The 57030-nt window shown below is 71.5% G+C and carries 49 protein-coding genes and 1 pseudogene; 16 read left to right on the top strand and 34 right to left on the bottom strand.

All coding sequences use genetic code 11. The annotated features are described in order from the left end of the window. The first annotated feature begins 63 nt into the window (after nt 1-63). Complete coding sequence (locus tag ACIA5C_RS14355; protein ID WP_396054469.1) at nt 64-969, top strand: glycoside hydrolase family 75 protein; 906 nt, start codon at nt 64-66, stop codon at nt 967-969. A gap of 30 nt (nt 970-999) precedes the next feature. Here the strand turns inward: ACIA5C_RS14355 and ACIA5C_RS14350 are convergent, their stop codons facing one another. The 12 genes from ACIA5C_RS14350 to ACIA5C_RS14295 all read right to left on the bottom strand — a co-directional run bounded on the left by ACIA5C_RS14350 (nt 1000) and on the right by ACIA5C_RS14295 (nt 14503). Further along, complete coding sequence (locus tag ACIA5C_RS14350) at nt 1000-1269, bottom strand: hypothetical protein (RefSeq protein WP_396054467.1); 270 nt, start codon at nt 1267-1269, stop codon at nt 1000-1002. Nucleotides 1270-1454: 185 nt separating this feature from the next. Further along, nucleotides 1455-1841, bottom strand: a complete 387-nt coding sequence (locus ACIA5C_RS14345) for an AAA family ATPase (protein ID WP_396054465.1) — start codon at nt 1839-1841, stop codon at nt 1455-1457. Nucleotides 1842-2011: 170 nt separating this feature from the next. Beyond that, nucleotides 2012-2299: an AAA family ATPase gene (locus ACIA5C_RS14340; protein WP_396054463.1), complete on the bottom strand. Its 288-nt coding sequence runs from the start codon at nt 2297-2299 to the stop codon at nt 2012-2014. A 26-nt stretch (nt 2300-2325) separates the two neighbouring features. After that, nucleotides 2326-3789, bottom strand: a complete 1464-nt coding sequence (gene gatA / locus ACIA5C_RS14335) for an Asp-tRNA(Asn)/Glu-tRNA(Gln) amidotransferase subunit GatA (RefSeq protein WP_396054461.1) — start codon at nt 3787-3789, stop codon at nt 2326-2328. A gap of 6 nt (nt 3790-3795) precedes the next feature. Continuing rightward, the gene (gatC, locus tag ACIA5C_RS14330; RefSeq protein WP_364107660.1) at nt 3796-4095 is read right to left on the bottom strand and encodes an Asp-tRNA(Asn)/Glu-tRNA(Gln) amidotransferase subunit GatC; all 300 of its coding nucleotides are present in this window, start codon (nt 4093-4095) and stop codon (nt 3796-3798) included. Between the two features lie 41 nt (nt 4096-4136). Continuing rightward, nucleotides 4137-6194, bottom strand: coding sequence for a putative bifunctional diguanylate cyclase/phosphodiesterase (locus ACIA5C_RS14325; protein WP_396054459.1), 2058 nt, complete (start codon nt 6192-6194; stop codon nt 4137-4139). 582 nt (nt 6195-6776) lie between these two features. Beyond that, nucleotides 6777-9230: an NAD-dependent DNA ligase LigA gene (ligA, locus tag ACIA5C_RS14320; protein ID WP_396054457.1), complete on the bottom strand. Its 2454-nt coding sequence runs from the start codon at nt 9228-9230 to the stop codon at nt 6777-6779. A gap of 63 nt (nt 9231-9293) precedes the next feature. Next, the gene (locus ACIA5C_RS14315; protein WP_396054455.1) at nt 9294-10298 is read right to left on the bottom strand and encodes a methionine synthase; all 1005 of its coding nucleotides are present in this window, start codon (nt 10296-10298) and stop codon (nt 9294-9296) included. Further along, nucleotides 10295-11482, bottom strand: a complete 1188-nt coding sequence (gene mnmA / locus ACIA5C_RS14310) for a tRNA 2-thiouridine(34) synthase MnmA (RefSeq protein ID WP_396054453.1) — start codon at nt 11480-11482, stop codon at nt 10295-10297. The genes ACIA5C_RS14315 and mnmA overlap by 4 nt, the downstream gene beginning before the upstream one ends. Before the next feature lie 48 nt (nt 11483-11530). After that, nucleotides 11531-12706, bottom strand: coding sequence for a cysteine desulfurase family protein (locus tag ACIA5C_RS14305; protein WP_396054451.1), 1176 nt, complete (start codon nt 12704-12706; stop codon nt 11531-11533). Nucleotides 12707-12777: 71 nt separating this feature from the next. Beyond that, entirely contained in the window at nt 12778-13710 is a 933-nt protein-coding gene (locus ACIA5C_RS14300; protein WP_396054449.1) for an electron transfer flavoprotein subunit alpha/FixB family protein, read from the bottom strand. Between the two features lie 13 nt (nt 13711-13723). Then, the gene (locus ACIA5C_RS14295; protein ID WP_396054447.1) at nt 13724-14503 is read right to left on the bottom strand and encodes an electron transfer flavoprotein subunit beta/FixA family protein; all 780 of its coding nucleotides are present in this window, start codon (nt 14501-14503) and stop codon (nt 13724-13726) included. A gap of 324 nt (nt 14504-14827) precedes the next feature. Here ACIA5C_RS14295 and ACIA5C_RS14290 point away from each other — a divergent pair, with 324 nt between their 5' ends. From ACIA5C_RS14290 to ACIA5C_RS14280, 3 genes are read left to right on the top strand one after another with little or no spacing between them, the layout of a single operon-like run. Further along, nucleotides 14828-15214: a YidH family protein gene (locus tag ACIA5C_RS14290; protein WP_396054445.1), complete on the top strand. Its 387-nt coding sequence runs from the start codon at nt 14828-14830 to the stop codon at nt 15212-15214. Next, a complete protein-coding gene (locus ACIA5C_RS14285; protein WP_396054443.1) occupies nt 15211-15516 on the top strand; it encodes a DUF202 domain-containing protein in 306 nt (101 codons plus the stop codon). The genes ACIA5C_RS14290 and ACIA5C_RS14285 overlap by 4 nt, the downstream gene beginning before the upstream one ends. A 38-nt stretch (nt 15517-15554) precedes the next feature. Beyond that, nucleotides 15555-15896: a PLD nuclease N-terminal domain-containing protein gene (locus ACIA5C_RS14280; RefSeq protein ID WP_396054441.1), complete on the top strand. Its 342-nt coding sequence runs from the start codon at nt 15555-15557 to the stop codon at nt 15894-15896. On the opposite strand, the gene ACIA5C_RS14275 is transcribed toward ACIA5C_RS14280, so the two are convergent. The 4 genes from ACIA5C_RS14275 to ACIA5C_RS14260 are packed head-to-tail and all read right to left on the bottom strand — an operon-like array spanning nt 15893 to nt 20660. Then, nucleotides 15893-17497 (bottom strand): acetolactate synthase, encoded by a 1605-nt coding sequence (locus ACIA5C_RS14275; RefSeq protein ID WP_396054439.1) that lies wholly within the window; start codon nt 17495-17497, stop codon nt 15893-15895. The two genes, ACIA5C_RS14280 and ACIA5C_RS14275, sit on opposite strands and share 4 nt — an antisense overlap. A 15-nt stretch (nt 17498-17512) precedes the next feature. Continuing rightward, nucleotides 17513-19165, bottom strand: a complete 1653-nt coding sequence (locus ACIA5C_RS14270; protein WP_396054437.1) for an Hsp70 family protein — start codon at nt 19163-19165, stop codon at nt 17513-17515. A 27-nt stretch (nt 19166-19192) separates the two neighbouring features. Next, complete coding sequence (locus ACIA5C_RS14265; RefSeq protein WP_396054435.1) at nt 19193-19846, bottom strand: hypothetical protein; 654 nt, start codon at nt 19844-19846, stop codon at nt 19193-19195. 40 nt (nt 19847-19886) lie between these two features. After that, on the bottom strand, nt 19887-20660 hold the full coding sequence (locus ACIA5C_RS14260; protein ID WP_396055585.1) for an enoyl-CoA hydratase/isomerase family protein: 774 nt from the start codon (nt 20658-20660) through the stop codon (nt 19887-19889). A gap of 71 nt (nt 20661-20731) precedes the next feature. On the opposite strand from ACIA5C_RS14260, the gene ACIA5C_RS14255 reads away from it, so the two are divergent. Continuing rightward, entirely contained in the window at nt 20732-21211 is a 480-nt protein-coding gene (locus ACIA5C_RS14255) for a DUF6232 family protein (protein ID WP_396054433.1), read from the top strand. Further along, nucleotides 21208-21585, top strand: a complete 378-nt coding sequence (locus ACIA5C_RS14250) for a MauE/DoxX family redox-associated membrane protein (RefSeq protein WP_396054431.1) — start codon at nt 21208-21210, stop codon at nt 21583-21585. The genes ACIA5C_RS14255 and ACIA5C_RS14250 overlap by 4 nt, the downstream gene beginning before the upstream one ends. Here ACIA5C_RS14250 and ACIA5C_RS14245 read toward each other — a convergent pair. From ACIA5C_RS14245 to ACIA5C_RS14235, 3 genes are read right to left on the bottom strand one after another with little or no spacing between them, the layout of a single operon-like run. Then, nucleotides 21561-22463, bottom strand: a complete 903-nt coding sequence (locus ACIA5C_RS14245; RefSeq protein ID WP_396054429.1) for a ribokinase — start codon at nt 22461-22463, stop codon at nt 21561-21563. The genes ACIA5C_RS14250 and ACIA5C_RS14245 overlap by 25 nt on opposite strands. A 4-nt stretch (nt 22464-22467) precedes the next feature. Continuing rightward, a complete protein-coding gene (locus tag ACIA5C_RS14240) occupies nt 22468-23286 on the bottom strand; it encodes an ABC transporter ATP-binding protein (protein WP_396054427.1) in 819 nt (272 codons plus the stop codon). Between the two features lie 34 nt (nt 23287-23320). After that, nucleotides 23321-24511 carry an ROK family protein gene (locus tag ACIA5C_RS14235; protein WP_396054425.1) on the bottom strand — a complete coding sequence of 397 codons (1191 nt, stop codon included), beginning with the start codon at nt 24509-24511 and terminating at the stop codon, nt 23321-23323. A 144-nt stretch (nt 24512-24655) separates the two neighbouring features. Here ACIA5C_RS14235 and ACIA5C_RS14230 point away from each other — a divergent pair, with 144 nt between their 5' ends. Both ACIA5C_RS14230 and ACIA5C_RS14225 read left to right on the top strand, forming a co-directional pair. Next, nucleotides 24656-26107 carry a glycoside hydrolase family 3 protein gene (locus tag ACIA5C_RS14230; RefSeq protein WP_396054423.1) on the top strand — a complete coding sequence of 484 codons (1452 nt, stop codon included), beginning with the start codon at nt 24656-24658 and terminating at the stop codon, nt 26105-26107. Nucleotides 26108-26229: 122 nt separating this feature from the next. Next, nucleotides 26230-26943, top strand: a complete 714-nt coding sequence (locus ACIA5C_RS14225; protein ID WP_396054421.1) for a TetR/AcrR family transcriptional regulator — start codon at nt 26230-26232, stop codon at nt 26941-26943. A 466-nt stretch (nt 26944-27409) separates the two neighbouring features. On the opposite strand, the gene ACIA5C_RS14220 is transcribed toward ACIA5C_RS14225, so the two are convergent. Together ACIA5C_RS14220 and ACIA5C_RS14215 are read right to left on the bottom strand one after the other, a co-directional pair. Beyond that, the gene (locus ACIA5C_RS14220) at nt 27410-29533 is read right to left on the bottom strand and encodes a heavy metal translocating P-type ATPase (protein ID WP_396054419.1); all 2124 of its coding nucleotides are present in this window, start codon (nt 29531-29533) and stop codon (nt 27410-27412) included. A 4-nt stretch (nt 29534-29537) separates the two neighbouring features. Continuing rightward, entirely contained in the window at nt 29538-30155 is a 618-nt protein-coding gene (locus ACIA5C_RS14215) for a TetR/AcrR family transcriptional regulator C-terminal domain-containing protein (protein WP_396054417.1), read from the bottom strand. Nucleotides 30156-30207: 52 nt separating this feature from the next. Between ACIA5C_RS14215 and ACIA5C_RS14210 the strand changes: the two genes are divergently transcribed. Next, nucleotides 30208-31266, top strand: a complete 1059-nt coding sequence (locus tag ACIA5C_RS14210) for an alpha/beta fold hydrolase (RefSeq protein WP_396054415.1) — start codon at nt 30208-30210, stop codon at nt 31264-31266. A 110-nt stretch (nt 31267-31376) separates the two neighbouring features. Here the strand turns inward: ACIA5C_RS14210 and ACIA5C_RS14205 are convergent, their stop codons facing one another. After that, the gene (locus ACIA5C_RS14205) at nt 31377-36314 is read right to left on the bottom strand and encodes an NAD-glutamate dehydrogenase (protein WP_396054413.1); all 4938 of its coding nucleotides are present in this window, start codon (nt 36312-36314) and stop codon (nt 31377-31379) included. 193 nt (nt 36315-36507) lie between these two features. Here ACIA5C_RS14205 and ACIA5C_RS14200 point away from each other — a divergent pair, with 193 nt between their 5' ends. Further along, the gene (locus ACIA5C_RS14200; protein WP_396054411.1) at nt 36508-38418 is read left to right on the top strand and encodes a penicillin-binding transpeptidase domain-containing protein; all 1911 of its coding nucleotides are present in this window, start codon (nt 36508-36510) and stop codon (nt 38416-38418) included. 145 nt (nt 38419-38563) lie between these two features. Here the strand turns inward: ACIA5C_RS14200 and ACIA5C_RS14195 are convergent, their stop codons facing one another. Next, entirely contained in the window at nt 38564-38752 is a 189-nt protein-coding gene (locus ACIA5C_RS14195) for a hypothetical protein (protein ID WP_396054409.1), read from the bottom strand. A 506-nt stretch (nt 38753-39258) separates the two neighbouring features. Here ACIA5C_RS14195 and ACIA5C_RS14190 point away from each other — a divergent pair. Then, the gene (locus tag ACIA5C_RS14190) at nt 39259-39471 is read left to right on the top strand and encodes a hypothetical protein (RefSeq protein WP_396054407.1); all 213 of its coding nucleotides are present in this window, start codon (nt 39259-39261) and stop codon (nt 39469-39471) included. Nucleotides 39472-40486: 1015 nt separating this feature from the next. Here the strand turns inward: ACIA5C_RS14190 and ACIA5C_RS14185 are convergent. The 6 genes and pseudogenes from ACIA5C_RS14185 to ACIA5C_RS14160 all read right to left on the bottom strand — a co-directional run. After that, a pseudogene (locus tag ACIA5C_RS14185) lies at nt 40487-41387 on the bottom strand (arginase family protein); the annotation flags it as partial. 10 nt (nt 41388-41397) lie between these two features. Next, entirely contained in the window at nt 41398-42378 is a 981-nt protein-coding gene (locus tag ACIA5C_RS14180) for a tetratricopeptide repeat protein (protein WP_396054405.1), read from the bottom strand. A gap of 72 nt (nt 42379-42450) precedes the next feature. Beyond that, nucleotides 42451-44124 carry a methylmalonyl-CoA mutase gene (locus ACIA5C_RS14175; protein WP_396054403.1) on the bottom strand — a complete coding sequence of 558 codons (1674 nt, stop codon included), beginning with the start codon at nt 44122-44124 and terminating at the stop codon, nt 42451-42453. A 41-nt stretch (nt 44125-44165) separates the two neighbouring features. Next, the gene (locus ACIA5C_RS14170) at nt 44166-44738 is read right to left on the bottom strand and encodes a GNAT family N-acetyltransferase (protein WP_396054401.1); all 573 of its coding nucleotides are present in this window, start codon (nt 44736-44738) and stop codon (nt 44166-44168) included. Nucleotides 44739-44756: 18 nt separating this feature from the next. After that, nucleotides 44757-46238: a diguanylate cyclase domain-containing protein gene (locus ACIA5C_RS14165; RefSeq protein ID WP_396054399.1), complete on the bottom strand. Its 1482-nt coding sequence runs from the start codon at nt 46236-46238 to the stop codon at nt 44757-44759. 85 nt (nt 46239-46323) lie between these two features. Beyond that, nucleotides 46324-47538 carry an FAD-dependent oxidoreductase gene (locus ACIA5C_RS14160; RefSeq protein ID WP_396054397.1) on the bottom strand — a complete coding sequence of 405 codons (1215 nt, stop codon included), beginning with the start codon at nt 47536-47538 and terminating at the stop codon, nt 46324-46326. A 53-nt stretch (nt 47539-47591) separates the two neighbouring features. Here ACIA5C_RS14160 and ACIA5C_RS14155 point away from each other — a divergent pair, with 53 nt between their 5' ends. Next, nucleotides 47592-48194, top strand: coding sequence for a PadR family transcriptional regulator (locus tag ACIA5C_RS14155; RefSeq protein WP_396054395.1), 603 nt, complete (start codon nt 47592-47594; stop codon nt 48192-48194). 133 nt (nt 48195-48327) lie between these two features. On the opposite strand, the gene ACIA5C_RS14150 is transcribed toward ACIA5C_RS14155, so the two are convergent. The 4 genes from ACIA5C_RS14150 to ACIA5C_RS14135 form a co-directional block, all read right to left on the bottom strand. Next, the gene (locus tag ACIA5C_RS14150; protein WP_396054393.1) at nt 48328-48933 is read right to left on the bottom strand and encodes a TetR/AcrR family transcriptional regulator; all 606 of its coding nucleotides are present in this window, start codon (nt 48931-48933) and stop codon (nt 48328-48330) included. 4 nt (nt 48934-48937) lie between these two features. Beyond that, nucleotides 48938-49396: a nuclear transport factor 2 family protein gene (locus tag ACIA5C_RS14145; protein WP_396054391.1), complete on the bottom strand. Its 459-nt coding sequence runs from the start codon at nt 49394-49396 to the stop codon at nt 48938-48940. Nucleotides 49397-49458: 62 nt separating this feature from the next. Continuing rightward, nucleotides 49459-50412, bottom strand: a complete 954-nt coding sequence (meaB, locus tag ACIA5C_RS14140; RefSeq protein ID WP_396054389.1) for a methylmalonyl Co-A mutase-associated GTPase MeaB — start codon at nt 50410-50412, stop codon at nt 49459-49461. Next, a complete protein-coding gene (locus ACIA5C_RS14135) occupies nt 50409-51587 on the bottom strand; it encodes an acetyl-CoA C-acetyltransferase (RefSeq protein ID WP_396054386.1) in 1179 nt (392 codons plus the stop codon). The genes meaB and ACIA5C_RS14135 overlap by 4 nt, the downstream gene beginning before the upstream one ends. A 44-nt stretch (nt 51588-51631) precedes the next feature. Between ACIA5C_RS14135 and mce the strand changes: the two genes are divergently transcribed. The 3 genes from mce (at nt 51632) to ACIA5C_RS14120 (ending at nt 55580) form a co-directional block, all read left to right on the top strand. Continuing rightward, complete coding sequence (gene mce / locus ACIA5C_RS14130; RefSeq protein WP_396054384.1) at nt 51632-52078, top strand: methylmalonyl-CoA epimerase; 447 nt, start codon at nt 51632-51634, stop codon at nt 52076-52078. A 280-nt stretch (nt 52079-52358) separates the two neighbouring features. Continuing rightward, entirely contained in the window at nt 52359-53669 is a 1311-nt protein-coding gene (locus tag ACIA5C_RS14125) for a DivIVA domain-containing protein (RefSeq protein ID WP_396054382.1), read from the top strand. 282 nt (nt 53670-53951) lie between these two features. Then, nucleotides 53952-55580 (top strand): Laminin subunit beta-1, encoded by a 1629-nt coding sequence (locus ACIA5C_RS14120; RefSeq protein ID WP_396054380.1) that lies wholly within the window; start codon nt 53952-53954, stop codon nt 55578-55580. Nucleotides 55581-55694: 114 nt separating this feature from the next. Here ACIA5C_RS14120 and ACIA5C_RS14115 read toward each other — a convergent pair whose 3' ends face one another. Beyond that, the gene (locus ACIA5C_RS14115) at nt 55695-55940 is read right to left on the bottom strand and encodes a pentapeptide repeat-containing protein (protein WP_396054378.1); all 246 of its coding nucleotides are present in this window, start codon (nt 55938-55940) and stop codon (nt 55695-55697) included. Here ACIA5C_RS14115 and ACIA5C_RS14110 point away from each other — a divergent pair. Next, nucleotides 55846-56940: an AI-2E family transporter gene (locus tag ACIA5C_RS14110; RefSeq protein ID WP_396054376.1), complete on the top strand. Its 1095-nt coding sequence runs from the start codon at nt 55846-55848 to the stop codon at nt 56938-56940. The two genes, ACIA5C_RS14115 and ACIA5C_RS14110, sit on opposite strands and share 95 nt — an antisense overlap. Nucleotides 56941-57030 lie beyond the last annotated feature (90 nt).

Below are 57030 nucleotides of genomic sequence, written 5' to 3'. Positions count from 1 at the left end.
CCCCGGCATGTGTCGATATACGTCGATGCACGCCGGGTCCTCTTTCCCCCGAGGAGTACCGCTGTGAAACTCCGATCCCCCTTCACCCTGATCGCCGCGGTGGCGCTGCCCCTCGTCGCGACCGCCGCGATCGCCGCCACCTCCGGGCCCGCCTCCGCGGCGACCGGCCCGACCGCGGCCCAGCTGCTGGCCAAGACGGCGTCCTGCACCGTCGCCTCCAACGGCAAATACGCGACCGACGACGGCGGAGCCTCCACCGTCAACATCTGCAAGAACGGCAACGTCTACCACTGGACCGCCGACCTCGACGTCGACTGCGACGGCATCGGCACCACGAACTGCAACGGCTCGACCGACCCGTGGTACCAGGCGCAGACGTCGTTCGAGACGTCAAAGGGCCAGTACTTCACGGCCGACACCACGCACTACTTCGTGATCCCGCTGCCCAGCTCGCGCTTCAACTACCAGGGCGCCGGCATCAAACCGGGCAACGTGGGCGCGGTCATCTACAACAACAAGATCGTGTACGCGGTCTTCGCCGACGAAGGCCCCGACAACATCATCGGCGAGGCGTCCTACGCCACCGCCCGCGACCTCGGCATCAACCCCAACCCGGAGAACGGCGGCACCGACGGCCCGGTCACCTTCATCGTGTTCACCGGCACCGTCCCCAACCCGGTCGAGAACAACACCACAATCGACTCGGTCGGCGCGGCCGCGGCAAGCGCCTTCGTCGGCAACGGCGGCGGCACCACGACCACCCCGCCGACCACGGGCCCGACCACCAGGCCGCCGACCACCAGCCCGACCACGCCGCCGGCGGGCGCAACAACCTGGGCCGCCGGGCACGCCTACAAGGCGGGCGACGTGGTGACCTACAACGGCGTGCAGTACCGCTGCCTGCAATCCCACACGTCGATCACGTCGTGGGAGCCGCCGAACACACCGGCCCTCTGGCAGCGCCTCTAGCAGAAACGGGCGGCCGACGGCCGCCCGTCTCTACCGTCGGCAGCCGAGTGCCGCGAGCGAGTCGCCGATGCAGCTTCGGACGTCGGCGAACGACGGAACCTCCAGGAGGCGGTCGAGGGAGATCGACTCAGCCAGTTCCTCGTAGAAGTCCTCGATCGGGCGGTTGAGCCGGCTCACGAGTTTGCGGATCGGCACCTTCGGATCGGGTACGCGTTCGACCTCCGCCGGGCGAGTGGGAACACCAAGCCGGGCGTCGGGCCAATTGATGCCCAGAACCTCGGTCTTTCGTACGGGAACCACGGGGATCAGACGCTCGGTCCGCCCGTTGGCTCCAGGCCGTCACCAGCGGATCGATCCACTGGCGACGGATGCGGTCGGTATTGCCGTCCTGATCGCGATGCACGAAGACCAGATGGAACGTGTTCTCATGCCGGCGAACGAGATCAAGGATGTCCGGTCGTTCGGGCCGAGGCTGTCTTGTTCGGCTAGCGGCGGCCGGTCGCCGGTCGCAACGAACCTGGGCCGATGAGGTGGCTTCGCGACCGGCCCGGCCCGGCCCGAGAGACGGCAGCGAGGAAGACCACATCCCGGTAGACGCCGTCCGCCCCGGACGAATCGAGCGCCCGCAGCATTGCCGGCGAATGGCTGCTGAGAAGCAACTGGACGACCGGCGCCGAGGGCTCGACCGCTCGCCTGGCGAGCGCACGCTCAACAATCGCCCGCCGCCGCCGGACCAGCGTGATCAGGCGCTCGGGATAAATGCCGTTCTCCGGCTCCTCGAAACACAACAGGCCGGAGTTGGCCGGGTCGTATGCAGCGGTCAGGAGCGCGGCGGCCCGGAGCGTTCCATCGGAAGCAACTCGGGCCGACACGGCACCGGAGTCGCCCCGGGCCCGAAACTCGACCTCGCGGCGGCGTCACTTCTCATCATCGTCTATGCGGATGCCGCTGACGTCGGCGATCACGCTGGCGAGATCCGCGGAGATGTCGCCGAGCACACCATTCGGCCGATCTTCACTAGCGGTAGTTCGCGCGATCCGGTTCAGCGTGTCGGGTAGATGGGCCCCGCCCGAGCCAAGCGTGTCGGGCTCTTCGAAGCCGCCGGCGACAGGGCACGAACTCTCTCATAGGCCACGAACGGCCTCAACCCGCGCACGTTCTGAGCGGCTTGCAGGACCGATTCGTCGGCCAGGCCCGAGAGGAAGTCAAGTGCATCGGACAGGTTCGACTTCCCCGCGCCGTTCGGCCCGAGAAGGACCAGAAACGGCGGCAGGTCAAGTGCGAAGTCGCGGAACGTCTTGAACCCGTCGATCTCGATTCGAGTGAGCACTCGCTTCCTCTCCGCCTGGAAAGCCCCTACAGCGCGGGCGGCGTCAGCGAGCCGACCGCCGACTCGAGGGCCGCGGCCACCCGGTACATGCGGTCGTCGGCCATCGTCGGCGCCATCACCTGGAAGCCGACCGGGAGGCCCTCGGACAGGCCGCACGGTACGGAGATCGCCGGGCCGCCGTACAGGTTGGTCGGGATCGTGAAGAGGTCGGCCAGGTACATCTGGTAGGGGTCGGAGGTGCGCGACCCGAACGGGAACGCGACGAACGGCGTGGTCGGCGAGACCAGCACGTCGACGTTCTCGAAGGCGGACTGGAAGTCACGCGTGATCAGGGTGCGGACCTTCTGCGCCTGGCCGTAGTAGGCGTCGTAGTAGCCGCTGGACAACGCGTAGGCGCCCAGGATGATGCGCCGCTTGACCTCGGGGCCGAAGCCGGCGTCGCGGGTCAGCGACATGACCTCCTCGAGCGACCGGTTGCCGTCGTCGCCGACCCGCAGGCCGTAGCGGACGCCGTCGAAGCGGGCCAGGTTGGAGGAGGCCTCGCTCGGGGCGATCAGGTAGTAGGCCGGTAGCGCGTAGACGAAGTGGGGGCAGGACACCTCGACGACCTCGGCGCCCAGCTTGACCAGCGCCTCCAGGCCCTCCTTGAAGGCGGCCAGCACACCCGGTTCGGAACCGTCGCCGGCGAACTCCTTGACCAGGCCCAGCTTGACGCCGGTCAGGTCGCCGGAGGCGCCGAGGCGGGCGGCGCCGACCACATCGGGCACCGGCGACGGGATCGACGTCGAGTCGCACTCGTCGTAGCCGGCGATCACCGAGTGGAGCAGGGCCGCGTCCTCGACTGTGCGGGCGCAGGGGCCCGGGGTGTCGAGCGAGGACGAGAAGGCGATGAGGCCGTAGCGCGAGGTACCGCCGTACGTCGGCTTGGCCCCGACCGTGCCGGTGACCGCGCCCGGCTGACGGATCGAGCCACCGGTGTCGGTGCCGATCGCGAGCGGCGCCTCGTAGGCGGCGATCGAGGCCGCGCTGCCGCCGCCCGAGCCGCCCGGGATACGACCGAGGTCCCACGGGTTGTGGGTCGGGCCGTACGCCGAGTATTCGGTCGACGAGCCCATCGCGAACTCGTCCATGTTGGTCTTGCCGAGCATGACCGTGCCGGCGGCGCGGAGCCGCCGCACGATCGTCGCGTCGTACGGCGGCTTCCAGCCCTCGAGAATCTTGGAGGCGGCGGTGGTCGGCACGCCCTTGGTGGCGAGCACGTCCTTGACCGCGACCGGCACCCCGGCCAGCGGCCCGGTCACCTCGCCGCGGTCCACGGCGGCCGCGGCGGCCAGAGCGCCCTCGCGATCGACGTGCAGGAAAGCGTGGACGCGGTCGTCGACAGCGGAGATGCGGTCCAGGTGAGCCTGGGCGACCTCAACCGCCGAGACCTCCTTCGACGCGATGGAAGCAGCCAACGAGGCCGCCGAGAGACGAGTCAGATCGGTCATAGCGGCTCAGGCCTCCTCGTCCAGGATCCGCGGCACCCGGAACCGGCCCTCGTAGGCGTCGGGCGCCCCGGAGAGCGCCTCCTCCTGAGTGAGGCACGGGCGCGGCACGTCGTCGCGGTAAACGTTGGTCAGCGGAACGGAGTGCGAAGTCGGCGGGATGTCGTCCGCGGCCACCTCGCCGACCCGGGCCACCGACTGCAGGATCACGTCGAGCTGCCCCGCGAACTGGTCCAGTTCCTGATCGGTCACGGCGAGCCGCGACAGGTGCGCGAGATGCGCGACCTCTTCGCGGGAGATGGCGGCCATCATGCCCCTACTTTCCCTAATCCGGTGCTGACTGGGCGAGTCTATTTGACGGGCGTCAGGCCGGGCCGCAGCGGGCGGTAGCGGACGAGCCAGTCGGCCAGGTCGGCGGCCGGCATCGGCCGGGCGTGGAACCAGCCCTGCGCGGCGTGACACCCGGCCGCGGCCAGCAGGCGCCAGGTGCGCTCGTCCTCGACGCCCTCGGCGACCGCCCGCAGACCCAGCGCCTCGGCCAGGTCGATCACCGAGCGGACGATGGCGGCGTCACCCCGATCGGTGGCCATGCCGAGCACGAACGACCGGTCGATCTTCACCTCGGCGAGGGGCAGGCGGCGCAGATGCTGCAACGACGAGAACCCGGTGCCGAAGTCGTCGAGCGAGATCGCGATGCCCATCCGGTCCAGCTTGGTGATCGTGCTGAGCACCTGGTGCGGGTCGGCCATCAGGGCGCTCTCGGTGATCTCCAACTGGAGCAGGTCGGGCTTCACCGCGTACGCCGAAAGCAGTTCGCCGACCCGGTCGGCGATGTCCGGAGAATGCAGATCCCGGGCGCTGACGTTGACCGAGGCCCGCAAGGGCCGTCCGGCCGCGTCCCACACCGCCAGCTGAGCGATGACGTCGTGCAGCACCCGCTCGGTCAGCAGCCGCATGACCGGCGTCGGCTCGGCCACCCGGATCAGCTCCTCCGGGCCGACCATGCCGCGATCGGGGTGCCGCCAGCGCAGCAGCGCCTCCACACCGACCACCTCGCCGGTCGCGATCGCGATCTGCGGCTGGTAGAAGAGCATGATCCCGTCGTCGGGCGCGTCCTCCCGCAGCACCCGCCGCAGGTCGGCCAGCAGCGCCAGCCGGTCCGGCGAATGGTGCGCGGCCTCCGGACCGTAGATCGCCACCTGGTCACCGCGCTGCTTGGCGTCGTACATGGCGGCCTCGGCGGCCCGCAGCAACTCGGCGCCGTCCCCGCCCCGCTCGGTCTGCAGAGCGATCCCGATCGACGCACTGACGTCGACGGGCAGACCGTCGAGCGCGAACGGCCGGTTCAACGCCTCGGCGAGATGCCGGGCGATCCGGCGGGCACCCGGCGCACCGTCGACCCGGGTCGCCAGCACGGCGAATTCGTCACCCCCCAGACGTACGACCAGGTCGTGCGCCGGAACCACGCCGGACAGACGACGCGCGACCTCGACCAGCAGGCGGTCGCCGACGCTGTGGCCGAGCGCCTCGTTGACGTTGCGGAACCGGTCCAGGTCGAGCAGCAGCAGGGCCACCGGCCGGCGTTCTCCGACACTCGCCTGGAGCGCCCGCCGGTTGGGCAGGCCGGTGAGGGCGTCGACGCGGGAGGCCCGCTCGCACTCGCCGGCCGACCGCACCATGCGGTGCACGGCGTGCAGGGCCAGCAACACCAGGGGCACGAACGGCAGTCCGACCTGGGCGGTGGCCAGCACGACCGGGCCGAGCAGCAGCAGGGCCGAGGTCGCAAGGAGCTCGACGCCGCGCTTCCGGGGACGCTTGTTGGCGGTGGCCAGCGAGGTCAGCGCGGCGAGGCCGTAGCGGGCCAGGATCCAGGCGGTCGCGGCGGCCACGGTGAGGACGGCGTCGTCCCAGTGCGGTTGCGGTCCGACCTTCAGGCCGGCCAGAGCGGCCACGGCCGAAGCTGCGCCGAGGGCGACAGCATGCTGCAACGCGAGGTGGAAGGTACGGCGTACGCGCTGACGCATCCGCCATCCGGCGACGGTGACGGCCACCAGCTGAACGGCCATGGCCGGTACGAATCCCCAGGCCAACGTGATGGCGAAGGTGAAGCAGATGGACGGCAGGACGACCGCGCTGGTCCGGCGGTCGGCCACCACGTAGGGCCGGGAGTCGACGAGGACCGCGAGGGCGGCCATCACCCAGTACGCGCTGGGCAGCCCGCTGAAGTGCCCCCGCCCGGTGGCCCAGAGCGTGGCGTCGGCGACCAGCGTCAGGAGGCCACTGATGAGGACGGCCCGCCGTCGGGCGGTGTTCTCGACGTTCGCCGTGGAGCTGCGCGGGCGTGCGGCATCCAATGCGACCTCCACCGTGGCAACGATCAGCTGATCGCTCTCACGATAGATCCACATGTCCTTTTCACCACGAAACGGCCTCAGCGTTATCAAATCGGCATAAGCCTCCAAACGCTCATCGGCCAAAATTTCCCCCGCCCGTGTGATCGGTTTCCTGCTCCTTCGAGGGCTGTGGACAACGACCGCGAAATGTCAGAGGCGGCTGGTTTACCCCACTCGCCCAGGAGCCAGCCCGTGGAAGCCCGCAAAACGGCCGAGATCGGCAACCGGGGTAACGCCGCGGCGGCCAAGCACCGCGCGCGGAACGCCGTAGACGGCCAACGTGAGCAACCGGTAACGCCGCAGTCGCCAATACGGCCCGCAGAACGCCGTAAGCGGCCAACGTGAGCAACCGGTGACGCCGCAGCCGCCAAATACGGCCCGCAGAACGCTTCAAACCGGGGGCCAAGCTATGCGGCAACCCCACGGCAAATAGGCACGGCCGGGTGAAGACCGGAGCGGCGCAAAGGCGGAGCACAAAGACTCCGCGAATTGGCCAGTTAGCCCCGAGAAGCGGAGCAGACCGCGACTCGGGCGGCCGCGACCGTAGCTCCCGACCGCGGCTCATTCGGCAGCGCGGCCGGGACACTCGGTCAGGCGTTATCGGCCGGGCTGTTCTTCGGGCTGTTCTTCGGGCTTTTCCTCGGGCGGGGCGGCGGTTTCGGCTACGGCTCGGGCGGCGTCGGGGCCGTCGGAAAGCAGGACGCCGAAACCCTCCTCGTCGAGCACCGGCACCTTCAAGGACAGCGCCTTGTCGTATTTGCTGCCCGGGTTGTCGCCGACGACCACGAAGGACGTCTTCTTCGAGACCGAGCCGCTCACCTTGCCGCCCCGGTCGGTCACCGCGGCGGTCGCCTGGTCGCGCGAATAGGTCGCGAGCGTGCCGGTCACGACCACGCTCAAGCCTTCGAGCGGACGCGGGCCGGTGTCGACGCGCTGATCGGCCATGCGCACGCCGGCCTCGCGCCACTTGCGGACGATCTCGCGGTGCCAGTCGACGGTGAACCATTCGCGCAGGCTCTCGGCGATGATCGGGCCGACGCCCTCGACCTGGGACAACGCGTCCGGCTCGGTCTTGACCTTCTTCGGCTTGGCCTCGACCGCCTCGCCGCCCTCCTCCGGTGCCGCCCCCGTCGCCTCAACGCCGACATCGGACTCGGCCACCGCCACATCACCGCCACCATCCGACGCCTCACCGCCGGCATCCGAGACAGCCACCGCCGGGTCACCGCCGGCCTCCGGCGCGGCCACCGCCACATCACCGCCGGCCTCCGGCGCGGCCGCCTCGGCCGCGGCCGCCGCTGCCTCGGCCAGTTCCCTGCTGGTCTGGGCGACGATCGCCTCGATCGCCTCCATCGAGCCGAACTCGCGGGCCAGCGCCTGCGCCGCCGTCGGCCCGACGTGCCGGATCGACAGGGCGACCAGCACCCGCCACAGCGGGCGGTCCTTGGTGAGCTGCAGGTTTTCGAGCAGCTTGGTCGCGTTGGTGCCCAGGCTGCCGTCCTGGTTGACGAAGAACGGGGACTGCGCCAGCTGGTCGGCGGTCAGCGCGAACAGGTCGCCCTCGTCCGAGATGACGCCGGAGTCGAGCAGGGCCTGGGCCGCCTTGTAGCCCAGCACCTCGATGTCGAAGGCGCCCCGCCCGGCCAGGTGGAACACGCGCTCGCGCAGCTGGGCCGGGCACGAGCGGGTGTTGGGGCAGCGGATGTCGATGTCGCTCTCCTTGGCCGGCGCCAGCTTGGTGCCGCAGGAGGGACAGTGGGTCGGCATCACGAACGGGTGGGCGTCGTCGGGCCGCAGGTCGATGACCGGGCCGAGGATCTCGGGGATGACGTCACCGGCCTTGCGCAGCACGACGGTGTCGCCGATCCACACGCCCTTGCGTTCGACCTCGCGCGCGTTGTGCAGCGTGGCCTGGGCGACCGTCGACCCGGCCACTTTGACCGGCTCGAGCAGCGCGAACGGTGTGACCCGGCCGGTGCGCCCGACGTTGACCGCGATGTCGAGGAGCTTGGTGTTGACCTCTTCGGGCGGGTATTTGTAAGCGATTGCCCAGCGCGGGGCCCGGCTGGTCGAGCCGAGCCGGCCCTGGATCGACACCGAGTCGACCTTGACGACCACGCCGTCGATCTCGTGCTCGACGTCGTGCCGGTGCTCGCCGTAGTAGGCGATGAACTCGCGCACCCCGGCCATGTCGTCGACCAGCTTCCACCGGCTGCTGGTCGGCAGGCCCCACGCCTGCAGCGCTTCGTAGGCGTGCGATTGCGAGGACGGCGTGAAGCCCTTGCGGGCGCCGATGCCGTGCACGACCATGCGCAGCCCGCGCGAGGCGGTGACCCGCGGGTCTTTCTGGCGCAGGCTGCCGGCGGCCGCGTTGCGCGGGTTGGCGAACGGCGCCTTGCCCTGCTCGACCAGCGACGCGTTGAGGTCGGCGAACGCGGACACCGGGAAGTAGATCTCGCCGCGCACCTCGAGCAGCTCGGGCGGGTTGTCGCCGGCCAGCCGCTCGGGGATCTCGCGGATCGTGCGCACGTTGGACGTGACGTCCTCACCGGTGCGCCCGTCGCCGCGGGTCGCGCCGCGGATCAGGCGGCCGTTCTCATAGGTCAGGTTGATCGCCAGGCCGTCGACCTTGAGCTCGCAGATGAACTCGACCGGCCCGCCCGCGTCGCGCACGGTGCGCTCGGCCCACGCGGCCAGCTCGTCGTCGTCGAAGACGTTGTCGAGCGAGAGCATGCGCTCGGCGTGCTCGACCGGCGTGAACAGCGTGGAGAACGAGCCGCCGACGTTTTGCGTCGGGGAGTCGGGCGTGCGCAGCGCCGGGAACTCTTCTTCCAGCGCCTCGAGCTCGCGCAGCAGCCTGTCGAAGTCGGCGTCGGTGACGGTCGGCGAGTCGAGCACGTAATAGCGGTATTGATGACCGCGGACCTCGTCGGCCAGCTCGGCGTGCCGGGATGCGGCCTCGGGCGTCGGATCTTTGCCCGCGGCGACCACCTGGTCGGGGGTCGGCCCGCCGAGCTCGATCTCCTCGGCAGGCGAACTCTTCTTAGGCACCGGGACCTCCGTCGTCACTCGCTTACGAGAAGACGGTAGCGGGGACCCCTGACATTTTCCGGCTCAGGCTTCCGCCTCGGCCAGTCGCCGTCCGGCCTCGCGGCACGCGGTCAGCGCGGCCCGGGCATATGCCGGACTTGCCCCGGCCAGCCCGCACGCCGGTGTCACCACGACCTGCGCCCCGAGCTGGGCGATCGGGAAGCCGAGCCGCTGCCACACCTTCCGCACCCGCTCGGCCGCGGTCTTGCCGTCCGGCGGCGGGGAACCCGCAGCGGGCAGCGTCGGCACGGCCCCGGCGAAGAGGCCCATTCCGGCCTCGATCGCCTCACCCAGAGGATCAAGATCTTTCAGCAACCCGAGGTCGAGCGACACGGCGGCGGCTCCGGCGTCGCGCAGGGTCTGCAGCGGTACGCGCGGAGCACAGCTGTGGATCACGACGGGCACGCCGACGGCCTCGATCACCGTCCGCAGGGAGCTCGCCGCGTCCGGCCCGTCGACCGCGCGATAGGCGGCGAGCCCGCTCTCGGTCGGCACCTGCCCGGCCATCACCGTGGCCAGCGACGGCTCGTCGAGCTGCAGCAGCAGCGACGCCCCCGGAACCCGCTTGCGCACCTCTTCGACGTGCCGCTGCAGGCCTTCGGCGAGCGAGTTGGTCAGATCGCGTACGGCCCCCGGGTCACGCAGCAGCCGCCCGCCGATCAGCAGGTCGAGCCCGGCCGCGAGGGTCCAGGGTCCGGCCGACTGCAGCTTGAGCGCGCCGGTGTAGCCGTCGGCCTGCTCGGTGAGCTGGTCGAGGTCGCGCTCGAGCAGATCGGCCGTGACCCGGAGGTCATGCCCGGGCCGCGGGGCGACCTGCCAGCGCCCGGCGTAGAGCTGCACCGGCAGATCGACCAGGAATCCGGCGCTGCGGCCCAGCATGTCGGAGCCCGGCCCGCGGCCCGGCAGCTCGGCCAGGTGCGGCAGGTCGGGCAGCTCCCCGAAGACGACCCGCTGCGCCTCGGCGATGTCGGTGCCGGGCAGCGACCCGACCCCGGTCGCCGACCCGGCCGGCCAGAGAAACTCGGTCACCGCGCCGCCTCCGCCGAAACCGGCTCCCGCCCAGCCGGCTCCCCGGAGCCGAGCCCAACACCGGCACCCGAACCACCAGCCGCCGAGCCCAGCCCAACATCGCCGCCCGAACGCAGGCCGGCCGTGATGGTCGCCGAGCCGAGCACGGCGTCGCCGCGGGTGGCGTCGGTGCGGTAGGCCACGATCGCCTGGCCGGCGGCCACGCCGCTGGCCGGCCGGTGGAGCCGGGCGGTCAGCACGCCGTCGGCCACGGTCACCGTTGCCGGGAGCACGTCGCCGTGGGCGCGCAGCTGCACCTCGCACTCGATCGGCGTTTCCGCGCCGTGCCAGATCGGCCGGGCCGCGGTGACCACGTCGACCTCGAGGTCTTCGCGGGGGCCCACGGTGACCGTGTTGGTCACCGGGGTGATCGACAGCACGTAGCGCGGGCGGCCGTCGGCGGCCGGCACGCGCAGGTCGAGGCCCTTGCGCTGGCCGATCGTGAACGCGTACGCGCCGTCGTGGGTGCCCAGCCGCTCACCCGTACGCCCGTCGATGATGTCTCCCTCGGCGGAACCGAGCCGATTCTGCAGGAACCCCCGGGTGTCGCCGTCGGCGATGAAGCAGATGTCGTGCGAATCGGGCTTGTCGGCCACCGCCAGGCCGCGCGAGGCAGCCTCGGCCCGCACCTGGGCCTTGGTCGAGTCGCCGAGCGGGAAGACCGCGCGTTCGAGCTGCTCGCGGGTCAGGACGGCCAGCACGTAGGACTGGTCTTTGCCCATGTCGACGCTGCGCCGCAGTTGACCGTCGGCCCCGAGCCGCGCGTGGTGGCCGGTCACGACCGCGTCGAATCCGAGCGCGACCGCCCGGTCGAGCACCGCCTCGAACTTGATCTTTTCGTTGCAGCGCAGGCACGGGTTGGGGGTGCGGCCGGCGGCGTACTCGTTGACGAAGTCGTCGACCACGTTGTCGTGGAACTGTTCGGCCATGTCCCAGATGTAGAAGGGGATGCCGATCACGTCGGCGGCCCGGCGCGCGTCGCGGGAGTCTTCCAGCGTGCAGCAGCCGCGGGCGCCGGTCCGGTAGGTCTGGGGGTTGCGTGACAACGCCAGGTGCACTCCGGTGACGTCGTGACCGGCGTCCCGGGCGCGCGCGGCGGCGACGGCAGAATCAACCCCGCCGGACATGGCCGCTAGAACTCGCATGGCTAGAGCCTATCCGCCCGGCCGAGGCAGTTTCCAAGGGCGGGAAGATCAGCGGGGCGTCTTCCAGGCGGTGGCCCGGCGGGCCCGCTCGACCGCCCCGGGCAGCGCCGTGAGCAGCGCGTCCACATCGGCCGTGGTCGACGTGTGACCCAGCGTGAAACGCAGCGAGGAACGGGCGCGGTCGTCGTCGGCACCCATGGCCAGCAGCACGTGGCTGGGCTGGGCGACCCCGGCCGAGCAGGCCGAGCCGGTCGAGCACGCCACCCCCTGCGCGTCCAGGAGCATCAGGAGGGCATCGCCCTCGCAGCCGGGGAAGCTGAAGTGGGCGTTGCCCGGCAGGCGGTCGGCCGGGTCGCCGTTGTAGACGGCGTCCGGCACGGCGGCCCGGACCCGCTCGATCAGGCTGTCCCGCAGCGAGCCGACCCGCGCGGCATAGTCGCCCTGGGACTTGACCGAGGTCTCGACGGCAACCGCGAAGGCGGCCACCCCGGCCGCGTCGAGGGTGCCGGAGCGTACGTCCCGTTCCTGGCCGCCGCCGTGCAGCACCGGCGTCGCCGCCACGTCGCGGCCCAGCAGCAAAGCACCGACACCGACCGGTCCGCCCACCTTGTGCCCGGTGACGGTCATCGCCGCGACCCCGCTGGCCGCGAAGTCGACAGGGATCTGGCCGACCGCCTGCACGGCGTCGGTGTGGAACGGCACTCCGGCCTCGGCGGCCAGCCGGGCCAGCTCCTGGATCGGCTGGACGGTGCCGATCTCGTTGTTGGCCCACTGGACGCTGATCACGGCGATCTCGTCACGGTAACGATCGAGGAGGTCGGCGACCGCGGAGGGCGACACCCGGCCCAGGGCGTCGACCGGCAGCAGGTCGGTCACCGCGCCCTCGTGGGCGGCGAGCCAGTCGGCGGCGTCGAGGACCGCGTGGTGCTCGACCGACGAGACGACGACCCGATGGTGGTTGAGCGAGGCGGCCCGGCGCGCCCAGAAGATGCCCTTGGTGGCCAGGTTGTCGCTCTCGGTGCCGCCGCTGGTGAAGATCACCTCGGACGGGCGGGCTCCGAGTGCCGCGGCGATGCGCTCGCGGGACTCCTCGACCAGCCGGCGGGCACTGCGCCCGGCGGCATGCAGGGACGACGGGTTGCCGACGTCACGGGCGGCGGCGACGTAGGCGTCGAGCGCTTCCGCAAGCATCGGCGTGGTCGCCGCGTGATCCAAGTACGCCATCGTCGCCAAGCTTATTCCGTACGCGAAGAAAGTACGGCCCGGCGGTTTCCCGCCGGGCCGTAACGAAGGTTCTACTTGCGCTTGCGGATTTCTTCCGCGGCTTGCGGTACGACCTTGAACAGGTCGCCTACGACGCCGTAGTCGGCCAGGTCGAAGATCGGTGCCTCGGGGTCCTTGTTGACCGCGACGATGGTCTTGGAGGTCTGCATGCCGGCCCGGTGCTGGATCGCGCCGGAGATGCCGAGGGCCACGTAGAGCTGCGGCGACACGGTCTTGCCGGTCTGGCCGACCTGGAACTGGTGTGGGTAGAAGCCCGAGTCGACGGCCGCCCGGGAGGCGCCGACCGCGCCGCCGAGCAGGTCGGCGAGTTCCTCGACCAGCTTGAAGTTGTCGCCGCTGCCGACGCCGCGGCCGCCCGAGACGACGATGCCGGCCTCGGTGAGCTCCGGACGGGAGCCCTTCTTCTCGGCGACCCGCTCGACGACCTTGGTCAGCTTGTCGCTGTCGCTGACCACGACGTCCACCGACGAGGTCGACGGTGTGGCCGGCGCGGGCGACGGGGTGACCGAGTTGGGCCGGACGGTGATGATCGGCAGCCCGCGGGTGACCTTGGACTTGGCGATGCCCGAGCCGGCGAAGATCGCCTGCGTGGCGGTGCCGTCGGCGTCGACCGCGACCGCGTCGGTGAGCAGGCCGTTGTCGAGCTTGACGGCGAGCCGGCCGGCGATCTCCTTGCCCTCCTGGGTCGAGCCGAGCAGCACGGCGGCCGGCTCGACGGACTTCACCAGCGACGCGATCACCGCCGCCTTGGGGGCGACCAGGTAGCCGTCGACGTCCTCGCCGGACGCGACGTAGATCTTCTCGGCGCCGTACTCGGCGAGCTTGGCGGTGTCGATGTCACCGAACACCACCGCGCTCGGGGAGCCCAGCGTGCGGGCGATCGTGAGCAGCTCGAGGGTGACCTTCTTGACGCCGGCCTCGACGACAACCAGTACTTCAGCCATGACCGACCCCTTCTCAGACGAACTTCTCGGTGGCGAGGTACGTGACGAGCTGGGTGCCGCCGTCGCCGGAGTCGGTGACCTTCTGACCGGCCGAGCGCGGCGGCCGCTTCGCGAACTCGAGCACGGCACTCGTGGCACCGGCCGCGCCGACCTCGTCCGCGGAAACGCCCAGGTCGGCCAGGGACAGCGTCTCCACCGGCTTCTTCTTGGCCGCCATGATGCCCTTGAAGGAGGGGTAGCGCGGCTCGTTGATGGTGTCCCAGACGCTGACCACGGCCGGCGTGGCGGCGGTGACGACCTCGTAGCCCTCGTCGGTCTGCCGCTCGGCGGTCAGCTGGGAGCCCTCAACGGTGAGCTTGCGGGCGCCGGTCAGCGCGGCGATGCCCAGGCGCTCGGCCAGCATGTGCGGCATGACCTGCACACGGCCGTCGGTCGACTCGGCCCCGCAGACGATCAGGTCGGCGTTCAGCCGGCCCAGCGCGGCGGCGAGGACCTTGGAGGTGGCGACCGCGCACGAGCCGTGCAGCGCGTCGTCGGTCACGTGGACCGCCTTGTCGGGGCCCATCGAGAGCGCCTTGCGGATCGACTCGGTCGCGCCGGCCGGACCCATGGTGAGCACGGTGACCTCGCCGCCGTGCGCTTCCTTGATCTTCAACGCCTCCTCGATGGCGTACTCGTCCATCTCGTTGATGACGTTGCTCGCCGAGGCTCGCTCAACGGTGAAATCATCCGCGGCCAACTCACGCGAAGCGCCGGAGTCGGGCACCTGCTTTACCAGTACGACGATGTTCATCGCGCTTCTTGGACCCTCCTGTTGTGAAACCCACCGCTGCCACCCGAGGTTACCCGCGAGTAGCTTAAGAGAGACGGTGACTCACCTCACCATCACGACTGCCCGGACGCTACAGTCGCGACAGGGAGGTGTCTGACATGTCCGGCCAAATTGCTCCACTGTTGGACGGGCCACGCCCGTCCGTACCTCATACTCCCCCACACGGCCGCAGCGGGCCCGAGTCGCCCTGGTGCCGCTGTGGACGGCTACGCGAGGCGTGCGTCAGTGACGAAGTACGCAGCCTCTGGAATGACCTTCTTGACCTTCACGGTCGATAATCGGCGCGTGTTCCGAGCGCTCACCCAGTGGTTCGATCCGGAAAAGCAACCCACGGTCGGCCGCACCCCGGACTACCGGTTCTCGCTCGCCAACGAGCGGACCTTCCTCGCCTGGATCCGCACCGGACTGGCGCTGATCGCGGGCGGGATGGCCTGCGCCCAGTTCCTGCCGTCGCTCTCCATCCACCACCTGCGCGAGATCATCGCGATCGGGCTGCTGGTGCTCGGCGGGACCGTCGCGCTGCGCGCGGTCGACCACTGGGCGCGCACCGAGCGGGCCATGCGGCTCGGCCAGGAACTGCCGCCGTCGAAGTTCCCGGCCATCCTCGCGCTGGCCGTCGGGGCGGGCGCGGTGCTGCTGGTGATCTCCGTGCTGCTGCGGGCCGTTGCATGACGACTGAAGATCACGGAGCCTCGGCCGAGCGCACCCGCCTCGCCTGGCGAAGGACGGGACTCTCGGCCACGGCGGTCGGGCTTCTGGCCGTACGCCCGGCCTTGCGGCCCGGCGCCGGACCGGCGACCTGGCTCGTCGCCGCGGCCGCGATGGCCGCCTGGGTTCTGCTGATCGCGCTGGCCTACCGCCGGGTGCGCGGCCTCGCCGCCCTGCCGCCGCGACCCGGCCGCCGCATCGTCCCGATCTACGCTCTTACCGCGGCCGCCTTCGCCCTTCTCGGCGGGCTTGTTGTCATGCTCTGATCGTCGCCGTAAACGCCCGGCCGCGTCATCATTGCCTCATGGTCCGGTTGTTCATCTTCCTGGCTGCCGCGCAGCTGGCCCTCTTCGTGCTGGCCCTGATCAGCTGTTTGTCGGTCGAGCGCGTGCGCACCCTCCCCCGGTTCGCCTGGGTGCTGCTGATCCTGCTCGTCCCCTTGGCCGGCCCGGCCGCCTACTTCGTCTGGGGTCGCCCGACCAGTCCGCCCCTGGAAGGCAGCCTGGTCCGCCGGGTGGCCCGCCGCCCGTCCTCGCCCGACGACGACCCCGAATTCCTGCGCACCGTCGACTCCGAGCAGTCCCGCCGCGACCGCGAGCTGCTGGCCCAGTGGGAACAGGACTTCGGCGACGACGACAAGCCCTAAGCCAGGTTGGACGAGCGGGGGTAGGCGTCCGCCGGGTCGGTCAGCACGTTGACCAGATAGGGCACGCCCGACGCGAAGGCCCGCTCGAGCGCCGGACCGAGATCGCCCGCCCGGCCGACGGTCTCGCCGGCCCCGCCGAGCGCCCGCACGACCTCGTCGTAGCGCAGACCCGGCTGCAGGTCGGCCGCGACGTCGTAGCCGTACACCGCGTTCATCGGATGCTTCTCGAGCCCCCAGACGCCGTTGTTGCCGACCACCATGACGACCGGAAGATCCTGCCGGACCAGGGATTCCGCGTCCATCAGCGAGAAGCCGGCCGCGCCGTCACCGAGCAGCACGCAGATCTGCCGGTCGGGGTAGGTGACCCGGGCGCCCATCGCGTAGCCCAAGCCGGTGCCGAGACAGCCGTACGGGCCCGGGTCGAGCCAGGTGCCGGGGCGGGCCGGTTCGAGGTAGCGGCCCGCGTACGAGACGAAGTCGCCACCGTCGCCGATCGTCACCGCGTCCCCGGCCAGGACCTTGCGCAGTTCGCCGTAGACCCGGGCCGGTCTGATCGGGTCGCTGTCGGCCGCCATCGCCTCGGCGTCGCGGGCCCGGCCGGCGTCCTCGGCCGTCCGCAGCCCCTCGATCCAGTCGTCGTGCCGGGCGCCCCGCTCGGCGAAGGCCGCGAGGATCCGCCGCAGGTCACCGGCGGGCGAGACGGCCGGCGTCACGTGGCCGGCCCGCTGGGACGGCGCGTCGACCACGTGCACGACCCGGGCCTCGCCGAACTCCCCGAAGCCGAGCCGGAAGTCGAGCGGCGTGCCGATGACCGCGACCACGTCGGCATCGTTGAGCGCGGCCCGGCGCGCCTTGGCCAAAGCGAGCGGATGTCCGGGCGGCAGCGCGCCACGGCCCATGCCGTTGGTGAAGACCGGCACCTGCAACGCCTCGGCGGCCGCCCGTAGCTGCTCGATCGCATCGCCGCCCCAGACGTCCGAGCCCGCGATGATCACCGGGCGCTCGGCCGCGGCGAGCAGGCCGGCGGCCCGGGCGACCTCGTCCGGGTCGGGTTCGATCACCGGCACGGCCGGCTCGCCGGGAGATGCCGCCTCGGCGGTCGAGAACGCCACCTCGAGCGGCAGATCGAGGAAGACCGGCCCGCGATGGGCGGTGAGTGCGCTGGTCAGGGCGTCGGTGATCGCGCCCGGGATCGACTCGGTGGCGTCGGCCGTGGCGGCGTACTTGGTGATCGGGGTGACCAGCGGAACGTGGTCGAATTCCTGCAGGCTGCCCGAGCCCCAGCGGAACTGCGGTGCCCGCCCGCCGAGCACCAGCACCGGCGAGGCGTTGAAGAAGGCGCTGGTCAGACCGGAGATGCCGTTGGTGACGCCGGGCCCGGCGGTGAGCACGGCGAGGCCGGGCCGGCGCTGGAGCTTGGCCACGGCCTCGGCCGCGAAGACCGCGGACTGCTCATGGCGTACGTCGTAGATCGGCAGGCCGGCCCGGTGGAAAGCGTCGTAGAGCGGGAAAACGTGGCCGCCGGAGAGCGTGAACATTTCGCGTACGCCGAAAGCCCGCAGCGCGGCAAGCGCAAGATCGCCGCCGTGGCCCTCGATCACGCCGCCGCCTTCCCTTCAGATGCCGAGCAGATCGGCGATGTCCTTCACCAGGTCGACCGCGTCGTCCTGGATCGGCTCGCCGTTGCCCCAGCCGTAGGCCAGCAGCAACGCAACGAGCGGCACCACGACCATCACGACGATGCTCAGCAGAATCTGCAGGAAGCGCAGGAAACGCCGGGGACGCCGCGGCCGCTGGACCGGTTTCGGCTTGGCCGGCCGCGGCTGCTTGACCGTCTTCTGGTCCCTCTGCGGAGCTTTCCCGGACCCGGTCGCCTTGCCCTTACCCGTCGCCTGCGGCGACCGCTGCGCGGCGGGCGACATCGGCCGGGTCGCGGAGGCTTGCGCTTTCGGAGGTACGCCCGGGGACGCCAGAGTTCGCGGCGTGGGCACCGTGGCATCGGGGTCGGGCGTCCAATGACCGTGATCGGCGTCAGGCCACGGATCGACCGGCGGCTGCAGCCCGGTCGTGCCCGGAATGTGGGCCGGCACCATCGCCGCGGCCGTTTTGCTGGGCCGCCCCTCGGCGCGGCCGCTCGACACCAGCTTGAGCTCGGCGGTCGGCCCGGGCGCCGACGGTCCCGCGGCCAGCAGCGCCGCGTCGGCCAGGATGCTGCCCTCGGCGACCACCAGCTCGGGCTGCTCGATCACCACCGGGGCCTCGCCGAGCGCCCGGTGCAGCAGCGTCGCGACCAGCGGGATCCGGCTCGCCCCGCCGACCAGGAACACCCCGGCGAGCCGGCCCGGCGGCAGGTCGGCCCAGTTGAGCAGGCCCTTGGTGACCTGAACGGTCTGGTCGAGCACCGGGCGGGCCACCCGCTCCAGCTCGTCGCGCGTCAGGTGCGCCTCGGTGTCGAGCAGCGGCACCACGAAATCGGCCGCCTGGGCGCGGGACAGGCGCTCCTTGGCAATGCGGACGTCGTCCCACAGCTGGCGCTGGGCGCGGCGCTCCTCGACCGTCGACGGCTCCATCAGCCGCTGCCACTCCGGCGTGCGCAGGTGCTCGACGATCGCCGCGTCGACGTCGAGGCCGCCGATGTCGTCGCGGCCGTCGACCGCCATCACCTCGAAGCCTTCGGCGGTGCGGGCGACCACGCTCGCGTCGAAGGTGCCGGCGCCGAAGTCGTGCACCACCACGACCGAGCCGATCGGCACGTCACGGCCGAGCACCTCGGCGAAGTAGGTCGCGGCGGCGACCGGCTCGGCGACCAGGCGGGCACCCTCGAGCCCGGCCATCGCGGCCGCCTCGGCGAGCAGCGTGCGGCGGGCCGCACCCCAGGTCGCCGGGCAGGTGAGGGTCACGTCGGGTCGCACCGGGCCGACCGCGCGGTGCCACTCCTCGACCACCCGGGCCAGCACGGCAGCGATCAGGTCGATCACCGGGATCTCGTTCTCGCCGAGCAGCACCAGCCCGTCGTCGATGCGGCGCTTGGGGTTGGGCTCGAAGCGGGCCGGGTCGATGCGGGCGCTGTGCACCGCGTCGCGGCCGACGTTCAGCGTGCCGTTCGGTTCCGCATAGACCGCCGAGGGCAGCAGCGGCGAGCCGTCGACCAGGATCGGCCGCGCGCGCCCGTCCGGCCAGCGGGCCACCGCAACCGTGTTGGACGTGCCGAAGTCCACTCCGAGGGCGTGCCGTCTCGGCGGCTGCGGCCCGTGGCGGTCGATGGACATGATTCAGAGTCTAGGCGGTCCGGTCCGCTACACGATCTTCCAGCGGAGTCGGTAATAACGGCCGGGAAGACAGCGCACCATCCGGCCGTCGTCCGCCCGGGCCAGGGCGCCCCAGTGATCGCAGGGCCGACCGGCCGGCACGGTTCCGGGAGTGGGGCTGGCGCTTCCGCTCACGCCCAGGCCACCGCTGCCGCCCGTGCCGACACTCCCGCCCGTGCCAGCGGTGCCGGCGGGGCCTGCGCTCGGTGACGGCGTGGCCTTGGGCGAGGTCGCGGTGCCGCTTGACGGGGGTGTGAGGGCTAGCGGATCCGACGGGGCCGGACCGGCAGCACCGAACGGCGCCAGGGAGATCGGGGCGGGCCCCGGCGACTGAGCCGTTCCCGCCGACGTTTTCGCCGGATTCGCCGGGTCTACGGGAGCTTGCTCGGTGGTGTGCGCCCGTGCGCTCTCAGCCGGGCTGGTCGATGAGGGCTTTCGGAACGAGGGTTCTCTCGCCGGGGCGATCCAGGCCGGCGGGGCGGCCATCCGGTCGACGCCGGAAGCACCCGTGGCCGGACGGTCGCCGGGCCGGGTCAGCGTCATCCAGCCCACGATCGCGACCAGGAAGATCTGCCCGACGACGAGCGCGGCGGCCAGGCGCACGGTGCGCCGTGCCCCGATCGTCGCCGGAACCGCTTCCACATCGACGGACTTTATGACAGGGGATCGATCGAAGCGAGGTTCAACGCCCGGTAAATGTGGGCTTTCGCTTCTCGACGAACGCGGTGGTGCCCTCGATGCGGTCGTCGGTCGCGAACAGCCCGGCGAACAGCTGCGACTCCAGCGCCAGCCCGGAGGCGAGGTCGACGTTCAACCCGCCGTCGATCGCCTGCTTGGCCGCGCGCAGCGCCAGCGACGGCCCGGTGACGTACGGCTTGACCAACTGCACCGCCGTCTCGAACACCTCGGCGGCCGGCGCGACCCGGTCGGCCAGGCCGATGCGCAGCGCCTCCTCGGCGTCGACCATCCGTCCAGAGAAGATCAAGTCTTTGGCCCGGGCCGGGCCGATCAGCCGGGCCAGCCGCTGGGTGCCCCCGGCGCCCGGGATGATGCCCAGCTTGATCTCGGGCTGGCCGAGCTTGGCGTCGTCGGCCACCACCCGCCAGTCGCACGCCAGCGCCAGCTCGCAGCCACCGCCGAGCGCGTACCCGGTGATCGCGGCGACGACCGGCTTGGGGATGCGGGCCACGGCGTCGAAGGCGCCCGAGAGGGCGACCGCCCGGACCGCCATCTCCTGATAGCCGACAGCCGTGAACTCCGTGATGTCGGCCCCGGCCGCGAAGACCCGCTCGCCGCCGTAGACGATCACCGCCTTGATCGACTCATCGGTCGTGGCGGCGTTGGCGGCCTCCCGCAGCTCTTCCTGCACCTGCGTGCTGAGCGGGTTCATCGGCGGCCGGTCCAGCCGGATCGTCGCGATGCCGTCGGTGATCTCCAGCCGCACGAACTCGCCCACCCCGGTTTGGCCCACAGGGTCCTCCTTGACTCTCGGTTGGCCACAGCCTACGACGGGTATACACCAATATCGTGACGAGCTATTACCGCGACTCCGAGGTATGGATCACGTCATCCGGCGTACACATGAACGGCCAGGATGTGCCCCTGGCTGCCCTGATGCGGGTCTGGCACCGCCAGGGCGCACGCTCGTGGGGCACGGTGGCGGGCCGCGGCATGCTGGCCCTGGCCATCCTGGCGCCGCTCGCCATCGGCGGCCAGGGCATCGCGATCGGGCTGATCCTGCACGTGTCGGCCCCGATCACCGCCGCCCTCGTCGGCGGCGGCGTGCTGCTCGGCCTGGCCACGGTTCCGATCGCCGACCTGATCCTCGACCACGTCGACCGGTCGTACGACCGGGGCAGCCGCACCCTGCAGATCTGGGCCCGCACCCCGGCCGGCGAGATGCTGCTGCTGAGCACCCGCGACCGCGCCCGCTTCGGCCGCATCTACCGCGCACTGCAGCGCGCGCTGGAGCAGCCGGCCCGAGCCCCCGCTACGCTCGCGAAATGATCAAGCAGGCTCTCGGCCTGGCGGCGCTGCTGGGCGCTTCCGGCGCGCTGCATTTCGCCCGTCCGCGCCCGTACGACTCGATCGTGCCCCGCTCGCTACCGGGCTCCCGCCGCGCGTGGACCTACGCGAGCGGCGCCGTCGAGCTGGCCGTGGCCCTGGCGGTCGCGCATCCCCGCACGCGCCGGCTGGGCGGTCTGGCGGCGGCCGCCCTGTTCGTCGGCGTCTTCCCGGCCAACGTCAAGATGGCCGTCGACTGGCGCCATGCGCCGCCGGCCAGGCGGGCGATCGCCTACGGCCGGCTGCCGCTGCAGATCCCGCTGGTTCTCTGGGCCCGCAAAGTCAGCCGGGGTCAGGCCCCCGGGTCGGACGCGTAGAGGGCGTCGATCTCGTCACGGGTCGGCAGCGCGTTGGACGCGCCGACGTGGCGTACGCAGGCGGCCCCCGCCGCGTTCGCCCAGCGGACCGCCTCGACCAGCGGGCGCCCCTCACCCCAGGCCACCGAAAGAGCCCCGGTGAAGGCGTCGCCGGCCGCCGTCGTGTCGAGGACCTCGACCGGGAACGCCGGCACGACGGCGTCGGTGCCCGAACGGTCGGCGTAGCGCGAGCCGGAGCCGCTCAGCGTCAGGACGACCCGGGGCACCAGCGCCAGCAGCGCCGGCATGTCGATGTCGGAGCGGCCGCTGATCGTCGCCGCCTCGATCTCGTTGACGACCAGCAGGTCGACGTTGTCGAGCAGTTCCGGCGGAAGGGAGCGGGCCGGGGCGGCGTTGAGGATCGTGCGGGTGCCGGCCGCGCGGGCCGCCCGCATCGCCTCGGTCACCGTCTCGACCGGGATCTCGAGCTGGCAGACCAGCACGTCGGCCTCGGCGATCGCGCGGCGTTCGGACTCGGTCAGGCCGGTGAAGCTGGAGTTGGCGCCGGGTGCGACGACGATCGAGTTTTCTCCCGAGCGGTCGACCATGATCACGGCGACGCCGGAGGAGCCGTAGCTCGTGCGTACGCCGGAAGCGTCGACCCCCGCGGCCGTGAGTCTCGCGTTGATCGTGACGCCGAAGGCGTCGGAGCCGATGGCGCCGAGGAAGACCGTCTGCCCGCCGGCCCGCGCCGCCGCGATCGCCTGGTTGGCGCCCTTACCGCCGGGCGTCATCATGAAGTCGTCGCCGAGCACCGTCTCGCCGGGCAGCGGCAGGCGGGCGGACAGGCCGACCAGGTCCATGTTGGCGCTGCCGACGATGACCACGCGGGGAGCCATGCGCTCAGGCCGCCCGGGCCGTGTAGCGGTCGCCGAACCGGTCGACGACCAGCGGCAGGCCGAACGTCTTGGACAGGTTGCCGGCGGTCATGACCTCGCCGAGCGGACCGCCCGCCACGATCGTGCCTTCGCGCAGCAGCAGGCCGTGGGTGAAGCCGGGCGGGATCTCCTCGACGTGGTGGGTGACCAGCACCATCGCCGGTGCGTCGGGGTCGAGGGCCAGCTCGGTGAGGCGGGCCAGCAGGTCTTCGCGGCCGCCCAGGTCGAGGCCGGCGGTCGGCTCGTCGAGCAGCATCAGCTCGGGGTCGGTCATCAGCGCGCGGGCGATCTGGGTGCGCTTGCGCTCGCCCTCGGACAGGGTGCCGAACTCGCGGTCGACCAGCGCGCCCATGCCGAACTGCTCGAGCAGGCCCCGGGCGCGGGCCTCGTCCTGCGGGTCGTACGACTCGCGCCAGCGCCCGACCACCGACCAGGCGGCCGTGACCACCACGTCGAGCACGCGCTCGCCGGGCGGCACCTGATCGGCGAAGCGGCCGGTGGTGAGGCCGATGCGGGTGCGCAACTCGTTGACGTCGACCCGGCCGAGCCGTTCACCGAGCACCCAGGCCTGACCGCGGGACGGGTGCAGGCGGCCCGACGCGAGGTTGAGCAGGGTGGTCTTGCCGGCGCCGTTGGGGCCGAGGACCACCCATCGTTCGTCCAGCTCGACCTGCCAGGACAGGCTGCGGACCAGGAAGTTTGCGGAGCGGATCACGCTCACCCGGTCGAACGCGAGGACGGTGTCGTCGTCGGGCGGAAGAGTCGTCACGGTCGGCTCGAGCACGACTCCATCCAACCACGCGCGACGACGGCGATCCTCACGCGGTGGTCGAGCCGAAGACCTCGTCCCGTACGGCGTCGAGCGCGGTGTGCAGGGCGCCGTGCAGGACCGGCTCCGAGGCCACCTCGGTGATCACTACCTTGGGTGACACCAGGGTGATCGCCGCGACCTCGCGCTCGACCCGCTCGGCCAGCGACGGACCACCGGCCTGGCTGACCTCGCCGGCCAGCACGACCAGCGGCGGGTCGAGGACCACGCAGGTGGCGGCCACGCCGAGGGCGAGCTGGCCGGCCAGTTCGTCGAGGGCGGCCTCGCCGGCCTCTCCGGCGGCCACGGCGGCGTGGACGACGTCGGCCGCCTCGTTGCCGCGGAAGCCGTACTTCTTGCCGATCGCCTTGACCGCCTCGCCGCCGGCCACGCTCTGGAAGGCGCCCCGCATCGAGCCCTTGGCCGCCCGCTTGCCCGAGTTGCGCGGCACCTCGGCGCCGGCCACCGGCAGGTAGCCGATCTCGCCCGCGGCGCCGGTGCTGCCCTGGTGCAGCCGGCCGTCGATGACGCTGGCCAGGCCGACGCCGCGGCCGATCCAGATGAGCACGAAGTCGGTGACGCCGACCGCCGCGCCGATGCTCGACTCGGCGATCGCGGCCAGGTTGACGTCGTTGCCGAAGACGACCGGGGTGCTCAGATCGCGGCGCAGGTCGTCGAGGAGGCCGCGGTGCCAGCGCGGCAGGTCCCAGGCGAACGAGATCTCGCCGGTGCTGGGGTCGACCAGGCCGGGCGTGCCGAGGACGACGCGGCGCACGGACGACATCTCGGCGCCGGCCTCGGTCGCGGCCTGGACGACCACCCGGTGGACGACGCCGACCGGGTCGTCGGTGTCCCTGGTCGACTGCTCGACCTGGCCGATGATCGTGCCGGTGATGTCGGCGCAGGCGGCGACCACGCGTTCCGGGCCGACGTCGACGCCGATCACGTGGGCGCTGCCGGGGGTGACCGCGTAGAGCTGGGCGTTGGGCCCACGGCCGCCGGCCTGCTCGCCGACCCGGCGCACCAGGCCGCGTTCCTCGAGGCGCTCGACCAGCTGTGAGGCGGTCACCTTGCTGAGCCCGGTCAGCTCGCCGAGCTGGGCGCGGGTGAGCGGTCCTCGGGCGAGCAGCAACTCCAGCGCGGCGCGGTCGTTGAGTGCGCGCAGCAGCCGGGGTGTGCCCGGAAGGCGGGTGGCGGCCATAACTACGTCCCCTACTATTTAAGATTGTTTCCTATTATCGCGCTCCGATGTAGCCGCAGCGTAACGGTCGGCACCGTCGCCGTCCGCTCCGCGTTCAGTATCAATGAGCGATCAACAATCGCGTCACCCCACCGGAGAGACACCATGGCGATCGACCCGGGGCTTCGCCGCCTCGCCCTCGGCACCCTGCTGGCCGCCTTCCCCGGCGGCTCCGCGCCCGAGTGGGCCCTCGGCCTGCTCGCCGAGGGCCTGGCCGGGCACACCCTGTTCGGCACCAACGTCGTCGACGCGGCCCAGGTCGCCGGCCTGACGGCCCGGCTGCGGTCGGTACGCCCGGACGCGCTGATCGCGATCGACGAGGAGGGCGGCGACGTCACCCGCCTGGCCCACCGCACCGGCAGCCCCTATCCGGGCAACGCCGCGCTGGGCACGGTCGACGACCCCGAGCTCACCCGCGCGGTGTACGCGGCGATCGGCGGCGACCTGGCCGCGGCCGGCATCAACCTCGACCTGGCGCCGACCGTTGACGTCAACACGGCCGACGACAACCCGATCATCGGGACGCGGTCGTTCGGCAGCAACCCGATGCTGGTCACCCGGCACGCGGCGGCCGCGATCGAGGGCCTCCAGTCGGCCGGGGTCGCGGCCTGCGCCAAGCACTTCCCCGGGCACGGCGCCACGGTCACCGACTCGCACCTCGAGCTGCCGACCGTCGACGCCACGCTCGACCTGCTGCGCGAGCGGGACCTGCCGCCGTTCGCGGCGGTGGTGGCGGCCGGCTCGCAGGCGATCATGTCGGCCCACATCCGGGTGCCGTCGCTGACCGCCCAGGACCCGAGCACGTTCAGCAAGCGGGTGCTGATCGACCTGCTGCGCGGCGAGTACGGCTTCGGCGGCGCGATCGTCACGGATGCCCTCGAGATGAAGGGGGCGGCGGCCACCGCGGGCGGCATCGGTGCGGCAGCCGTACGCGCGTTGACCGCCGGAGCGGATCTGCTCTGCATCGGGGCCAAGGTCGACCTCGATCTGGTCGAGGCGATCATTTCGGAAATTTCCGGGGCGGTCGCGGACGGCCGGCTGCCGCTGGTGCGGCTGGAGGACGCGGTCGCGCGTACGGCAGAAATGGCGGCGTGGGCCGCAACGCCCCGCAGCCGGCCCGGCCCCGACGAGAGCCTGGGTCTGTCGGCGGCGCGCCGCGCCGTGCGGGTCGAGGGTTCGCTCGACGAGCTCGCCCGGCCGCTGGTCGTGCAGTTGGTGTCGGGGCACTCGATCGCCGAGGGCCGCGTGCCGTGGGGTCTCCGGCCGCACCTGGACGGAACCGAGCAGCTCGAGGTGGTGGCGGCCGAGGCGTCGGCGGAGGAGATCGTCGCGAAGGCCGGCGGCCGGCCGATCGTGGTGGTCGGCCGGCACACCCACCGGCTCCCGGCGAGCCGCGACCTGATCGAGGCCCTGGCCGCCGGGCATCCGGTCGGCGTGGTCGAGATGGGCTGGCCGTCGGTCTGGCGCCCGGCGAACGCCCGGGCGTTCGTCACCTCACACGGTGCGACCCTGGCCAACGGCCGGGCGGTGGCCGAGGTGCTCGGCATCGCGCGCTGATTATAACTTGAACGCGTTCAACAAGGGCCTCTATGCTGAGCCCGTGATGAGCCGGCACCGGCCGATCACGGGGCGACCGGTGCCGGCTCATCCAGGCGCGTCGGCGGACTACGGTGACGGGTGTGACGACAGCCGCCGCTGACCCCTCCGTCCCCCCGGAGAAACCGCGCCGGGCCCGGGGCGAGCAGACCCGGCAGGCCATCCTCGAGACGGCGCTGCGGTTGTTCCAGGAGCGGGGATACGCCGACACCACCATGCGGGCGATCGCCAAGGAGGCGGGGGTCGCGGTCGGAAACGCCTACTACTACTTCGACTCCAAGGAACACCTGATCCAGGGGTTCTACGACCGCAGCCAGGCCGAGGTGCGGGCCCGGGCCGACGAGATCATGGCGGCCGAGAGCGGCTTCGCCGACCGGCTGCGCGGGGTGCTGCACGCCGGCATCGACGTCAACGCGTCGTACCACGCGTTCGCGGCCACGTTCTTCAAGAGCGCGGCCGAGCCGACGTCGCCGCTGAGCCCGTTCTCCCGCGAGTCGTCACCGGCCCGCGAGGCGGCGATCGCGATGTTCCGCGACGTGGTCGACGGCTCGTCGGCCAAGCTCGACCCGGAGCTGCGCAAGGAGCTGCCGGAGCTGCTCTGGCTGGCCTACATGGGCGTGGTGCTGTTCTGGGTGCACGACCGGTCGCCCGACCAGCAGCGCACCCGGCGGCTCATCGACGGCGTGGTGCCGCTGATCGATCGGCTGGTGTCGCTCTCCCGGCTGCGGGTGCTGCGGCCGGCGCTGCGCCAGGTGCTGGCACTGATCGACAGCGTCCGCAGTGACTCTCCGTCATAACACGTCGCCGCTACACACCGTAACACAGTGAGGGAGTTTGGCGGCATTTGCTCCAATCCGCCGGAACTGTCGGGGAAAGTCCCCCACCCGAACGGCCATTTAGGTCACCCAGCGCTTCCGGGGCGGCCCGGCCGGCACGTAGCGTCATGTCCGTAGGTGGGTCTGGGGACGTCGCGGGGACTCGGCCTTCGGGACCAGTTCGAGCCTCCGCGGCGCAGACGGTGAGCCGGGCGCGACAGGACTTCGGGAGCAGTCCTGCGGCGCCCGGCTCACGCCGTCCCGGGCCGTGCAACGCTCGGCCGATGAGCTCGTACACGGGGGCGGCCTGGCTCGACGTGGCCCGCGCCGGCGATATCGAGGCGGTGCTCGCCGATCTGCGCACGGGCGAGCCGGCCGAGCCGACCACCCTGCGGGCCCGGGCCGGCGGTACGCGGATCGAGCTGCACAGCCGCGACAGCAGCAGCTCTCAGAACGCGGACTTGAAGCGCCTCAACCGCAGGCTGTTGAGCACGACGAAGATCGAGCTCAGCGCCATCGCGGCGCCGGCGATCATCGGGTTGAGCAGGCCGGCGGCGGCCAGCGGCAGGGCGGCCACGTTGTAGGCGAAGGCCCAGAACAGGTTCCCGCGGATGATCGCCAGGGTGCGGCGCGACAGCCGCACCGCATCGACCGCCGCGGTCAGATCGCCGCGCACCAGGGTCAGGTCGGACGCCTGGATCGCCACGTCGGTGCCCGCGCCCATCGCCAGCCCGAGGTCGGCCTGGGCCAGCGCCGCCGCGTCGTTCACGCCGTCGCCGACCATCGCGACCACGCTGCCCGACTCCTGCAACTGCTTCACCACGTCGACCTTGCCCGACGGCAGGACCCCGGCGATCACCTCGCCGATCCCGGCGTGCGACGCCACCTGCGAGGCCACCTCCAGGCGATCGCCGGTGACCATGATCGGGCGGAGGCCCAGCCGCTTCAACCCGGCGACTGCCGGGGCGCTGCTCTCGCGTACGGAATCCGCAAGCGCAACCCACCCCGCGGCCGCACCGTCGGTGCGGACCTCGACCCAGGTCGCCGCGAGGTCGCCCGGCACGGGCGCATCCGGCGTCGCCGCACCGACCGTGACCTCGATCTCCCCGACGCGGCCGCGCACGCCGACCCCGGCCGACGCCCGGAAGTCGGCGACCGCCGGAAGATCACCGGACGCGCGAGCCGCCGCCGCGATCGCCCGGCCGAGCGGGTGCTCGGAGGCCGCCTCGACCGCCCCGGCCAGCCGCAGCACCTGGGGCACGCCCCACCCGGGCGCCGGCACCACCCGGACCACCGTCATGTGCCCGGTCGTCACGGTGCCGGTTTTGTCGAGCAGAACCGTATCGATCCTGCGGGTGGATTCCAGGGCCTCGACGCCGCGGATCAGGATGCCCAGCTGCGCGCCGCGCCCGGTGCCGACCAGCAGCGCCGTCGGCGTGGCCAGCCCCAGCGCGCACGGGCAGGCGATGATCAGCACGGCCACGGCCGCCGATGCGCCGCCTCCGGTGCCGAGGTAGAAGCCGAGGGTGCCCAGGGCCAGGGCGATCACCGCGGGCACGAAGACGCCGGAGATCCGGTCGGCCAGACGCTGGACGGCGGCCTTGCCGTTCTGCGCCTCCTCGACCAGCCGGGCCATCTGGGCCAGCTGGGTGTCGGCGCCGACCCGGGCGGCCCGCACCAGCAGGCGACCGCCCGCGTTGACCGTCGCGCCGGTCACCGGATCGCCCGGCCGCACCTCGACCGGCACCGACTCGCCGGTCAGCAGGCTCGCGTCGATCGCCGACGCGCCGTCGGTGACCACGCCGTCGGTCGCGACCTTCTCCCCCGGCCGTACCACGAAGATCTCGTCGACCCGCAGGTCGGCGGCCGGGATCTGCTGCTCGGTGCCGTCGCGGAGCACGGTCACGGTCTTGGCGCCGAGCTCGAGCAGGGCCCGCAGGGCATCTCCGGCCCGGCGCTTGGCCCGCGCCTCCAGATAGCGCCCGGCCAGCAGGAACGTGGTCACGCCGGCGGCCGCCTCGAGATAGATCGCGTCGCCGTCCTGGGCGGTGAACGAGAACGGGTGGGTCATTCCGGGCATGCCGGCGTCGCCGAGGAAGAGCGCCCACAGCGACCAGCCGAAGGCGGCCAGTGTGCCCAGCGAGACCAGCGTGTCCATGGTGGCCGCGCCGTGGCGCAGGTTGACCGCGGCGGCACGGTGGAAGGGCCAGCCGCCGTAGACGACGACCGGGGCGGCCAGGGTGAGTGAGAGCCACTGCCAGTAGGTGAACTGCCAGGCCGGAACCATCGCCAGCACGACGACCGGGAGGCTGAGCAGGGCCGAGATCAGGAGGCGGTCCTTGAGCGTGTCCCTCTCCGTGGGCTTCTTCACCGCCGCCTGGTAGCCCGTCTTTTCCACCACCGCGACCAGGTCGTCGACGGTCACGCCGGCCGGGACCGTGGCGCGCGCCTTCTCGGTCGCATAGTTGACGGTCGCGGTGACGCCCTCGAGCCGGTTCAGCTTCTTCTCGATGCGGTTGGCGCACGCGGCGCACGTCATCCCGCCGATCTCGAGTTCAATCACGCGCTCCATGACCCTACCCTATACCCCTAGGGGGTAGGAGCGCCTGCGTCCCGGCGACGATCACCTCCAGTCCGTACTCGAAAGCGGCGTCCGGCTGCCGGTAACCGCCCGATCGGAACGCCTCGCGCAGCGTCGGCAGCCGCTTCAGCATCTCCAACTCCTGCGGGCTGGGCTGGGTGTGCAACGCCTGCTCCTGCAGCACGAACCCGTTCGCGTAGTCGGCGATCACCATGATCGTGCGCAGCGCCAGCACCGGCGTGAACCCCAGCCCGACCATGGCTTCGAGCTCACGCTCGAAACCTTCCATGGCATCCGGCGCCCGGCGGGCCGAGGTGATCAGCCGGGCGCCATCCCGGTGGGACAACAGCGATTTCCGGTACGCCCGAGCCCTGCGCCGCAACCACACCGGCCACGTCTCGTCGTTTTCGGGTGGTCCCATCCCGGCCGCCATGATGATGGCGGCCGCCATGCCCTCGAGCAGCTCCTGCTTGGTCTTGAAGTGCCAGTAGAGCGCCGGCGACTGCACCCCGAGCTCGGCGGCGAGGCGGCGGACGCTGAGCCCGTCGAGGCCGACCTCGTCGAGCAGCCGCAACCCGGTGTCGATCAGCAGTTCCCGCGAAAGGCCCTTCACGAGGCCAGCTTAGCAGTGCTAAGTTGCGCCTTAGCACTGCTAAGGAGGAGCCATGGAGAACCTGATCGTCGAAGGCAGCGGACGTTCGATCCTGGTCCTGCACGGGGGCATGGGCGACCTGTCAAGCTGGGAAAAGGTGACCGACCGCCTGCGGGACCGGTTCCGGGTGGCGCGGCTCTATCGGCGCCAATACCGGCTCGACGTGCCCCGCAAGGTGACGATGGCCGACGAGGTCGCCGAAGTGCTCGCGGCCGCATCGACACTCGACCGCCCGGTGCTGGTGGGGCACTCGTCCGGGGCCGTGCTGGCCCTCGAAGCGCTGGCGGCGTCGCCGGAGACGTTTTCGGCCGCCGTGCTCTACGAGCCGCCGCTGATCATCGACGACCGCCGCCTGGGAGACGGCACGCAGACCGCACAGCCCCAGCCCGCACAGCCGCAGACCACACAGCCGCAGACCGCACAGCCGCAGCCCTCGCAGAACGCACAGCCCCAGCCCTCGCAGACCGCACAGCCCCAGCCCTCGCAGACCACACAGCCCCAGCCCTCGCAGACCGCACAGCCGCAGCTCTCGGAGCCCACGCAGCCTCGCAGCGGCGACGGCCGCTTCGAGGGCAACGCTCAGCCCGAGAACGGCCGCGCCGCGCAGCCCGACACGCCACGGCCCGACACGCGGCAGCCCGGCGGCGGGAGCGCTGGCCGCCCGATTGAGCGGGCCCGCGCCGCACTCGCCGAGGGCCGCCCCGGCACCGCGTTCGCGATCTTCCTCGCCGAGGTGGCCGGCATCGGCGGCGTCGACGGCGTCGAGGTGGCGGCCATCGAGGCCACGGTCAACCGGAAGCCCGAGATCGCTCCGATCGTCGAACGCCAACTCGACGACAACGACGCGATCGACGCCCTGGGCAACCGCCTGGCCGCCTATTCCAAGATCGGCCTGCCGGTGCTGCTGCTCACCGGCGATCAGAGCCCGCTCCACCTGCAGGAGCGGTTGGGCGCCCTGCAGGCGGTGCTCCCGGACGCCCGGCGCGTGACGCTCCCGGGAGAGGGCCACAACGCCGAACGCTCAGCACCGGACCGCCTGGCCGAGATCATCGGCGAATTCGCCGAAATCTAGACGGCCGGCTGAGCAGCCGCCGCCGCCCCCACCCCGGCACTGGGTGGGAGCAAGTTGAGCACCCAGGTACGACATTTTCGCGCGGCCGTCCACAACCAGCCGCGAGCCGGTCAGGACGGGGCGGCCGACGTCTTGACCAGGGTGCGGATCTGGCGGAGCAGCACCGACAGCGCCGCCAGCTCGGCCGGGGTGTCGTCGACGTTGCCCATCGCGTTGGAGGCGCGCGCGATCGACGCCTTGTTGGTCTCCTCCCATTCCGAGACCCGCTCGTCGGCCGACGGTTGCGCCGGCGTCGACAGCAGGACCTCGGCGGTCAGGGCGGCCAGCGCGCCGTACAGGTCGTAGCGCAACGCCATCCGCGCCAGCGTCTGCCACCGGTCGCCCCGCGGCAGCTTGGAGATGTGCGACAGCAGCTGGTCGATCTGGAAGCGTTCCGACAGCACGAAGTAGACCTGGGCCACCTCGGCCGGTGGGCGTTCGGTCGAGCGGCCGGTCTCGAGCACGTCGAGCAACCCGAAACCGTAGTTGACCCAGGTCACCTTCTCGGCCAGCTCCATCGGCACGCCCTTGTCGACCAGCGTGGCCATGTGTTCGTCCATCGACCGCCGCTCGGGGCCGATCAGCACCGACGGCAGCTGCGGCAGCAGCTCGGAGATGCCCGGCTGCAGCTTGGCCGTCTCGGCGGCCACGTCGATCGGCGAGCGCCGGGTGGTGACCAGCCAGCGGACCGCCCGGTCGAGGAGGCGCCGCGACTCCAGGAAGACCAGCACCTGGGCGCTCGTCGGCACCCGGCTGTCGAGTGCCTCGGCGGCCGCCCAGATCCCCTCCAGGCCGTAGACGTCGCGCACCACCACGTAGGCCCGGATCACGTCGGCCGCCGAGGCGCCGCTCTCCTCCATCGCCCGGAAGACGAAGGAGGTGCCGCCGCGGTTGACGACCTCGTTGACCAGCGCGGTGGTGATGATCTCGCGGCGCAGCCGGTGGCCGGCCATCCGGACGGCGAACCTTTCCCGCAACGGCGTCGGGAAATAGCGCGCCATCACATCGTTGGTCCATGGTTCGTCGACGATCTGGTCGGCGAGGACCTCACGCTCCAGCGAGATTTTGACGTACGCGAGGAGCACCGCGAATTCAGGCGCGGACAGGCCGTCCCCGCTGTCCGAGCGGGTCTGGAGCTCGGCGTCGGTCGGGAGTGCCTCCAGTTCACGGTTGAGCTGGCCGCTCGACTCGAGCTCGTTGAGCATCCGCCGGTGGACCGGGAGCAGCGAGTGGGCCTGCGACCGGGCGGTGCCGAGTGCGAAGGCCTGTTCGTAGTTGTCCCGCAGAACCTGGGCCGCGACCTCGTCGGTCATGGATTCCAGCAGCTCGTCGCGTTCGGAGGTGGTCATTTCCCCGTCGGTCACCGCGCCGCCGAGCAGGATCTTGATGTTGACCTCGTGGTCGGAGCAGTCGACACCGGCCGTGTTGTCGATGAAGTCGGTGTAGATGCTGCCGCCCTTGAGGGCGAACTCGATGCGGCCGCGCTGGGTCAGGCCCAGGTTGCCGCCCTCGCCGACGACCCGGGCCCGCAGCTGGGCGCCGTTGACCCGGATCGCGTCGTTGGTCTTGTCGCCGACGTCGAGGTGGGATTCGCTTGCCGCCTTGACGTACGTGCCGATGCCGCCGTTGAACAGCAGGTCGACCGGTGCGAGCAGGATCGAGCGCATGAGCTCGGCCGGGCTCAGCGCGGTCGTGCCCGGCGGGAGCCCGAGCGCCTCGACGACCTGCGGCGTGATCGGGATCGACTTGGCTGTACGCGGGAAGACCCCGCCGCCCGCGCTGATCAGGGCGGTGTCGTAGTCGTCCCAGGAGGAGCGGGGCAGGTCGAACAGCCGCCGGCGTTCGACGAACGACCGGGCCGCGTCCGGGTCCGGGTCGAGGAAGATGTGCCGGTGGTCGAAGGCGGCCACCAGCCGGATGTGCTCGGAGAGCAGCATCCCGTTGCCGAACACGTCGCCCGACATGTCGCCGACACCGACGACGGTGAACTCTTCCTTCTGGGTGTCGAGGCCGAGGTCGCGGAAGTGCTTCTTGACCGACTCCCACGCGCCGCGGGCGGTGATGCCCATTTTCTTGTGGTCGTAGCCGGCCGAGCCGCCGCTGGCGAACGCGTCACCCAGCCAGAAGTCCTTGCCGACCGAGATCGCGTTGGCGGTGTCGCTGAACGTGGCCGTGCCCTTGTCGGCCGCCACCACCAGGTAGGGGTCGTCGCCGTCGTGCCGGACCACGTCACCCGGCGGGATGATCTTGCCGCCGTGGATGTTGTCGGTGACGTCGAGCAGCGCGGTGATGAACTGCTTGTAGCACTCCACCGCCTCGTCGCGGTCGCCCGGCTTCTGCTTGAGCACGAAGCCGCCCTTGGCGCCGACCGGCACGATCACCGCGTTCTTCACCATCTGCGCCTTGACCAGGCCCAGGATCTCGGTACGGAAGTCTTCCCGGCGGTCGGACCAGCGAAGTCCGCCGCGGGCGACGTCGCCGAACCGCAGGTGCACACCCTCGAAGCGCGGCGAATAGACGAAGATCTCGTACTTCGGGCGGGGCTGCGGCAGCTCGGGAATGGCCAGCGGGTCGAGCTTGAACGCCACGTACGACTTGGGACGGCCGTCGGCGCCGCGCTGGAAGAAGCTGGTGCGCAGGGTGGCCTGGATCAGCGTCAGATAGGACCGGAGAATGCGGTCCTGGTCGAGGCTGTCGACCCCGTCGAGCAGCTCGGTGATCCGCTCGGCGGTGTCGGCGGCCGCGCGGGTGCGCTCGTCCTCGCCGATCTGCAGGCGCGGCGAGAACCGGGTCTCGAAGAGCTCGACCAGGCTCCGGGCGATCTCCGGGTACGCCGTGAAGGTCGATTCGACGTAGACCTGGGAGAAGACGTTGCCGGCCTGGCGCAGATATTTCGCGTACGCCCGCAGCACCACCACCTGACGCCAGGTCAGACCGGCCCGCAGCACCAGTTCGTTGAAGCCGTCGACCTCGGCCTCGCCCCGCCACGCGGCCGCGAACGCGTTCTCCACCTGCGGCCGCACCTCGGACAGGTCGCGGTGCGCGGCCGGCGGTTCGAGACCGAAGTCGTACAGGTAGATCGTGCCGTCGCTGCGGCGGATCTCGTACGGCCGCTCGTCGACCACCTGCACCCCGAGCGAGTGCAGCACCGGCAGCACCGCCGAGAGCATCATCGGCTCGCCGTACCGGTAGACCTTGAACCGCACGTTGCGGGCGTCGGGCTCCGGTTCGCCGGTCACACCCCTCCGCCGCTTGCGGTAGAGGTGCATCTCGAGCTGGCCGGCCTCCTCGAGCAGCTCCAGCTTGGCGAGGTCCTGCATGCCCTCGTACGGTGTGTGGCCGTCCTTGTAGCTGTCGGGGTAGGCGCCCGCGTAGCGCGTGAACAGGTCGCGGGCCTGTTCCTCGCCCAGCTTGCGTTCGAGCACCAGCGAGAAGTCGTCGTCCCACATGCGGGTCGCGTCGGCCAGCATCTCGGCCAGCTGGTTGGGGTCGACCCGGCCCGGCGGGTCGGCCGGGTCGGTGCGCACGATGAAGTGGATGCGGGCGAGCATCCGCTCGGTGACCCGGGTGGTGTAGTCGACCCCGACGCCGTTCAGCTCGCGCAGCAGGATCTCCTGCATGCTCAGCCGGTTGACCGTGGTGAACCGGTCACGAGGCAGGTAGATCAGGCACGAGATGAACCGGCCGTACCCGTCCCGGCGCAGGAAAAGACGCAGCTGACGCCGGCCCGCCATGCGCAGCACACCGATGACGGCCTCGTAGAGGTCGTCGGTCTTGATCTGGAAGAGTTCGTCGCGGGGGTAGGTCTCGAGGATCTGCATCAGATCCTTGCCGCTGTGCCCGCGCGGGGAGAGACCCGAGCGGTCGAGCACCTCCATCACCTTGCGCTTGACCACCGGCAGCTCGCGCACGCTGGTGCGATAGGCGGAACTCGAGAAGAGGCCCAGGAAGCGCCGCTCGCCGATCACCTCGCCGTGGTCGTTGAAGAGCTTGACACCGATGTAGTCGAGGTAGGCCGAGCGATGCACGGTGGCCCGCGAGTTGGCCTTGGTGATCACGAGAAGCCGCTTCTCGAGAGCCCGCTGGTAGGCCTCGGTCGACATCGAGCTCAGCTGGCGCGGGGTGCTGTCGCCACGCAGGATGCCCAGCCCGCTGCCCGGCACCGCGTTCAGCACGTCGCCGTTGAGGCGGTATTCGCGGTAGCCGAGGAACGTGAAGTGGTCGTGGGCCAGCCACTTGAGCAGCTCGATCGAGTCGGTGACGTCCTTGTCGGGCACCGGCAGTTTGGTCTCCGACCCCCGGGCGGTGGCCAGCTCGTCGGCGATGACGACGGCCCGCTGGCGCATGCGCGGCCAGTCCTCGACCGCGTCGCGCACGTCGGTCAGCACCCGGCGGACCTCGTTGAGCAGCTGCTCGCGGGCCTCCGGGCGGCGGATCGGGTCGATCTCGATGCGGATCCAGCTCTCGACCAGGTCGCCCTCGATCGCGTCGTCCGGCTCGACGTCGGCGGCCAGCTCGCCGAGCGCGCCCAGCGGCTCGCGCCGCACCACGATCAGCGGGTGGACCAGCAGGTGCACCTGCAGCTGGTGGGCGGTGAGCAGGGCGATCACCGAGTCGACCAGGAACGGCATGTCGTCGGTGACGATCTGCACCACGGTGTGGCATTGGTCACCGGCCGGCGGCGTGATCGCCAGCTTCAGCTCGCCGGGCAGCCGGACCGCGGCCAGTTCGCGGTGCGCGACCGCCGCGTCGTACATCTCCTGGGCGGTGAAGCCGACCAGCTCCTCGTCCGGCGCGAAGCGCCAGAAACGGCTGACCAGCGATGCGGTGGCGTGGTCGCGGCCGGCCACCCCGACGGCCTGCGCAACCAGGCTCTCGGCATTGGGCAGCGGCTCGTCGAGGTCGCCCTCGTCGCCGGTGCCGAGATGGCCGGTCAGTGCTAACCCGGGGCCTGTTTCGGGATCGGTGATCAGATCAGAATCGGTCGCTGCCTCGTCGGCGACAGCCATGTCCTGGTGCTCCCCTCACCCACGACTCTGTGGGCTCGCATCTCTCACCCACAGCCTAGAACTTGCCCGCGGCGAACGATCACACGCGTGGTGTGCACGGGTCTTCTCCCCGCATTCGGGTGCACATGACGGGCTCAGGTTTACTACCGTGCCGGGAGTTGCCCGGCACTCGGGCCTGACGAAGGGGCGCCCCATGCATCGCTACGGCCGCCGCGCGGTCGCCGCGCTGGCCACGTTGACGCTCGCCGGCGGCGGGCTCGCCGCGTGCTCCAAGGACGCACCGGACGGCACGCTCAAGGCGTTTCTGAGCGGCTGGAAGGGCGGCGACCTGCACACGGTCGGCTTCGTCAGCGCCAGTGGCGCCAAGGTCGCCGACGCCGACGTGGTCAAGCAGCTTCAGGAACTCTCCGGCGGCCTGGCCAAACAGCCGCTGACGGTCACCGAGGCCGGCGACGCCAAGACCAAGGGCGACAACTCCTCGAGCCCGATCAAGCTCGACTGGACGCTGCCGGGCGGCACCCACTGGACGTACCCGAGCACGGTGCGGCTCACCAAGCACAACACCGACGGCTGGAAGGTGATCTGGGAACCGGCCATCGTGCACCCCCAACTCGCCTCCGGTGACAAGCTGGCCGTACGCCGGGTGGCCTCCCAGCGGGGCGGCATCCAGGACTCGAAGGGCGAGGCCATCGTCACCTCGCGTGACGTCGTGACCGTCGGCATCGAGCCGCAGAAAGTCACGAATTTGGCACAGTTGCAGAAGAGCCTCGACACCGCATTCAAGAAGATCGGCGTCGACATGGACTTTTCCGGCCTCAAGGACCGCGTGGACAACGCCAAGCCGGACGCCTTCGTCGAGCTGATCACTTTGCGACGCCCCGACTGGGACAAGATCAGCGACGACGTGGCGCTCGACGGCGTCATCTGGAACGAGGGCAAGAAGCCGCTCGCCCCGACCCGGGCCTTCGCACGGGCGCTCCTCGGCACCGCCGACGAGGCCACCGCCGAAGACCTGCAGAACAACAAGGACCTCGCCCAGGGCGACGTGGTCGGCCACGGCGGCATCCAGCAGAAGTACGACGACGCGCTCCGCGGTACCCCCGGCATCTCGGTGGTGATCGCCCAGCAGGCGCCGGACGGCAAGGTCAAGGACACCCCGCTCTTCACCACCCAGCCGGTCAACGGCAAGCCGATCAAGACCAGCCTCGACGTCGACACCCAGAACGCGGCCGACGCGGCCCTGACCGCCGAGAAGCAGCCGAGCTCGCTGGTCGCGATCCGGGTCAGCGACGGCGCCGTGCTGGCGGTCGCCAACGGGCCCGACGGCGGCACGGTCGACACCGCGCTCACCGGCGAGGTCCCGCCGGGTTCGACGTTCAAGACCATTACCGCGTACGGCGTCCTCGCCAACAAGATCGCCCAGCCCGACTCGACCGTCGCCTGCCCCAAGAACGCCACCATCGACGGCCACCAGTTCAAGAACTCGGGCGGCGAGGCGTTCGGTAACGTCCAGATGCACGTCGACTACGCCAAGTCGTGCAACACCGCGTTCATCGCCCTCGGCGGCAAACTGGGCGCCGACAAGTTCCACCAGGCGGCGAGCGCGCTCGGCCTGGGCACCCCGTGGGACATGGGCGTCAGCGCCTTCTCCGGCAAGGTCTCCCCGGCCGACACCCCGACCGAACTGGCCGCGGCCTCCTTCGGGCAGGGTAAGACGGTGGTCAGCCCGATCGCGATGGCGAGCGTGGCGGCGGCGGTCGCCCGCGGCCAGTTCAAGCAGCCCACCCTGGTTCTCGACCCGAAGCCGGCCAAGCCCGCCCCCGACGGTGCCCCGCTCGACGCGACGGCGGTCTCCCAGCTCCGGTCGATGATGCGCGAGGTGGTCACCGGCGGCACGGGCACGGCGCTGCGCACCGTGAAGGGCAAGCCGGTGTACGGCAAGACCGGCACCGCCGAATTCGACTCCAACTCCAAGGACACCCACTCCTGGTTCATCGGCTACCAGGGCGACATCGCCTTCGCCGCCATGGTCCAGAAGGGCGGCGCGGGCGCCGACGCCGCGGTCCCGATGATCGACCGCTTCCTCACCACCCTCAACAAGTAGTCAGCGTTTCCGTTGTCACCACCGCCGCCGAGGGACCGCTCGGTGCCCGTGCCATCGCGGGCACCGGCCGCCCTCGCGACCGCCCGGTCGTCCGCCGTGCACCCCGGGTTGACCAACATCAACCAGGCCAGGGACTCCGCGATGGTCACCGTCCGCGGGCCGACGCGGCCACGGCCGCGCCGAGCCGGTCGCGGACCAGGCGGCGGGTCTCCGGGCGCGCCTCCGGCTTCCGGTACGCGTCGGCGACCAGCGCGAACAGTGCCGAGTCGCTGACCCAGTCCTCGACCCCGAACGCCAGATCGACCAGCGCCTCCCGGCGTGCCGACGTCTCCACGGCTCGTCGGGGGCGTGGTGCAGGATGCCCAGGCACACCCAGGGCTGCGGAACCGGTACCAGTAGCTCGGCGTTTCCCGGTCGAGGAAGTTCCAGCGCTGCCCGTCCGGCGCGGCCGGCGGATGCGCGAGCAGCCCGAGCAGGTCGTCGAGCGGCAGCGCACCGAACGGCTCGGCCTTGAACAGCCCGGAGAGCGGAGACGCCCACGGCTCACCGCCGAGCTCATGAAGCATCCGCACCGTCTCGGCCGACGGCGCTGCCACCGCGGGCACCGCGGTCGTCCCGTCGTACCGCCACACCCGATGACGACCGCCCCGCAGCGGACGGCGAATGTCCGGCTCCGGGAACGCCTCGACTCTGATGCCGCTCGGGCCGATGATCCGCCGGGCGACTCGTCCGGTTCGGTCGAGGCCCTGGAAGAACGCGGCGACCGCACTGGGTGCCTGGGCGACGGGCATCGTGACCAGCCCGACCGGCCGGTCCTCGGCCAGACGAGCGGCGAAGTGGTTGGCCGCCTCCGCGATCCGCTCGGTCGGCATCGGCACCGGGCTGAGCCACGGCCGCTCCGACCCGGCAAGCGCCGAACAGCACATGATTCATGTCACACGGATGCTCAGGGTCGTCGAACACCGCGACCAGATCCGCCACATCGCCGCCCGCCCGGAACCGAACCGCCCGCTCGGCCGCTGCGCGGTGCCGAAACCCCGGGTCATTCAGTAGCTCCGCAGCTTGGCGTCCGCCTCATCCCCCAGAATCACGGCCCGGAACCTAGCACCGGCACCGCGGGCCGCGCGGGGGACTCAGGCGATATCGGCGGGCTCGCCGGAACCCGCGTCGAAGGCCGGGCGCTGGACGGGCAGCGAGAAGCCTTCGTGCGTAGCCGGCTCGTCGTCGGACGCCTCGGCCCGGCGGGGACGCAGCATGCCGGGGCGGGTGGCGGGCAGCGGCTCGGAGTCGAGCAGCGGCGCCGAGCCCAGCGGCCGCATCCGGACGGCGGCGTCGGCGCTGTCGGCCGACCCGTTGCGCGAGGCCAGGCGGCTGGGGCGGTCGACGTGTCGAGGTGCCTCGCCAGAAGTCGACTCGGCCTGGTCCTCCTCGTCGAGGACGGCGGACGCCGGTTCACCCCGATCGGAGTGGTCGCTGGCGTCGTCTCCCGCCTCGTCGGAAACCTCGGCGGTCTCGGAGCCGGCGGCCGCATCGTCGCCGGTCGCCGTCCCAGCGGCCTCCTCCGACAGCTCGAGCTCGCCCTCGAAGGCTTCGCCGACCGGCTCGGCCTCCGAGGGATCGCCGGCGAAGGCGCTCTCCCCTTCGGAGGCAGTGTCACCCTCGTGGTCGGCAACCACGGGGAGGCCAACGCCATGCTCGACAGGCGCCGCGGGGAGATCGGCACCCGCACGCAGGCCGACGCCACCCTCGACAGCGTCCGCGGAGAGATCGGCACCCGCACGCAGGCCGACGCCACCCTCGACAGCGTCCGCGGAGAGATCGGCACCCGCACGCAGGCCGACGCCGCCCTCGGCGGGCGTCGCGGGAAGATCGGCACCCTCCTCGACGGCGAGCAACGTCGTCGCGGGGAGGACGGGTTCCTCGGGCGTACCGGAAACGCCGGAGGCGCCCGCGGCCGCGAGGGAAACGCTGTCGTCGGCCGCCTCGGCCCGGCGACGGCGGCGCGCCGGCTCGTCGTTGATGTCCTGGCGGGCGGCCGCCAGGTCGGGGCGAAGGGCGACCGTCTTGGCCGGGGCCAGGCCGGCCGTGACCGTCGAGGTGATTTCGGCCGCGTATTCGCCGTCGGGGTCGTAGTCCGGGTCGAAGACTGTCAGCTCCACGCCCAGGCAGTGGGGGCTTTCGACCAGGCCGGCCAGCAGCAGTTCGAGCTCGGGGAACGCGATGCCGCCCGGTGAGGGCGCGTCGACCGCGGGCATCACTGCCGGGTCGAGGACGTCGACGTCGACGTGGACCCAGTAGCCGGCGCAGTCGGCCAGCTGGTCGCGGGCCCACTGGGCGCTGCGGGCCGCGCCCTCGGCCCTCAGCGCCGGGACCGGGCGGGTGATGATGCCGGCGGCCTGGAGGTCGAGGCGGTGTTCGTCCTGGGCGCGGATGCCCAGGACGACCACGTCGATGTCGCGGAAGTAGGGGCGGCGGCCCTCGATCGACGCCAGGTCGGGCTGGCCCCGGCCGGTGACCAGCGCCAGGTCTTCGCCGGCGGCCGCGCCCACATAGGAGGCGTTGCCGGGGTGGCGGAAGTCGGAGTGGCCGTCGACGAAGACCAGGCCGATGTTGCCGCCGATCGTTTCGCCGAGGCGGTGCATCGCGATGCCCGAGCCGAGCAGGATGGAGCAGTCGCCGCCCAGGATCACCGGGAACTCGCCGGCGTCGAGGATCGCGCCGATGCGGTCGGCCAGGCTTCGGGAGTATGCCGCGATCTGCGGCGCGTGGGCGACCCCGTCGCCCGGCCGCCAGTCGCCCGCGTCGTAGCGCGGCGGGGTCAGGCAGCCGGCGTCGCGGGCGCCCAGCCGGCTGAGCAGACCGTGGTCACGGAGGGCTCCGGGCGCCTTGGCGCAGCCCGGCACCGACGTCTCGGTCGGCGGGCGCAGACCGAGATTGGACGGTGCGTCGAGGACAGCGATGCGGCGCACGGAGGCTTCCCTAGAAGAGTGCGCTGGCCAGGGCGCGCCGCGCCCCGGCCACCGCGGGATCGTCCGGGCCGGCCACGCTGAACAGCGACAGCAGGTGCTTGCGGACGGCGTCGCGGTCGTCGCCCGAGGTGCGCTTGACCACGGCGACCAGTCGTGCGTAGGCCTGGTCGGCCTGGCCGCTGAGCACCTCGACGTCGGCGGCCAGCTGCTGCGCCTCGAGGTCGTCGGGGTTGGCGGCCGCCTTGGCCAGCACGGCCGCCGGGTCGGCGCCACTGATGCGGCGGTAGAGCTCGACCTGGGCCAGGCCGGACGCGGCGGCCGCGTCGCCGGGCGTCTCGGCCAGGATCTTTTTGTACGCCGCCTCGGCCTCGTCGAGGTCGCCGGTCATCAGCGCGTCGTCGGCCTCGTCGAGCCGTGGGTCGGCGGGCGCCTCGACCGAGATGCCGCCGGCCTTGAGGACCGCGTCGACGTACTGCTTGACCTGGTGCTCGGGGAGCACGCCGGTGAAGCCCTCGACGAGCTGGCCGCCGACCACCGCGACCACCATCGGGATGCCCTGCACCCGCAGCGCCTGGGCGAGGCGGGGGTTGGCGTCCACATCGACCTTGCCGAGCACCCAGGTGCCGCCGCCCTCGCCGGCCAGCCGTTCGAGGATCGGCGAGAGCTGCTTGCAGGGCTCGCACCAGTCGGCCCAGAAGTCGAGGATGACCGGGGTCGACAGGGACCGCTCGAGGACGGTGGTCTGGAAATTGGCCTCGGTGACGTCGATGATCGTCTCGGCGCCGGGCAGGCCGTCGGGCGGGCCACCGGGCAGGCCGGACGGCACAGCGGTCTCGCTCGCGGCACTGGCGCTCGAGGCACTCGAGGCACTCGAGGCACCGGCACTCGAGGGGGCGGCCGGGCGGCCAGGGGCCGGCGCCGGCGTGCGCAGCGCGCTGAGATCGACCGCGCCGCGGGTGAAGATCGACGGAGTGGTCCGTGGGTCGCTCATAGCTACCTAGTCTCGCACGCTGACGAGGCGATTCGCCGCGCCGCCGGACAGCTGATATCGGACGTCACAAACCTAGAATCGGGCCGGCTCCCGATAGATGCCCCACTCGCCCTTCAGGGCGTCGCAGATCTCGCCCAGGGTCGCCTCGGCGCGGGCCGCCTCGAGCATCGCGGGGATCATGTTGCGCTCGGTGCGGGCGGTCGCGACCAGCGCTTCGAGGGCGGCCTTGACGCGTACGGAATCGCGCTCCGCCCGCCGCGCGGTGAGCGCGCGGTTCTGCTCGACCTCGACCTCGTGGGAGACCCGGAGGATCTGAAGGTCCTTCGTCACCGTGCCGGTGTGGGCGTTGACCCCGACGATGCGCTTGGCGTTCTTTTCCAGGGCCTGCTGGTAGACGAAGGCCGCCTCGGCGATGTTGGCGGTGAACCAGCCGTCGTCGATGCCGTGCAGGATGCCCTGGGTGATGGTGCCGTCCGAGCCGAGTGCCCGGATGCGGGCGAAGATCTCTTCCGCCTCGGCCTCGATGCGGTCGGTCAGCGCCTCGACGAACCAGGCCCCGCCCAGCGGGTCGGCCACGTTGACCACCCCGGTCTCCTCCATCAGCACCTGCTGGGTGCGCAGGGCGATCTCGGCCGACTCGTCGGTCGGCAGCGCGAGCGTCTCGTCGAGGGCGTTGGTGTGCAACGAGTTGGTGCCGCCGAGGACCGCGGCGAGCGCCTCGACCGCCGTACGCACGACGTTGTTGACGGGCTGCTGGGCGGTCAGGCTGACCCCGGCGGTCTGGGTGTGGAACTTCAGCCAGAGCGCCTTCTCGCTGGTCGCGCCGTAGTCGTCGCGCAGGTGCCGGGCCCAGATGCGGCGGGCGGCCCGGAACTTGGCGATCTCCTCGAAGAAGTCGATGTGGGAGTCGAAGAAGAAGCTGAGCCCGGGGGCGAACTGGTTGACGTCCAGGCCGCGTGACAGGCCCAGCTCGACGTAGCCGAAGCCGTCGGCCAGGGTGTACGCCAGTTCCTGCGCGGCAGTCGATCCGGCTTCCCGGATGTGGTAGCCGCTCACCGACAGCGGCTTGTAGCGCGGAATGGAAGCGGCGCAGTATTCCATCAGGTCGCCGATCAGGCGCAGGTGCGGCTCGGGGGCGAACAGCCACTCCTTCTGCGCGATGTATTCCTTGAAGATGTCGGTCTGCAGCGTGCCGTCGAGTTTGCCCAGGTCGGCACCCTGACGCTCGGCCGCCACCAGGTACATGCAGAAGATCGGCACGGCCGGTCCGGAGATCGTCATGCTGGTGGTGACGTCCTGCAGGTTGATGCCGTCGAACAGCACGTCCATGTCGGCGGCCGAGTCGATCGCCACGCCGCAGTGGCCGACCTCGCCGAGCGACTGCGGGTCGTCGGAGTCGCGGCCCATCAGCGTCGGCATGTCGAACGCCACGCTCAGCCCGCCGCCGCCCGCGCCGAGAATCATCTTGTAGCGCTCGTTGGTCTGCTTCGCGTTGCCGAAACCCGCGAACTGCCGGATCGTCCAGGTGCGGCCGCGGTAGCCGGTCGGGTAGAGCCCGCGCGTGTAGGGGAACTCGCCCGGCCAGCCGATCCGGTCGAACCCCGGATAGCTCACGCCGTCGGGCGGCCCGTAGACCGGCTCGACCGGCGAGCCGGAGAGTGTCGTGAAGTCGGCGTCCCGCTTGCGGGCCGCGTCGTAGCGCTGCTGCCAGCGCTCCCGGCCGGCGGCGATGTCGGCTGCATCCATGGCACCATCGTAGAGCAGAACTGAACGATCGCTAAGGCTTGTCAATCGATGGCCAGGCGCGCATGCAGGTGCATGTCGTGCCAGCCGTCGACGTGCCGGCCCTCGCCCCGCTGGGTTCCCTCGGCCCGCAGACCCGCCTTCTCGGCCACCCGGCACGAGGACGGGTTGGCGGTCGAGTGCGACGCCTGCAGGCGATAGAGGCCGAGAGTGCGGAAAACCCAGCCGGCCAGTGCGTCGAGGGCCCGGCGGGCCAGTCCCTCTCCGCGGGCCTCCGGCAGGACCCAGTACGACACACTGGCCGCGCCCTGACTCAGGTCCAGCCGGCTGAGGCTGATCTGGCCGACCGCCTCGTGACCGTCGCGGGTGATCGCCCAGCCCGCCCCGGTCTCGGCCGCCCAACGGCCCGGCCAGTGTGCGATCCAGGCGCGGGCCTCCTGCTCGTCCATCGACTTCACGTGCCACCGCTGGATCGCCGGATCGGCGTAACCGGCCAGCACGGTTCTCAGGTCGTCGTCCCGCCAGGGCCGCAGCACCACCCCGTCGCCGGCGATCTCCGGCTGTCGCATCCCGGCCATCGACCCGGCCGCCACGACCGGCTCGGTAAGCAGTCCCATGCCGAGGAACTTAAAGGATCACCGGGAGTAGGAGCGGGCGGCGTTCTTGACGGCGTACATCGCCATGTCGGCCGAGTGCAGCACCGAGTCGGCGTCGTCGGCGTCCGGGCGGCTGGTGGCCTGGCCCACGCTGGCCCGGAGGCGGACCTCGGCGTCACCCAGCCGGACCGTGTCGTTCAGGGCGGCGGTCAGCGCGTCGAGGAGGCCGGTCGGGTCGGCTGCCAGCACCGCGAACTCGTCGCCGCCGAGCCGGGCCACGGTGTCCTCGGCGCGTACGCACCGCCGCAACCGGGACGCCACCTCGACCAGCAACTGGTCACCGGTCGCGTGGCCGAGCGAGTCGTTGACCGGCTTGAAGTCGTCGAGGTCGATCAGGAAGACGGTGACCGGGCCGGTGGCCAGCAACTCGGTCAGCCGGTTCATGAACAAGGCGCGGTTGGCCAGGCCGGTCAGCGAGTCGTGGTAGGCCTGCTCGGTCAGCCGGGCGGCGAGCAGGTCGCGTTCGCGGAGCAGTTCCTCGATGTGGCGGAATGCGGCCACCTGACGGGCGATCACCAGGGCGGTGGTGACCATCGAGCCGGTGATCACGCTCCAGCTGCGCCACGACAGGCCGTCGGCGGCCATCGACCCGACGGACGCCGCCCAGGTGACGGCCATCGCGGCGTACGGCAGGGAACTGTAGGCCCGGCGGGGCCGACGGACCGCTCCCGACGGATGAGATCGGTTCCGTACCCACTGGATGCGGAAACCGACGGTCAGCAGCGTGCTCGCGACGATGTTGCCGGCCATCACCCAGGTGCCGCCGTGTGGTTTCAGATAGAACGCCGCCGGGGCCGCCTGGGTGACGGCCTGCACCGCTCCGGCCAGGCCGGTGACGATCGCGGCCGGGCGGGTGAACGGCGGCCGGTTGCCCAGGAACAGTTTGACCAACGCGAACAGGGCGACCAGGAAGATCCCGGGCTGAATCAGCAGCGCGGTGGTCAGGTCGATCGCCCAGCGCCAGCCGGTCTCGCCCTGCGGAAGCTGGAGGAGCAGCAGGCCGCAGGTGGTCGCGCTGCCCATGACGGTGGCCATGTCCAGCCGCAGCCGGGACCGTTCCCCCTTCTCGGTGCGCCCGCTCGGGTAGCGCAGCATGCCGACCAGCAGCAGGGCCATCGCGATGACGGTCATGGCGGCCTGCACGTTGCCGCCGATGATCGTGAAGCGGCTGGGCGGGAAGTACGCGCACTCGCAGATCTCGACGAGGTCGCCGGCGACGAGGGACACGCCGGCCCAGGCGGCGAGAGTCCACATCCGGCGGCCGCCGTCGTCCTTCCGGTTGAGCACGGCGACACCGCGCGCGACGTAGACGTACGTCAGGTGGATGACGCCGAGCGCGATCCAGCAGGGCACGCCGAGCGAGGCCCATCCGCCCGGGGCGAAGCCGACGGCCAGGGGGATCACGAGGATGCCGAGCACGGCGAGCACCACCGCCAGGAGGTCCGGGCGTCGCCCGCTCATGAACACCTCGATCCGCGCAGCCCCGGGCCGGACGGCACGGGTCTGAACCGATGATCGGCGGCGGCGGCGGCCGGATGAGTGCTTCCTAGACCCGGTGTTCGAGGATCCAGGCCTGGGGGTCGCCGTTGCGGTAGACCAATTTCATGATCAACGGCGTGAGCGCGTCGCGGATCGCCCCGCCGACCGGCCCGGCCGTCTTGCCGCTGCCGTTGCGCCGGCCGACCGCAACCACCTTCTCGACCCGGCGCCGGCGCCGCTGCTCGTAGTCGGCGAGCGCGGCCGCCAGGTCGCCGGCCCCGGCCCCGGCCCCGGCCCCGGCCTTGGCCCCGGCCTTGGCCAGCGAACGGCTGAGCGTCGCCGCGTCCTCCATCGCCATCGAGGCCCCCTGCCCGGAGGCCGGCGAGACCGCGTGCGCCGCGTCGCCGAGCAGCACCACCCGGCCGCTGCGCCAGGCCGGCACCCGCGGCAGGTCCTCGGTGTTCCATGGGCCGAGCGCCTCGCTGGTCGCCCGCACGATCGCGGCGGCCGGGCCGGCGTCGCCCGCGAACAACTCGATCAGGTGGGCCCGCCAGCCCTCCGGGGTGAATTCGCCGGAGCGCACCGGCTGTTTCCTCGGCGGGTTCGCGAACCACCACACCGCGCCGTCCGGCGCGATCGTCCAGCCGAAGAACGACCGCTTGCCGAAGGTCATGTGCACCACGCCGGGCGTGCGGTCGAGGTCGGCCTCGATCGGCCGGTCGGTGAAACCTCCGGCGTTGAGAAGGCCGAGATAATTCGGCGCCGGGCCGTTCGGGTTCAGGGCTGCGCGCGTACGGGATCGGAGCCCGTCCGCCCCGACGAGAAGTTCGCCGGTCGCGGTCGTCCCGTCGGCGAATCGCACCGTCACCCGGTCACGTTCCTCGTCGACGCCGTCCAGGCGTTTCCCGTACGCGATCGGGGTGCCGCGCTCGGCCGCGACCGTGCGCAGGGCGGCGTAGAGGTCGGCCCGCCGGATCGTCGTCGTGGTCGTGCCGTCGGGGAGCGGGCCGCCGAGCGGGAGGACCGCGAGCCGCCGCCCGGCGCCGTTGCCGAGTTGCAGGGCCGGCGTGGCGAAGCCGGCCTTCAGAACGGCGGACGGGTCGAGGCCGAGGGTCCGTAGCGCGTTGAGCCCGTTGACCGCGACGGTCAGGAACGCGCCGCGCTCGTCGGCGTCGGCGGTCTTGGCCTCGTAGATCGTGGGCCGCCATCCGGCGTCGTGCAGGGCGATGGCGGCGAGCGTGCCGGCGATGCCGCCACCGGCGACCACAGCTGCTTTAGTCATACTCTGACTATCCATGACATGACTACTAACCGCAAGCCCTTTAGGCTGGGACCGTGACCTCCACGGAACCGCGCCGCTCGACGTTGGGACTGGTGTTGCTGGCGCTGCTCGTCGAGGCGCCGATGCACCCCTACCGGATGCAGCAGGTGATCAAGGAGCGCGGGCAGGACCAACTGGTCAACGTGGCCCAGCGCAACAGCGTCTACCAGGCCCTGGAACGCCTGGTGCGGGACGGACTGGCCCGCCCGGCGAGCACCGCCCGCGAGGCGGGACGCCCGGAGCGGACGACGTACGAGGTGACCGACGCCGGCGCCGACACCATGCACCGCTGGCTGACCTCGATGCTGCCGACGCCGGCCCGCGAGTTCCCGGAGTTCCCGGTCGCGCTCGCGCTCCTGGCGGTGCTCGCCCCGGCGGTGGTGCAAGAGCTGCTGGAGAGGCGGATGCGGGCCCAGGAGGAGCGGCTGACCGCCCTGCGGGAGCAGGCCCCACCGGGCATGCCCCGGCTGTTCCTGATCGAGGACGAATACCGCGCGGCGATGGTGACGGCCGAGATCGCCTGGCTGAAGGGCGTGGTCGACGACCTCGCCACCGGCCGCCTGACCTGGGACCTCGAGCTGATCACCCAGACCCTGGAGCAGTTCAGCCAGGCATGAGAGACGCTCAGCCCGGCGCGAGAGACGCTCAGCCCGGCGCGAGAGACGCTCAGCCCGGCGCGAGAGACGCTCAGCCCGGCGTGAGAGACGCTCAGCCCGGCGTGAGAGACGCTCAGCCCGGCGTGAGAGACGCTCAGCCCGGCGTGAGAGACGCGAGGATGATCTCGCGCGCGGCGCCGACCGTGGCCGCGAAGGTGGACGGGTCGCGGCCGATGCCCTCGGCGCCCGCCCGCATGACCCCCGACAACAGCTCCACCGTGAGCGGCACGTCGCCGACATCGCGGAACTCTCCGCGCGCGATGCCGTCCCGTACGACGTTCTCCACCTCGACGACGATCGCGTGGAAGGGGCCGCCGGGCCCCTTCGGCATCTCGTCGACCAGCGGGCCGGAGCCGGGCCGGAACATCGGTTGCATGGCCGGGTCGGTGGAGGCTTCGAGGACCGCCTCGACGATCTCCCGCATCCGCTCGGCGGCCGGGGCCTCCGAGCGCGCGGCGATCGAGGCGACACTTTCGAGCGCGGGCCGGGCCGCCCGCCGGGTCAGCGCCAGGACCAGCGCCCTCTTGTCGGGGGCGTAGTTGTAGAGCGTGTTGCGGGCGAGGCCGGCCCGGGCCGCGATGTGGCCCATGTTTATCGAGTCGTAGTCGCGCTCGAGCAGCAGCTGCCGCATCGCCTCGGCGAGGTCGGCCCACACCATCTCGTGGTGCTCGGAGATGCTGGCTCCCCGGATGCGCGGCATCCGATCATCCTGCCGCACCCCGGGCGACGCCCGACAGCTGCGGGTTCTCCTGGTACGTCGAGGTGAGCTTCACGCGGCTGAGACGCCAGCCGTCCGCCGTGCGGACCGCCTCGTTGTCGTAGAAGCCGACCACCAGCCAGCGGTTGGGCCCGCCGCCGGCGACGTCGTCCGGGACCCAGTGCTCGGCTCGCACGTGGGCGTGGATCGTCGCGCGGTCGCCGTCGAGCTCGATCACGTGCCCGGTGATGACGTGGTGGGTCGCCGCGAAGGGCGCGAAGGAGCCGCGGAGGATCTCGACGTAGTCGGGCAGCGGGGTGGTCATCGGCGGGATGGGGGCGACCGAGGAGAAGTCGAGTGTCACCGGGTCGGTGAAGACCAGGCCGGGCAGCTCGGTGAACTCCTTCCGGTCGGCGATGTCGGCGTAGCGTCCGAACAGTTCGATGAGATCGGCACGGTCGTCCATCAACGGGCACCCTTCGTTACGACAGCCTGTCGCAAAAGATTACGACAGGCTGTCGCTAAAAACTAGAGCCCCTTGATCAGCTCGTCGGCGGCGGCGTACGGGTCGATGTCACCGTCCGCGACCCGGGCGGCGAGCGTCGCCAGCGCCGTACCCTCGCGGACGCCGCCGATCCGCGCCCGCAGCGTGCCCAGCGCGATCGCCTCGACCTCGCCCGCGGCCCGGCGCTCGCGCCGGAGTCGCAGGTTTCCGGTGTCGGTGAGCCAGCCGCGATGCTTCCCGATCGCCGCGACCACGTCGTCGATGCCCTCGCCGCGCACCGCCGTCGCCCGCACCACCTGCGGCCGCCAGTCGCCCGGCTCCCGCTCGCCCAGCGCGAGCATCCCCTGGATGTCGCGGTAGGTGGCGTCGGCGCCCGGCCGGTCGGCCTTGTTGATCACGAAGATGTCGGCGATCTCGAGCACGCCGGCCTTGACCGCCTGGATCGCGTCGCCCATGCCCGGCGCCAGCAGGACCAGCGTGGTGTCGGCGAGGGAGGCGATCTCGACCTCGGCCTGGCCGACGCCGACCGTCTCGACCAGGATCACGTCACAGCCGGCGCCCTCGAGCACCCGGACCGCCTGCGGGGTGGCCGCGGCCAGGCCGCCCAGCTGGCCCCGGCTCGACATCGAGCGGATGTAGACCCCGCGGTCGGTGGTGTGTTCCTGCATGCGGACCCGGTCACCGAGGATCGCTCCCCCGGTGAACGGCGAGGACGGGTCGACGGCGAGCACACCGATCCGGTGCCCGGCCGCTCGCAGCGACCGGACCAGTTCGTTGGTCGTCGTGGACTTGCCCACGCCGGGCGCGCCGGTCAGGCCGACGACCTGGGCACGGCCCGCGTAGGGCGCCAGCGCGGCCGCGACGTCGGGCAGCGCCGGGTCGCCGTTCTCGACCAGGCTGATCAAGCGGGCCACCGACCGCGGGTCGCCGTCACGGGCCGCGGCGACCAGCGCCGGTACGTCGCGGCTCCGCCTCACGGCACCCGCACGATCAGAGCGTCACCCTGTCCGCCGCCCCCGCACAGGCCCGCCGCGCCGAGGCCGCCACCGCGGCGCTTCAGTTCGAGGGCCAGGGTGAGCACCAGGCGGGCGCCCGACATGCCGATCGGGTGGCCGAGCGCGATCGCGCCGCCGTTGACGTTGACGATCTCCTCGTCGACCTTCAGTTCGCGCGTCGACTGGATGACCACCTGCGCGAAGGCCTCGTTGATCTCGATCAGGTCGAGGTCGTCGGTGGTCAGGCCGGCCTTGCCGAGGGCGTGCCGGATCGCGTTGGACGGCTGCGACTGCAGCGACGCGTCGGGGCCGGCCACGTTGCCGTGCGACACGATCTCGGCCAGCCAGGTCAGCCCGAGCTCCTCGGCCTTGGCCCTGCTCATCACCACGACCGCGGCGGCGCCGTCGGAGATCGGCGACGAGCTGCCGGCGGTGATCGTGCCGTCCTTGGCGAAGGCCGGGCGCAGCTTGCCGAGTGACTCGGTGGTGGCCTCGGGCCGCACGCCCTCGTCGGTGTCGATCGCGGTGTCGGTGCCGCGCTGCCCGGTCCGGACCGGCACGATCTCCTCGGCGAACCGGCCCTCGCGCTGGGCGGCGGCCGCCCGCTGGTGGCTGCGGGCCGAGAAGGCGTCCTGCTCCTCGCGGCCGATGCCGAGGTCTTTGCCGCTGCGCTCGGTCGACTCGCCCATCGCGACGCCGTCCCACGGATCCATCAGACCGTCGAACGCCATGTGGTCGCGCACCAGCACGTCGCCGAACTTGGTGCCCTGCCGCTGGTTCATCAGCAGGTGCGGCGCGTTGGTCATCGACTCCATGCCGCCGGCCACCACGATGTCGAACTCGCCGGCCCGGATCAGTTGGTCGGCCAGCGCGATCGCGTCGAGCCCGGACAGGCACACCTTGTTGACCGTGAGGGCGGGCGTCGTCATCGGGATGCCCGCCGCGACCGCCGCCTGACGAGCCGGGATCTGTCCGGCACCGGCCTGCAGCACCTGGCCCATGATCACATATTGCACCTGGTCGGGGCGGACGCCGCCGCGCTCGAGGGCGGCTTCGATGGCCCGGCCGCCGAGTGCGGTGGCGGACACGTTCCTGAGGTTGCCGAGCAGGCGGCCCATCGGTGTGCGGGCGCCACTGACGATCACCGAGCTGGTCACGGGTGCTCCCCTTAACGGACGTTTAGTTAGGTAAGACTAGTGCCATGACCGACACCTCGACCAACCCGGCCCCCGCCGTCGAATTCTTGCGCATCGACCACGTCGGTGTCGCGGTTGCCGACCTGGATGCGGCACTGACCTTCTATGCCGAGACCTTCGGCATGCGCTGCGTGCACGAGGAGACGAACGAGGAGCAGGGCGTTCGCGAGGCGATGCTGGCGGTCGGCGACGGCAGCGGGCCCCGCCTGCAACTGCTCGCCCCGGCGCGGCCCGACTCGGCGATCGCCAGGTTCCTCGACCGGAGCGGCCCGGGCCTGCAACAACTGGCCTACACGGTGGCCGACGTCGAGGCGACCGCGGTGGCGCTGCGGGCCCGCGGGTTGCGCCTTCTCTATGAGACGGCACGCCGGGGTACGGCCGGGTCGCGCATCAACTTCGTGCACCCGAAGGACGCCGGAGGAGTTTTGGTGGAATTGGTGGAGCCTGCGTGATTCGTACCTCTTGTGAGTGAATCATCCGCACATCGGCGGCCCGGGCTGGCAGGATCAGGGGCATTGAGCGGCGCGACCGCGATACTCAGTGGACAGTTGCTGACCGAACCCCGGATGTAGCAGGTGGCGGTGCGGGCGAGCCGTTGCCGACACCCGGACGGTCGCGCCCGCCCGAACAGCCGACGGCCATGCTCCCGGGCTGGTCAAAGCTGATCTAGGTTTGCTTTTCTGATGTCCGTTCGCTCTTGCGTGGCCCGTGTGTCTTCGCCAGGATGGCCCAATGCCCCAGCAGCAGGATCAGAACCTGGCCTTCTTCGACACCGCAAACTCCCAGCACGATTTCACTGTCGTGCTGCGTGGTTATGACCGGGGGCAGGTCGACGCCCATCTCGGCCGCCTGGTCGCCGCGCTCAATCAGTCCGAGCAGGCCCGTGGCGAGGCCGAGCAGCGGATGAACGATGCGCAGCGCCGTCTGCGCCAGGCTGAGCAGCGTCTCAACGCCCTCGAGCAGAAGCTGGCCGACAGCAACAAGCTGCTCGAGGAAAACAACCGGCCGACGCTCTCCGGGCTGGGCACCCGGGTCGAGCAGATTCTGCGGCTGGCCGAGGAACAGGCCAACGATCACCGCAGCGAGGCCAAGCGGGAGTCCGAGGGCATCCTCTCCGCGGCCCGCCTCGAGGCGCGCGAGATCACCGACAAGGCGCGGGCCGAGGCCGCCGCGATGAAGGCGACCGCCGAGCGTGAGGCCGGCCAGGTGCGCACGCACGCCGAGCGGGAGGCCGCCGAGGCCCGGGTGCAGGCCCGGCGCGAGGCCGACACGCTCCGGTCCGATGCCGACCGGGAGACCAAGCAGCTGCGCACGGTCACCGCGCACGAGGTCGCCGAGCTGAAGTCGACGGTCGAGCGCGAGGTGGCGTCGCTGCGGGCCACCGCCGAGCGCGAGATTACCCAGCTGCGGGCCAAGGTCTCCCGCGAGTCGGAGGAGAAGCGCGCCGAGGCGACCAAGATGCTGACCGACGCCCGCGACAAGCGCGACAAAGACCTGCAGGCCCTGGCGCTCGAGATCGCCGAGCGGCGCGAGAAGGCCGAGCGCGAGGAGTCGCAGCGGCACCACGCCCAGGTCACCGCGACCCAGAAGATGGTGTCCGAGGCCGAGCAGCGGGCCAGCGCGGCCGAGGACCGGGCCAAGGAGATCGAGCAGCGGGCCGAGCAGCGCCGGGTCGAGTCGGAGCGGCACGCCAACGAGACCACGGAAAAGTCGCGCGCCCTGGCCGAGAAGACGGTCAGCGAGGCCCGCGCCGAGGCCCAGCGCCTGCTGAGCGAGGCCCGCACCGAGGCCGAGCTGACCACCCAGGCGGCCAAGCGCGAGGTGGAAGACCTGACCCGTCAGAAGGACGCGGTCACCAACCAGCTGGGCCAGATGCTCTCCGGCCTGTCCGGTCTCGTGCCGGGCGTCGGCGGCCCGGCGGCCGCCGCGGCGGCAGCCAAGCCGGCCGAGGCGGCGAAGCCCGCCGAGGCTCCGGCGCAGCGCGCTCCCGAGCAGGCCAAGGCCGAGGGCGACAAGCCGGTTCCCGCCCAGACCAACAGCTGAGACGAGCCGAAAGCCGGGCCACCAGGTGATTCTCAGCTGAGTCATTCGCCACTGGCCGCTTGAGTTGCGTACTTCCGGTGGGTACGCCACGGTAAAGCGGACGGCGGCCAACCTGTACGACGAAGGCCGTATCGGAGTTTCTCCGATGCGGCCTGACTCGTTTGTGGGCGCGTAGCCTGGCCATGTCGGCCGGCCCAGACAAATCACAACTAGACGCATACTCCGCTCAGGACGGTGTGTATCGGTACGTCGCGGGACGATGCGTATGTGAGGATGGACAACATGTCGCACGGCGGTGAAATCTTCGGTCTCGGCGGGGACGCGGCCACCGAGCCCAGCTTCGAGACCGCCCTGCGGGGATACGAGAAGAAGCAGGTCGAACGCTACGTCGCCCGAGCCGAGAACGAGATAGCCGCGCTGTCCGCCGAGCGCGAGCAGGCCTACTCCCAGATCCAGGCGATGAACGCGCGGATCGAGCAACTCCAGCAGGAGGCCGTCCAGGCCCGCCGCCAGGGTCCGCTCAGCGGCGAGGTCTCGTTCCGTCACCTCGGCCCCCGGGTCGAGCAGATCCTCACGCTGGCCGAGGAGCAGGCCGAAGCGATCAAAGCATCGGCCACCGACGACATCGCCGGCCGGCTGGCCGAGGCGGAGCGCATCCGGGCCGAGGCCGAGGCACACGCCCACGACGCCGTCCGCGACTTCGAGATCGCGCTGGCCGCCCGCCGCAAGGACGAGGAGCGAGCCGACGCGGCCCGGCGCGCCGCGTCGGAAAAGGCGCTGGCCGCCGCCCGCCACTCGGCCGAGCAGATGCGCGCCGAGGCCGAGCAGGCGCTGGGCCGGGCCCGCGCCGAGGCCCAGCAGATCACCGACCGCACCGCCCGCGAGACCCAGCGCGCCCGCGCCGAGGCCGACGGCTACGTCCAGTCCACCCGCATGCAGGCCGATCAGGAGATCAAGGCCCTGCGGGAGAAGGCGCAGCAGGAGATCGTGGCCGCCCGGGCCGCCGCCGAGCGCGACCACAGCGAGCTCAAGGCGAGCGTCGAGCACGAGCTGGCCCAGCGCCGCCAGGCCGTGGTGCAGGAGCTGGCCCAGCTCCGCAGCGGGGTCGAGAAGCAGTGCGCCGACTTGCGCAACGAAGCCGACAAGTACGCCGAAGAGGTGCTCCGCCGCTCCGACGACCAGGCCACCGCGGTCCGCAAGGAGATCGCCGCCCAGCAGGAGAAAATGGCGAAGTCGGCGCGCGAGCTCGAGGCCGCCGAGGCCAAGATCGCCGAGGCTCAGGGCCGGGTGACCGCGGCCCAGGACCAGGCGCGCGCCGGCGAGCAGGAGGCCGCGCGGGTCGGCCAGCGCCTCTCCGCGACCCGGAAAGAACTGGAAACCGAGATCAGCCGGCTGGCACAGGCCAAGAAGGCGGGCGAGGCCGCCGAGCGGCACGCGGCCGACGTACGCCGTCAGGTGCAGAAGGAAGCCAAGCGGGTGGCCGAACTGGCCTCCGCGGCGGTGCTCGCCGCGGCCGCCTCGCCCGACGACCTACCGGACGACGTTCCGGCCGAGCCGGAGAAGGCGGTGGCCGGCGGCCCGGTCGGGGCCCACTCCGCGGAGGCCAAGGCGTCCCACGCCGCCGCCGACGCCAACCCCAAGGCCGCGCACGCCGCGGTCGACGCCAACCCCAAGGCCGCGCACGCCGCCGATGCCAACACCAAGGCCGCGCACGCCGCGGTCGACGCCAGCACCAATGCCGCGCACGCCGCCACCGACGCCAACACCAAGGCCGCCCATGCTGCTGAGGTCAAGGGCGCGCACGCCGCGGCCGACAAGCCCGGCGCCGGGCAGCACACGTCGGGCAAGGTCTCCGCGTCGGCCAAGGTGACCGTGCCGCCGGCGAGCCGGGTCGGGGCCGACGCCGAATAATCACCGTCGCAAATTCGGCCGACACCGAAGTAAGGCGTAGCGTTTCCGGCTCCGGTGGAGATAACGTCCCGGCCGACAGCTTCGGCCGACGACGGAAGGCTTCCCGGTGACCGATCACCCGACCGCGCCCGAGAAGACCGCGCCCGAGAAGACCGCGCCTGAAAAGACCGCTCCTGAAAAGACCGCTCTCGAAAGGACCGCTCTCGAAGAGACCGGGCCCGAAAAGACCGGGCCCGAAAAGACCGGGCCCGAGACGGCCCGGGCCGTGGACGACCCGCCGGTCGACGCGGCCGAGGAAGACCACCGGGCGGGCCGCTTCGGGCGACCCGGGCCGCCGCTGAGCCGGCGTAACCCGTTCATGTTCGGCCTGCTGATGGGGCTCGGGCTGATCCTCGCGTACGCGATCTTCCTCGGCGTCCGCAACGCCGCCTCGATCCTGGTTCTGATCTTCATTGCGCTGTTCCTGGCGATCGGCCTCAACCCGGCCGTGGTCCGGCTGCGCAAGTGGGGTCTGCCGCGCGGCGCCGCCGTCGCGATCGTCGCCCTGGTGGTGGTCGGCCTGCTCGCCGGGGCCATCGTCTCGCTGATCCCGCCGCTGGTCAGCCAGACCACCCAGCTGATCAACAACGTGCCGGACTACATCGAGAGCCTCCAGCGCAACAAGACGGTGAACGACCTGGTCCAGCGCTACGACCTGCTCACCAAGGTCAAGAACGCGCTCAACCCGACGACGGTCGGCAGTGCGGTCGGCGGCGTGCTCGGCGGGGCCAGGCTGCTGTTCGGCACGATCTTCAACGTTCTCACCGTGCTGGTGCTGACGATCTACTTCATGGCGTCGTTCGACCGCATCCGCGAGGGCGGTTACTCGCTGGTGCCGGCGTCCCGGCGCAACCGGGTGCGCCTGCTGACCGACGAGATCCTGACCAAGGTCGGGGCGTACATGGTCGGCGCGTTGATGATCGCGCTGGTGGCCGGGGCGAGCAGCTTCGTGCTCGCCCTCATCCTCGGACTGGGCTACCCGTTCGCGCTTGCCGTCGTGGTTGCCGTCTGCGACCTGATCCCGCAGATCGGGGCCACGCTGGGCGCGGTGATCGTGAGCCTGGTCGGCTTCGCCCACTCGCTGACCGCCGGCCTGGTCTGCGCCGCGTTCTTCATCGTCTACCAGCAGATCGAGAACTACCTGATCTATCCGAACGTGATGCGCCGCTCGGTCAAGGTGAGCGACGTGGCCGCGGTGGTGGCGGCCCTGCTCGGGGTGGCGCTGTTCGGCGTGATCGGGGCGCTGGTGGCGATCCCGATGGTTGCGGCGGTCCAGCTGATCATGCGCGAGGTGCTGGTCCCCGCGCAGGAGGACCGCTAGTGTGGTGCGCCGGAAGTCCCTAATCTAAATGTAGGCTGTGGTCATGTCTGGTCGTGGCCGGCCGCGGGCCGAGTTGGTGCTCAGCGACGA

It is taken from the genome of Actinoplanes sp. NPDC051343 (genome assembly GCF_044455125.1).
Lineage (GTDB): Bacteria > Actinomycetota > Actinomycetes > Mycobacteriales > Micromonosporaceae > Actinoplanes.
The sequence above is the reverse complement of the archived record's forward strand: the minus strand, read 5'-3'. Positions and strand labels throughout refer to the sequence as shown.

Bases quoted from the DNA above. Each gene is read 5' to 3' on its own strand.
- gatA (WP_396054461.1), bottom strand. From the start codon at position 3,789: ATGACCGATCTGACTCGTCTCTCGGCGGCCTCGTTGGCTGCTTCCATC.
- gatC (WP_364107660.1), bottom strand. From the start codon at position 4,095: ATGGCCGCCATCTCCCGCGAAGAGGTCGCGCATCTCGCGCACCTGTCG.
- ACIA5C_RS14325 (WP_396054459.1), bottom strand. From the start codon at position 6,194: ATGTGGATCTATCGTGAGAGCGATCAGCTGATCGTTGCCACGGTGGAG.
- mnmA (WP_396054453.1), bottom strand. From the start codon at position 11,482: ATGCGAGTTCTAGCGGCCATGTCCGGCGGGGTTGATTCTGCCGTCGCC.
- ACIA5C_RS14305 (WP_396054451.1), bottom strand. From the start codon at position 12,706: ATGGCGTACTTGGATCACGCGGCGACCACGCCGATGCTTGCGGAAGCG.
- ACIA5C_RS14300 (WP_396054449.1), bottom strand. From the start codon at position 13,710: ATGGCTGAAGTACTGGTTGTCGTCGAGGCCGGCGTCAAGAAGGTCACC.
- ACIA5C_RS14295 (WP_396054447.1), bottom strand. From the start codon at position 14,503: ATGAACATCGTCGTACTGGTAAAGCAGGTGCCCGACTCCGGCGCTTCG.
- ACIA5C_RS14285 (WP_396054443.1), top strand. From the start codon at position 15,211: ATGACGACTGAAGATCACGGAGCCTCGGCCGAGCGCACCCGCCTCGCC.
- ACIA5C_RS14280 (WP_396054441.1), top strand. From the start codon at position 15,555: ATGGTCCGGTTGTTCATCTTCCTGGCTGCCGCGCAGCTGGCCCTCTTC.
- ACIA5C_RS14270 (WP_396054437.1), bottom strand. From the start codon at position 19,165: ATGTCCATCGACCGCCACGGGCCGCAGCCGCCGAGACGGCACGCCCTC.
- ACIA5C_RS14250 (WP_396054431.1), top strand. From the start codon at position 21,208: ATGATCAAGCAGGCTCTCGGCCTGGCGGCGCTGCTGGGCGCTTCCGGC.
- ACIA5C_RS14245 (WP_396054429.1), bottom strand. From the start codon at position 22,463: ATGGCTCCCCGCGTGGTCATCGTCGGCAGCGCCAACATGGACCTGGTC.
- ACIA5C_RS14235 (WP_396054425.1), bottom strand. From the start codon at position 24,511: ATGGCCGCCACCCGCCTTCCGGGCACACCCCGGCTGCTGCGCGCACTC.
- ACIA5C_RS14230 (WP_396054423.1), top strand. From the start codon at position 24,656: ATGGCGATCGACCCGGGGCTTCGCCGCCTCGCCCTCGGCACCCTGCTG.
- ACIA5C_RS14220 (WP_396054419.1), bottom strand. From the start codon at position 29,533: ATGGAGCGCGTGATTGAACTCGAGATCGGCGGGATGACGTGCGCCGCG.
- ACIA5C_RS14210 (WP_396054415.1), top strand. From the start codon at position 30,208: ATGGAGAACCTGATCGTCGAAGGCAGCGGACGTTCGATCCTGGTCCTG.
- ACIA5C_RS14205 (WP_396054413.1), bottom strand. From the start codon at position 36,314: ATGGCTGTCGCCGACGAGGCAGCGACCGATTCTGATCTGATCACCGAT.
- ACIA5C_RS14200 (WP_396054411.1), top strand. From the start codon at position 36,508: ATGCATCGCTACGGCCGCCGCGCGGTCGCCGCGCTGGCCACGTTGACG.
- ACIA5C_RS14180 (WP_396054405.1), bottom strand. From the start codon at position 42,378: ATGAGCGACCCACGGACCACTCCGTCGATCTTCACCCGCGGCGCGGTC.
- ACIA5C_RS14175 (WP_396054403.1), bottom strand. From the start codon at position 44,124: ATGGATGCAGCCGACATCGCCGCCGGCCGGGAGCGCTGGCAGCAGCGC.
- ACIA5C_RS14170 (WP_396054401.1), bottom strand. From the start codon at position 44,738: ATGGGACTGCTTACCGAGCCGGTCGTGGCGGCCGGGTCGATGGCCGGG.
- ACIA5C_RS14165 (WP_396054399.1), bottom strand. From the start codon at position 46,238: ATGAGCGGGCGACGCCCGGACCTCCTGGCGGTGGTGCTCGCCGTGCTC.
- ACIA5C_RS14160 (WP_396054397.1), bottom strand. From the start codon at position 47,538: ATGACTAAAGCAGCTGTGGTCGCCGGTGGCGGCATCGCCGGCACGCTC.
- ACIA5C_RS14150 (WP_396054393.1), bottom strand. From the start codon at position 48,933: ATGCCGCGCATCCGGGGAGCCAGCATCTCCGAGCACCACGAGATGGTG.
- ACIA5C_RS14145 (WP_396054391.1), bottom strand. From the start codon at position 49,396: ATGGACGACCGTGCCGATCTCATCGAACTGTTCGGACGCTACGCCGAC.
- mce (WP_396054384.1), top strand. From the start codon at position 51,632: ATGACCGACACCTCGACCAACCCGGCCCCCGCCGTCGAATTCTTGCGC.
- ACIA5C_RS14125 (WP_396054382.1), top strand. From the start codon at position 52,359: ATGCCCCAGCAGCAGGATCAGAACCTGGCCTTCTTCGACACCGCAAAC.
- ACIA5C_RS14120 (WP_396054380.1), top strand. From the start codon at position 53,952: ATGTCGCACGGCGGTGAAATCTTCGGTCTCGGCGGGGACGCGGCCACC.
- ACIA5C_RS14115 (WP_396054378.1), bottom strand. From the start codon at position 55,940: ATGAACGGGTTACGCCGGCTCAGCGGCGGCCCGGGTCGCCCGAAGCGG.